This window comes from Nonomuraea sp. NPDC048901, assembly GCF_040649695.1.
Lineage (GTDB): Bacteria > Actinomycetota > Actinomycetes > Streptosporangiales > Streptosporangiaceae > Nonomuraea.
In genome coordinates, this window is the sequence record NZ_JBEZFW010000014.1 from 57,672 (window position 1) to 115,342 (window position 57,671).

General features: G+C 69.5%; 48 protein-coding genes (2 of these 48 cut by a window edge). 19 read left to right on the forward strand and 29 right to left on the reverse strand.

The features are described 5' to 3' along the window. The 4 genes in view from AB0C30_RS39075 to AB0C30_RS39090 are tightly spaced (at most 60 nt apart) and all read left to right on the forward strand, a layout consistent with a single transcriptional unit that may run on beyond the window. Positions 1 to 1,572, forward strand: partial view of a TIM-barrel domain-containing protein gene (locus AB0C30_RS39075; protein WP_357953517.1) — the 3' end only. 1,701 nt of this gene lie to the left of the window's left edge; 1,572 of the gene's 3,273 nt are visible here — the last part of the coding sequence; the start codon falls outside the window, past its left edge; it ends in the stop codon at positions 1,570 to 1,572. After that, the gene (locus tag AB0C30_RS39080) at positions 1,569 to 4,397 is read left to right on the forward strand and encodes a TIM-barrel domain-containing protein (protein ID WP_357953519.1); all 2,829 of its coding nucleotides are present in this window, start codon (positions 1,569 to 1,571) and stop codon (positions 4,395 to 4,397) included. Before AB0C30_RS39075 ends, AB0C30_RS39080 begins: the two co-directional genes overlap by 4 nt. Positions 4,398 to 4,446: 49 nt before the next feature. Continuing rightward, a complete protein-coding gene (locus tag AB0C30_RS39085; RefSeq protein WP_357953522.1) occupies positions 4,447 to 5,778 on the forward strand; it encodes a serine/threonine-protein kinase in 1,332 nt (443 codons plus the stop codon). 60 nt (positions 5,779 to 5,838) lie between these two features. Next, positions 5,839 to 6,786, forward strand: coding sequence for a hypothetical protein (locus AB0C30_RS39090; RefSeq protein ID WP_357953524.1), 948 nt, complete (start codon positions 5,839 to 5,841; stop codon positions 6,784 to 6,786). Between the two features lie 143 nt (positions 6,787 to 6,929). Here AB0C30_RS39090 and AB0C30_RS39095 read toward each other — a convergent pair whose 3' ends face one another. From AB0C30_RS39095 to AB0C30_RS39105, 3 genes are all read right to left on the reverse strand, one after another. After that, complete coding sequence (locus AB0C30_RS39095; protein WP_357953526.1) at positions 6,930 to 7,292, reverse strand: DUF5130 family protein; 363 nt, start codon at positions 7,290 to 7,292, stop codon at positions 6,930 to 6,932. 5 nt (positions 7,293 to 7,297) lie between these two features. After that, positions 7,298 to 7,588, reverse strand: coding sequence for a hypothetical protein (locus AB0C30_RS39100; protein ID WP_357953528.1), 291 nt, complete (start codon positions 7,586 to 7,588; stop codon positions 7,298 to 7,300). Between the two features lie 366 nt (positions 7,589 to 7,954). Next, a complete protein-coding gene (locus tag AB0C30_RS39105) occupies positions 7,955 to 9,361 on the reverse strand; it encodes an amidase (protein ID WP_357953529.1) in 1,407 nt (468 codons plus the stop codon). Between the two features lie 140 nt (positions 9,362 to 9,501). Between AB0C30_RS39105 and AB0C30_RS39110 the strand changes: the two genes are divergently transcribed. From AB0C30_RS39110 to AB0C30_RS39120, 3 genes are all read left to right on the forward strand, one after another. Beyond that, entirely contained in the window at positions 9,502 to 10,326 is an 825-nt protein-coding gene (locus AB0C30_RS39110; RefSeq protein WP_357953531.1) for a nuclease-related domain-containing protein, read from the forward strand. Between the two features lie 191 nt (positions 10,327 to 10,517). Then, positions 10,518 to 12,356, forward strand: coding sequence for a dihydroxy-acid dehydratase (gene ilvD, locus AB0C30_RS39115; RefSeq protein WP_357953532.1), 1,839 nt, complete (start codon positions 10,518 to 10,520; stop codon positions 12,354 to 12,356). Positions 12,357 to 12,675: 319 nt separating this feature from the next. Continuing rightward, positions 12,676 to 13,170, forward strand: coding sequence for a WYL domain-containing protein (locus AB0C30_RS39120; protein ID WP_357953534.1), 495 nt, complete (start codon positions 12,676 to 12,678; stop codon positions 13,168 to 13,170). Positions 13,171 to 13,270: 100 nt separating this feature from the next. On the opposite strand, the gene AB0C30_RS39125 is transcribed toward AB0C30_RS39120, so the two are convergent. The 3 genes from AB0C30_RS39125 to AB0C30_RS39135 form a co-directional block, all read right to left on the reverse strand. Beyond that, on the reverse strand, positions 13,271 to 13,468 hold the full coding sequence (locus tag AB0C30_RS39125) for a zinc ribbon domain-containing protein (protein WP_357953535.1): 198 nt from the start codon (positions 13,466 to 13,468) through the stop codon (positions 13,271 to 13,273). A 25-nt stretch (positions 13,469 to 13,493) separates the two neighbouring features. Then, positions 13,494 to 14,312 carry a GNAT family N-acetyltransferase gene (locus tag AB0C30_RS39130; protein ID WP_357953537.1) on the reverse strand — a complete coding sequence of 273 codons (819 nt, stop codon included), beginning with the start codon at positions 14,310 to 14,312 and terminating at the stop codon, positions 13,494 to 13,496. A gap of 78 nt (positions 14,313 to 14,390) precedes the next feature. Next, positions 14,391 to 14,900 carry an HNH endonuclease gene (locus AB0C30_RS39135; protein ID WP_357953539.1) on the reverse strand — a complete coding sequence of 170 codons (510 nt, stop codon included), beginning with the start codon at positions 14,898 to 14,900 and terminating at the stop codon, positions 14,391 to 14,393. Between the two features lie 278 nt (positions 14,901 to 15,178). On the opposite strand from AB0C30_RS39135, the gene AB0C30_RS39140 reads away from it, so the two are divergent. Continuing rightward, positions 15,179 to 17,242: a prolyl oligopeptidase family serine peptidase gene (locus AB0C30_RS39140; RefSeq protein ID WP_357953541.1), complete on the forward strand. Its 2,064-nt coding sequence runs from the start codon at positions 15,179 to 15,181 to the stop codon at positions 17,240 to 17,242. Positions 17,243 to 17,291: 49 nt separating this feature from the next. Here AB0C30_RS39140 and purU read toward each other — a convergent pair whose 3' ends face one another. Further along, positions 17,292 to 18,143, reverse strand: coding sequence for a formyltetrahydrofolate deformylase (gene purU / locus AB0C30_RS39145; RefSeq protein WP_357953939.1), 852 nt, complete (start codon positions 18,141 to 18,143; stop codon positions 17,292 to 17,294). A gap of 159 nt (positions 18,144 to 18,302) precedes the next feature. On the opposite strand from purU, the gene AB0C30_RS39150 reads away from it, so the two are divergent. The 3 genes from AB0C30_RS39150 to AB0C30_RS39160 are packed head-to-tail and all read left to right on the forward strand — an operon-like array spanning position 18,303 to position 20,352. After that, positions 18,303 to 19,241, forward strand: a complete 939-nt coding sequence (locus tag AB0C30_RS39150) for an inorganic phosphate transporter (RefSeq protein WP_357953542.1) — start codon at positions 18,303 to 18,305, stop codon at positions 19,239 to 19,241. Further along, positions 19,238 to 19,870, forward strand: a complete 633-nt coding sequence (locus tag AB0C30_RS39155; RefSeq protein WP_357953544.1) for a DUF47 family protein — start codon at positions 19,238 to 19,240, stop codon at positions 19,868 to 19,870. Before AB0C30_RS39150 ends, AB0C30_RS39155 begins: the two co-directional genes overlap by 4 nt. Positions 19,871 to 19,896: 26 nt before the next feature. Beyond that, the gene (locus AB0C30_RS39160) at positions 19,897 to 20,352 is read left to right on the forward strand and encodes an NUDIX domain-containing protein (protein WP_357953546.1); all 456 of its coding nucleotides are present in this window, start codon (positions 19,897 to 19,899) and stop codon (positions 20,350 to 20,352) included. A gap of 7 nt (positions 20,353 to 20,359) precedes the next feature. Here the strand turns inward: AB0C30_RS39160 and AB0C30_RS39165 are convergent, their stop codons facing one another. From AB0C30_RS39165 to AB0C30_RS39195, 7 genes are all read right to left on the reverse strand, one after another. Beyond that, positions 20,360 to 20,674: an MBL fold metallo-hydrolase gene (locus AB0C30_RS39165; protein ID WP_357953548.1), complete on the reverse strand. Its 315-nt coding sequence runs from the start codon at positions 20,672 to 20,674 to the stop codon at positions 20,360 to 20,362. 9 nt (positions 20,675 to 20,683) lie between these two features. Further along, entirely contained in the window at positions 20,684 to 21,466 is a 783-nt protein-coding gene (locus tag AB0C30_RS39170; RefSeq protein ID WP_357953549.1) for a hypothetical protein, read from the reverse strand. A gap of 71 nt (positions 21,467 to 21,537) precedes the next feature. Then, positions 21,538 to 21,993: a hypothetical protein gene (locus AB0C30_RS39175; RefSeq protein WP_357953551.1), complete on the reverse strand. Its 456-nt coding sequence runs from the start codon at positions 21,991 to 21,993 to the stop codon at positions 21,538 to 21,540. Positions 21,994 to 22,030: 37 nt separating this feature from the next. Next, positions 22,031 to 23,755 (reverse strand): tetratricopeptide repeat protein, encoded by a 1,725-nt coding sequence (locus AB0C30_RS39180; protein ID WP_357953553.1) that lies wholly within the window; start codon positions 23,753 to 23,755, stop codon positions 22,031 to 22,033. 195 nt (positions 23,756 to 23,950) lie between these two features. Then, the gene (locus tag AB0C30_RS39185; protein ID WP_357953555.1) at positions 23,951 to 25,198 is read right to left on the reverse strand and encodes a DMT family transporter; all 1,248 of its coding nucleotides are present in this window, start codon (positions 25,196 to 25,198) and stop codon (positions 23,951 to 23,953) included. A 227-nt stretch (positions 25,199 to 25,425) separates the two neighbouring features. Beyond that, on the reverse strand, positions 25,426 to 25,947 hold the full coding sequence (locus tag AB0C30_RS39190; RefSeq protein ID WP_357953557.1) for a GNAT family N-acetyltransferase: 522 nt from the start codon (positions 25,945 to 25,947) through the stop codon (positions 25,426 to 25,428). After that, entirely contained in the window at positions 25,944 to 27,500 is a 1,557-nt protein-coding gene (locus AB0C30_RS39195) for an XRE family transcriptional regulator (RefSeq protein ID WP_357953559.1), read from the reverse strand. The genes AB0C30_RS39190 and AB0C30_RS39195 overlap by 4 nt, the downstream gene beginning before the upstream one ends. A gap of 272 nt (positions 27,501 to 27,772) precedes the next feature. Between AB0C30_RS39195 and AB0C30_RS39200 the strand changes: the two genes are divergently transcribed. The 4 genes from AB0C30_RS39200 to AB0C30_RS39215 all read left to right on the forward strand — a co-directional run bounded on the left by AB0C30_RS39200 (position 27,773) and on the right by AB0C30_RS39215 (position 31,396). Beyond that, positions 27,773 to 28,057 carry a hypothetical protein gene (locus AB0C30_RS39200; RefSeq protein ID WP_357644622.1) on the forward strand — a complete coding sequence of 95 codons (285 nt, stop codon included), beginning with the start codon at positions 27,773 to 27,775 and terminating at the stop codon, positions 28,055 to 28,057. A 494-nt stretch (positions 28,058 to 28,551) separates the two neighbouring features. Further along, complete coding sequence (locus AB0C30_RS39205) at positions 28,552 to 29,481, forward strand: mechanosensitive ion channel family protein (protein WP_357953561.1); 930 nt, start codon at positions 28,552 to 28,554, stop codon at positions 29,479 to 29,481. A gap of 9 nt (positions 29,482 to 29,490) precedes the next feature. Further along, positions 29,491 to 29,871: a globin gene (locus AB0C30_RS39210; protein ID WP_357953563.1), complete on the forward strand. Its 381-nt coding sequence runs from the start codon at positions 29,491 to 29,493 to the stop codon at positions 29,869 to 29,871. Positions 29,872 to 29,887: 16 nt separating this feature from the next. Then, complete coding sequence (locus AB0C30_RS39215; protein WP_357953565.1) at positions 29,888 to 31,396, forward strand: glycoside hydrolase family 13 protein; 1,509 nt, start codon at positions 29,888 to 29,890, stop codon at positions 31,394 to 31,396. Here the strand turns inward: AB0C30_RS39215 and AB0C30_RS39220 are convergent. The 3 genes from AB0C30_RS39220 to AB0C30_RS39230 form a co-directional block, all read right to left on the reverse strand. Beyond that, positions 31,388 to 32,578: an MFS transporter gene (locus AB0C30_RS39220; protein WP_357953566.1), complete on the reverse strand. Its 1,191-nt coding sequence runs from the start codon at positions 32,576 to 32,578 to the stop codon at positions 31,388 to 31,390. The two genes, AB0C30_RS39215 and AB0C30_RS39220, sit on opposite strands and share 9 nt — an antisense overlap. Next, the gene (locus tag AB0C30_RS39225) at positions 32,575 to 32,955 is read right to left on the reverse strand and encodes a thioesterase family protein (protein ID WP_357953568.1); all 381 of its coding nucleotides are present in this window, start codon (positions 32,953 to 32,955) and stop codon (positions 32,575 to 32,577) included. Before AB0C30_RS39225 ends, AB0C30_RS39220 begins: the two co-directional genes overlap by 4 nt. Positions 32,956 to 33,020: 65 nt before the next feature. Then, a complete protein-coding gene (locus AB0C30_RS39230) occupies positions 33,021 to 34,460 on the reverse strand; it encodes an MFS transporter (RefSeq protein ID WP_357953569.1) in 1,440 nt (479 codons plus the stop codon). Positions 34,461 to 34,530: 70 nt separating this feature from the next. Between AB0C30_RS39230 and AB0C30_RS39235 the strand changes: the two genes are divergently transcribed. Then, positions 34,531 to 35,436 carry an SDR family oxidoreductase gene (locus AB0C30_RS39235; protein ID WP_357953571.1) on the forward strand — a complete coding sequence of 302 codons (906 nt, stop codon included), beginning with the start codon at positions 34,531 to 34,533 and terminating at the stop codon, positions 35,434 to 35,436. A 53-nt stretch (positions 35,437 to 35,489) separates the two neighbouring features. Here AB0C30_RS39235 and AB0C30_RS39240 read toward each other — a convergent pair whose 3' ends face one another. Then, on the reverse strand, positions 35,490 to 36,101 hold the full coding sequence (locus AB0C30_RS39240; protein ID WP_357953572.1) for a helix-turn-helix domain-containing protein: 612 nt from the start codon (positions 36,099 to 36,101) through the stop codon (positions 35,490 to 35,492). Between the two features lie 101 nt (positions 36,102 to 36,202). Here AB0C30_RS39240 and AB0C30_RS39245 point away from each other — a divergent pair, with 101 nt between their 5' ends. Together AB0C30_RS39245 and AB0C30_RS39250 are read left to right on the forward strand one after the other, a co-directional pair. Further along, positions 36,203 to 37,357, forward strand: coding sequence for an acyl-CoA dehydrogenase family protein (locus AB0C30_RS39245; RefSeq protein WP_357953574.1), 1,155 nt, complete (start codon positions 36,203 to 36,205; stop codon positions 37,355 to 37,357). Position 37,358: 1 nt separating this feature from the next. Then, positions 37,359 to 39,458: an acetate--CoA ligase family protein gene (locus tag AB0C30_RS39250; RefSeq protein ID WP_357953576.1), complete on the forward strand. Its 2,100-nt coding sequence runs from the start codon at positions 37,359 to 37,361 to the stop codon at positions 39,456 to 39,458. Between the two features lie 114 nt (positions 39,459 to 39,572). Here AB0C30_RS39250 and AB0C30_RS39255 read toward each other — a convergent pair whose 3' ends face one another. From AB0C30_RS39255 to AB0C30_RS39265, 3 genes are read right to left on the reverse strand one after another with little or no spacing between them, the layout of a single operon-like run. Further along, the gene (locus AB0C30_RS39255; RefSeq protein ID WP_357953577.1) at positions 39,573 to 40,700 is read right to left on the reverse strand and encodes a thiolase; all 1,128 of its coding nucleotides are present in this window, start codon (positions 40,698 to 40,700) and stop codon (positions 39,573 to 39,575) included. Positions 40,701 to 40,719: 19 nt separating this feature from the next. Next, the gene (locus AB0C30_RS39260) at positions 40,720 to 41,247 is read right to left on the reverse strand and encodes a Zn-ribbon domain-containing OB-fold protein (protein WP_357953578.1); all 528 of its coding nucleotides are present in this window, start codon (positions 41,245 to 41,247) and stop codon (positions 40,720 to 40,722) included. 55 nt (positions 41,248 to 41,302) lie between these two features. After that, the gene (locus tag AB0C30_RS39265; protein ID WP_357953580.1) at positions 41,303 to 41,812 is read right to left on the reverse strand and encodes a VOC family protein; all 510 of its coding nucleotides are present in this window, start codon (positions 41,810 to 41,812) and stop codon (positions 41,303 to 41,305) included. 153 nt (positions 41,813 to 41,965) lie between these two features. Between AB0C30_RS39265 and AB0C30_RS39270 the strand changes: the two genes are divergently transcribed. Further along, entirely contained in the window at positions 41,966 to 43,282 is a 1,317-nt protein-coding gene (locus tag AB0C30_RS39270) for an MFS transporter (protein ID WP_357953582.1), read from the forward strand. A gap of 787 nt (positions 43,283 to 44,069) precedes the next feature. Here the strand turns inward: AB0C30_RS39270 and ettA are convergent. The 8 genes from ettA to cobA form a co-directional block, all read right to left on the reverse strand. Further along, a complete protein-coding gene (ettA, locus tag AB0C30_RS39275; RefSeq protein ID WP_225292519.1) occupies positions 44,070 to 45,734 on the reverse strand; it encodes an energy-dependent translational throttle protein EttA in 1,665 nt (554 codons plus the stop codon). A gap of 839 nt (positions 45,735 to 46,573) precedes the next feature. After that, the gene (locus AB0C30_RS39280; RefSeq protein ID WP_357953585.1) at positions 46,574 to 47,773 is read right to left on the reverse strand and encodes a cytochrome P450; all 1,200 of its coding nucleotides are present in this window, start codon (positions 47,771 to 47,773) and stop codon (positions 46,574 to 46,576) included. An 880-nt stretch (positions 47,774 to 48,653) separates the two neighbouring features. After that, positions 48,654 to 49,136, reverse strand: coding sequence for a MarR family transcriptional regulator (locus AB0C30_RS39285; RefSeq protein WP_357953587.1), 483 nt, complete (start codon positions 49,134 to 49,136; stop codon positions 48,654 to 48,656). Between the two features lie 520 nt (positions 49,137 to 49,656). Next, the gene (locus AB0C30_RS39290) at positions 49,657 to 50,949 is read right to left on the reverse strand and encodes a GGDEF domain-containing protein (RefSeq protein ID WP_357953589.1); all 1,293 of its coding nucleotides are present in this window, start codon (positions 50,947 to 50,949) and stop codon (positions 49,657 to 49,659) included. A gap of 519 nt (positions 50,950 to 51,468) precedes the next feature. Continuing rightward, positions 51,469 to 52,668: a single-stranded DNA-binding protein gene (locus tag AB0C30_RS39295; protein ID WP_357953591.1), complete on the reverse strand. Its 1,200-nt coding sequence runs from the start codon at positions 52,666 to 52,668 to the stop codon at positions 51,469 to 51,471. A 416-nt stretch (positions 52,669 to 53,084) separates the two neighbouring features. Continuing rightward, positions 53,085 to 54,707, reverse strand: a complete 1,623-nt coding sequence (locus tag AB0C30_RS39300; RefSeq protein ID WP_357953593.1) for an ABC transporter — start codon at positions 54,705 to 54,707, stop codon at positions 53,085 to 53,087. Then, entirely contained in the window at positions 54,704 to 57,154 is a 2,451-nt protein-coding gene (locus tag AB0C30_RS39305) for a dynamin family protein (protein WP_357953595.1), read from the reverse strand. The genes AB0C30_RS39300 and AB0C30_RS39305 overlap by 4 nt, the downstream gene beginning before the upstream one ends. Further along, positions 57,151 to 57,671, reverse strand: the 3' portion of a protein-coding gene (gene cobA, locus AB0C30_RS39310) for a uroporphyrinogen-III C-methyltransferase (RefSeq protein ID WP_357953596.1). The gene runs 712 nt beyond the window's last position; 521 of the gene's 1,233 nt are visible here — the last part of the coding sequence; the start codon falls outside the window, past its right edge; its stop codon occupies positions 57,151 to 57,153. Before cobA ends, AB0C30_RS39305 begins: the two co-directional genes overlap by 4 nt.

Consider the following 57,671-nt stretch of genomic DNA (forward strand, 5'->3'; position numbering starts at 1 on the left):
ACCGACGGCAGCGAGGCGATCTTCGGCCGGGGCGTCACGTTCGCCGACGGCCGCAAGGGCGACGAGATGCACAACGCCTACCCCAACAGCTACACCAAGGCCTACAGCGACTACGTCAAGGCCGAGAGCGCGGACAACGTCATCTTCAGCCGGGCGGCCACCGCCGGCGGCCAGAAGAACTCGATCTTCTGGGCCGGTGACCAGAATTCCAGCTTCTCCGCCTTCCAGGAGGCGGTCAGGGCCCAGCTCAGCGCCGGGCAGTCCGGCGTGCCGTACACGGCCTGGGACCTGGCGGGCTTCACCGGTGACTTCCCCAGCGCCGAGCTCTACCTGCGGGCGGCGGCGCAGGCGACGTTCTCGCCGGTCATGCAGTATCACTCGGAGAAGTCGAACCCGGGCACGTCCGAGGCCCGCACGCCGTGGAACGTCCAGGCGCGCAGCGGCGACACGACGGTCGTGCCGACCTTCCGGAAGTTCGCCAACGTCCGGATGAACCTGATCCCCTACCTGTACACCGAGGCCAAGGCCAGTTCGACCACCGGGGCGCCGATGATGCGGGCGATGAGCTTCGCCTTCCCCGGCGACGCGACGGCCGCGGCGCAGGACCAGCAGTATCTGTTCGGCTCCCAGTTGCTCGTCGCGCCGGTGACCACGCAGGGCGCGACGACGAGGAACGTCTACCTGCCCGCGGGCGAGTGGTACGACCTGTGGAACGGCGGCCGCTTCACCGGCCCCGGCACCAAGTCCTACGCCACGGCCCTCGACACGATCCCGGTCTACGCCAGGCCGGGCGCGATCATCCCGCTCAACCTCAACGCCGACTACGAGCTCGGCGGCGAGATCGGCAACAGCGTCACGAGCTATCCGAACCTGGTCTTCCGGATCTACCCGTCGGGCAGCTCCTCCTACTCCTACTTCGAGGACTCGGCGGGCACGAACCGGACGATCAGCTCGGCCGAGAACTGGGCCGGACACTCGGTGACGCTCACCGTGCCCACGCTCACCACGACCAGCACGCTGCAGGTGGCGAGCACGAAGCCGACGACGGTGACCGGCGCGACCGCGCGGGCCACGCTGGCGGCGCTCCAGGCGGCGGCCGAGGGCTGGTGGTGGGACCCGGTGCGGCAGCTCACCTACGTCAAGCTGGCCGCCAGTGCGTCCAGCAGGACCGTCACGCTCAACGGCGTGGACAAGGCCGCGTACGAGGCGGAGTTCGGGACGGGCACCGGCACGACGACCAACACCGACCACGCGGGCTACACCGGCACCGGGTTCGTCGACAACTTCGCGAGCTCGGGTGACGCGGTGACCTTCCAGGTCAAGGCGGACGCGGCGGGCAGCCATCAGCTCAAGTTCCGCTACTCGACCACGGTGGCCGGCACCAGGACCGTCTACGTCGACGGCGTCTCGGCGGGCACGCTCACGCTGCCCGCGCAGGCGAACTGGGACACCTGGGGCACCGCCATGCTCACCACGGCCCTCACCGCGGGCGCGCACACCGTCAAGATCGCCTATGACGCGGCCAACACCGGCGGGATCAACCTCGACAACCTGGTGGTGGGCCGGCCATGAAACGCGCTCTCATCCTTCTGACGGTGCTCCTGGGCACCTTCCTCGTCGCGGGGGAGGCTCGGGCGGCGGTCCAGCGGGTGCAGTTCACCAGCGGATCGACCTATCTGATCGTCGAGTTCCTCGACGACGACCTCGTCCACTTCGAGCTGGCCTCAGGGACCAGCCCCGGCACCGGATCCGCGCTGTTCACCACGCCGCAGGTGGCGAAGAAGGACTACACCGGTCCGTCCTCGTTCAGCCAGAGCGGCAACACGCTGACCACGGCCTCGATGAAGGTCGAGGTCACGGCCGGCACGTTGTGCGTGCGGGTCTCGGACCCGGTCAGGCAGCTGTACGAGGCGTGCCCGCGCAACCTGACCCAGGCGTGGAAGGGCCTGACGATCACCAAAGGCTCGATCCAGAACGCGTACGGGCTGGGCGAGCAGTTCTTCATGGGCGGCAGCTCCGATGGCGACTGGGTGGGGCGCTCCCGCACCCCGGGAGGCCCCTACGGCAACGCCATGGCCTACGACACCGACAACGGCCCGGTGGGCAACGCGCAGATCCCCGTGCTGTTCGGGGTCGGCGCGTCGAACCTGAACTACGGGTTGCTGCTCGACCAGGTCTACAAGCAGGAGTGGAACCTGACCGGCGACCCGTGGACGGTCGACACCTGGGGCGACCAGCTCAGGTGGTACACGATGACCGGGCCGGACCTGCCCGATCTGCGCAAGGACTACATGGAGCTGACCGGCCGGCCGCCGGTGCCGCCGAAGAAGGCGTTCGGCATGTGGGTGTCGGAGTTCGGCTACGACAACTGGGCCGAGATCGACAGCCGGCTGAACGGGCTGCGGGCGGCGAAGTTCCCCGTGGATGGGTTCGTCCTGGATCTGCCCTGGTTCGGCGGGGTGACGGCCGGGTCCGACAACACCCGCATGGGCACGCTTTCCTGGGACACGGCCAACTTCCCCAACCCAGCGACCACTATTTCCAATTATCAGGCGAACAAGGGCATCGGCCTGATGACCATCGAGGAGTCGTACGTCGGCAAGAACCTCGCCGAGCACGCCGACCTCGCCAACCGCGGCTACCTCGTCAGGTCCGGCTGCGCGACCTGCTCCCCCGTCTACCTCACCGCCAACGACTGGTGGGGCCGCGGCGGCATGATCGACTGGACGCAGGACGCCGCGGCCGACTACTGGCAGACGACCAAGCGCCAGCCGCTCATCGACCAGGGCATCATGGGCCACTGGCTGGACCTGGGCGAACCGGAGATGTACGACGCGGCCGACTGGACGTCCGGCGTGCTGCCCGGCAAGCACGCCCACGCCGACTACCACAACGTCTACAACCTCAAGTGGGCCGAGAGCATCGCCAGGGGCTACGCGTCGAGCACCAAGCGGCCGTTCGTGCTGGCCCGCTCCGGCGCCGCCGGGATGCAGCGCTACGGCGTGGCCATGTGGTCGGCCGACATCGGCTCCAAGCTGACCGCGCTCGCCCAGCAGCAGAACGCGCAGCTGCACATGTCGATGTCCGGCATCGACTACTACGGCTCCGACATCGGCGGTTTCCGCCGCGAGATGCTCGACTCCGACCTGAACGAGCTCTACACCCAGTGGTTCGCCGACGGCGCCTGGTTCGAGGTGCCGATCCGGCCGCACACCGAGAACCTGTGCAACTGCGCCCAGACCTCGCCGGACGCGATCGGGCACACGGCCAGCAACCTCGCCAACCTCCGGCAACGGTATGAGCTTGCCCCGTACTACTACTCCCTGGCCCACCGGGCCTACCTATACGGCGAGCCCGTGGTGCCGCCGCTGGTGTACCAGTACCAGAACGACGCGAACGTCCGCGAGATGGGGCACGAGAAGCTCATCGGCCGCGACCTGCTCGTCGGCGTCGTAGCCGGCGCGAACGAGCGCAAACGGGACGTCTACCTGCCGGCGGGCTCCTGGTTCGACTACGCCTCGGGCGAGAAGCTCACCAGCACCGGCCAGTGGTTCACCGACCGGCCGCTCTGGGTCGGCGGCGCGTTCCGGCTGCCGGCGTTCGCCAGGGCGGGGGCGATCATCCCGAAGATGTACGTGGACGACAAGACCATGAACGTCGTGGGCAAGCGGACCGACGCCACCACCAGGAACGAGCTGGTGGCCCGGGTCTACACCGACCCGGCCGCCTCGAACTTCACCCTGTACGAGGACGACGGGGCGACGACCGGCTACCAGAGCGGCGCTGTACGCACGACGCTGTTGAGCCAGCAGCTCAGCGGTAGCACGGCGACCGTCACGGTGGCCGCCTCCAGCGGCACCTACACCGGCGCGCCCGCGAGCAGGACGAACGTGGTCGAGCTGGTCTCGGACACCCAGGCATCCGCCGTCACGCTCAACGGCACCGCGCTCACCCAGCACGCCACCAAGGCGGCCTTCGACGCCGCGACCAGCGGCTGGTACAACGCGGGCGGCAACCTGATCGTCGCCAAGTCGGCGAGCACGAGCGTCACAACCGCCAAGACGTTCGCGTTCACGCTCGGGCAGGCTCCGGCGTCGATGACGTTCAGGTGCGACAACGGCACGACCACCACGGGCCAGTCCGTCTACGCCGTGGGCAGTGTCCCGCAGCTCGGCGGCTGGTCGGTGGCCAGCGCGGTCAAACTGTCGCCGACCGCCTACCCGACCTGGACCGGAACCATCGGCAAGCTGCCGCCGAACAGCGCCATCGAGTGGAAGTGCGTCAAGCGCCAGGAGACGAACTTCCCCGACACCGCCGACCAGTGGCAACCCGGTGGCAACAGCACCTTCACCAGCCCCGCCTCGGGAACGGGAGGCACTACCACAGGGGCGTTCTGAGCGCCGGATCCGGCGCGTCCATCGAGGTCGCGGTGTTAGCCTCGAAGACGTGCTCGGATCCGGGACCAGCCTCAACGATCGCTACACGCTGATCAGCCGCGTGGGCGGCGGCGGCATGGGCGAGGTCTGGCGGGCCACCGACACGGTGCTCGGCCGGACCGTGGCGGTCAAGGTGCTCATCCCCGCCCTGACCGAGGACCCGAAGTTCGCCCAGCGGTTCCAGAACGAGGCCAGGGCGATGGCCACGCTGCGGCATCCCGGCGTGGTCGACGTCTACGACTACGGCACCTCCGAGGTCGACGGGCGCCAGGTGAGCTTCCTGGTGATGGAGTTCGTCGAGGGCGAGTCGCTCGACCGCGTCCTGCGCCGCGAGGCGCTCGGCCCGGCGGCCACCATGCGACTGGTCGCCGAGGTCGGCGACGCGCTGGCCGCCGCCCACGCGCAGGGCATCGTGCACCGCGACGTCAAACCGGCCAACCTGATGGTCCGGCCCGACGGCAGCGTGGCGCTCACCGACTTCGGCATCGCCCACTCGGTCTCCGCGGTCCAGCTGACGGCCACCGGCGCCATGCTCTGCTCGGCCGGCTACTGCGCCCCCGAGATGGCCACGGCCAGCGACGTCACCCCGGCCGTCGACATCTACGCGCTCGGCGTGGTCGCCTACCAGTGCCTGACCGGGCGGTTGCCGTTCGATGGCGACACTCCTGTCCAGATCATCTACAAGCATCTGCACGCCCCCGTCCCGGACCTACCCGCCGACGTGCCGCCGGGGCCGCGCCAGGTCGTGACGCGAGCGCTGGAAAAGACGCCGGACCGGCGCTGGCCGACGGCCACGCTGATGGCCGAGGCGGCGAGGAAGGCCCATGACGCGCCTGACTCGCTGGGCTCATCGGCCCTGCCGCCTACGCCGGACTTGCCGGACCTGCCACCCACGCCGGATTTGCCGCCGACGCCACGCGGCCGCCGCGCGCTGGCCGCCGCGCTGGCGGTGACCGTCGCGGTCCTGGTGACCGTGGCGGTCGCCGGGTCGGTGTGGATCCGCGACGACCAGGCGGCCGAGCAGAGCGGCAGCGTCCTGCCCCCCGTCACGACCGCCTCGAGCACACGCTCGACCCCCGCCACGCCGAGCAAGAAGCCGCTGGCGCCTCCGTCGAAGCGCTCCCCCACCGCGCGGCCGATCGTCTCCCGCACACCGACCGCCACCGCGACGGCCACCGCCCGCCCGACCGTGACCGCCCCAACGGCCACCCCGACCTCCGACGACCCCGAGCCGACAGACAAGCCCACCACACCCGAGCCGACGGCGCCCACGATCGAGCCCCCGGTCAGCGAGCCACCGACCGACACCATCCAGTGCATCAAGGCGCCCTGCCACACCTAGCCGCCCTCCTGACGGTCTCGGCCGGACAGGCGACTATCCGGTCGTGAGTAGGGTGATCGGGTGGATACCACTCGCGATCTGCTCGTAGCGCTGGCCCGCCGCTACGCCTTCTCCGACCTCGGAGCACTGGCCTCGTCCGAGGAGATCGCCGGCGTGTGCGAGTTCGGCAGCCGGCTGCTCTCGCTGGACGCGGAAGACTTCGCGGTCGAAGCGAAGGCCGTGCCCGCGGACCTGCGGCGGCGGGCACGGGCCTGCCACATGCCGCAGACCCCGCGCGAGCAGCCACGCGGCGCGCTGGAGTCGCTGCGGCCCGCCTACGGGCTGCTGCTGGAGGTCATCGCCGTCCGCTGGCAGCGCCGCGAGCTGAGCTCGATGATCGCCGCCGTCCACATCGCCAGCGAATACCTGCCGCTGCTGGCCTACGAGCCGCACCTGGGGCATGCCGGCGACCCCGCGCGCTGGCCCGCGGGGCTGAGCGCGCCGGGCAGCAGGTTCGGCGTGATCGGCGACCGCGAGTGCGACCACACCAAGTCCGAGCAGTCGGCCACCAACCGGACCCTGCGGGTGGCGAGCGAGCCGCCCGAGGGCTGGCGCGCGTACTTCGACCGGCAGCACAGCCAGGTGGCCGGCGCGATGGCCGTCTGCGTCGCCGACTGCCGCAACCCGTGCACGGCGATGCACTGGATCGACGCGGAAGAACGCGCCGACCTGCACGTACGGGCCCGCACCGCGCTGGCGTTCGCGGAAACGCCGCTCGTACGCCTGCGGCACGCGGCGCCCGTCGGCCACGGCTTCGGCGTGCCCTCGCCGGAAGAGGTGCTCGATGCCTGGCAGCGCAGCCGGTCGGCGCTGGACAAGAACGAGATCGGCTCGGCCGCGCTCCAGGATGACGGATTCCCGCTGCCCGGCCTGCCCGCGCTGTTCTCGGCCATCGGCCGCACCCCGATCGTGCCCGCCACGTTGCTGGCGGGCGTCAGCGAGCACGTCGCCGGCCTGCTCCAACGCTGACCTCTGGGCCTGGGGTTGCCGTTGCCCCCTGGGCCTGGGGTGGCGGGGGCACCCTGGAAGCCTCCAGACTGACCGCGTCGCCCGCCTCGCTTAGAAAGGCGGGGTGGGCGTCGCCTACCGCGGGGGCGCAGGCGACGCCCGATCTACCGCCTGGCGGTGGCCTGCTCACCCAGCATGCCGATGCCGTACAGCAGCCCGCCCACCAGGTCACCCGCGCTGAACGCCGTGGCCATCGACATGGCGGTCAGCCGGCACGCGGTGTCGGGCAGCCGCCGCCGGGCGTTCTCGCCGGTCACGATCTCCAGCGCCCGGCCGGCGACGTCCACGAAGATCAACACGGCCTCGTCGGCCTCTTCGCCGAGCGCGGCGTGCAGCCGCTCGGCGAAGTGCCGCCGGCCGCCCACCGGCGCGCCGAGGAAGGCGCCGAAGCGCAGGCCGCTGCGCCGCTCGGCGACGTGGAGCGCCTGCCTGATGTCGTCGGCCTGAGCCGAGGTCAGTCCGCGCATCGCCATCACCATCCCGCCGAAGCGCCGCCGACGCGCCTGCCGGGCTCGGCCGTCTCCGCCATCGCGACCCAGTCGGACTCGGGCGCCGGCGCCCAATGAGCGACCCGGTCGGCCAGCACCAGGCCCGAGGTGCTCACGCCGTGCTCGCTCCCGGACGGACCGCCCAGCCACACCGGGCCCGTCTCCATCCTCCGCGCCGAACCCCGCCCCGGCACCATGACCGCCAGGCTGATCAGCACGAACAGAGCGAGCGAAACCCCCAAGAGAAAAGCCAGAATCTCCAGCGCGCTGTCCACACCCAAGAACGTAATCCCGGTTCGGCTGTCCGGCCAGACCCGGTCGTGAGAGAGTCTGACTCAAGATCCCCCAGACAAGGTCAACTCAACTGTGGGATGCGATCCGAGAGAGCCGTCGAGCCGGGCCCCGATCAGGGCGGCCGTGCTGCCACAGGTGCAGATGCGGACGCGGACGCGGACGCAAGTGCAGATGCGGGCGCGGACGCATCTGCAGGTGGAGGTGCAGGCGTAGATCCCTGGTGGTAGGGCGGAAGCGGGTGACGGCGCGGGCACAGGAGGGCCTGACCGGGTGGCGGCGCAAGCCCGCCATGGGCCGCTTCTTCTGCGGACTCGGCCCCCGACCATCACGCCAGCGGCACGACACGGCTACCAGATCGCCGGTCGCCGGTCGCCCCAGAAGCCGCCCCTGGCCGACTCGACCTGGGCCGACAGTGAGATCAGTGTGCCTTCGGCGCCCAGGCGGCCCGCCAGCATGACGCCGATCGGCAGCCCGTCGGCGGTCCAGTGCAGGGGCAGGTTCACGGCGGGCTGGCCGGTCACATTGTAGATCGCGGGGAAGGCGGCGAACCTCTTCATCCGCTCGAACGTCTCCTCGACGTCGTCCACGTCCTCGAACCAGCCCACCGGCCGCGGCGGCTGTGTGACCGTCGGCGTGAGCACCGCGTCATAGGCGTTGGTCACCGTGAGCGCCGCCCTGGTGGCCAGCTGCAGAGCGGCCTGAGCCTGCAGGAACGTCGGGGCAGGAGTGGCGAAGCCGTGCTCGCGCAGCCGCCTGGTGAGCGGCCGGAGAAGATCGACCTGGTCCTCGGCCACGGGGTGCATGCAGGCGAAGGCGTACCACATGACGGTGAACTGCGGCACGGTCTCCGGTCCGAACGGCGGCTCGATCTCGACGACCTCGTGGCCGAGTGCGGCCAGCGTCGCGGCGGCGGCCTCGTACGCGACGAGCACGTCCGGATGGACGTCGGCGCCGGGCACGACCGGCCGGGCGTAGCGGGCGATGCGCAGCCGGCCCGGCTCGCGTCCGGCGCACTCCAGGAACGTGCCTTCGTGCGGCGGCGCGAGGTAGAGGTCGCCGGGGTTGTTGTGCGCCATCACGTCGAGCAGCGCCGCGGCGTCGGCGACGGTACGGGCGAGGGGGCCGTTCGTCGACAGGCCCGCGAGGTCGGGGATGATCGGCGCGAAGCTGATCCGGCCACGGGTGGGTTTGATGCCGAACAGCCCGCACACCGAAGCCGGGATGCGGATCGAACCGGCCCCGTCGCTGCCCTGCGCGGCCGGCGCCAGCCCGGCGGCCACGGCCGCGGCGGCGCCGCCGCTCGACCCGCCCGCGGAGGTACGCGGATCCCATGGCGAGCGAGAGGGCGGCGAGAGGGCGGTCTCGGTGTAGCAGGGCAGGCCGAACTCCGGTGTCGCGGTCTTCCCCAGCATCACCGTGCCAGCGTCACGCAGGCGCTCGACCACCGTGTCGTCCATCGGGGCGACGAAACCCCGGTATGTCGACGACCCGAACATGATGGGCACGTCCTTCACCAGGTTAAGATCCTTTATGGGGATCGGCACTCCGGCGAGGGGTCCGTCTGGCAGCTCCTTGGCCAGACGGTGCGCCTGTTCGAGCGCTCTCTCGGCGGTCACCGTCACAAACGCACCCACCTGTGGATCGATTCGCTCGATCCGATCGAGGTAGTGCCGCGTGAGCTCGACCGGCGAAATCTCCTGGTCACGGATGGCTTGCGCCTGCTCGAGCGCCGAAAGCTCGTGAAGTTCTCGCACGCTACCGCACACTAGGCATCTCTAGAGAAGAACGTAATAGATACCCGGAAAACGGGCGTAGAACACAGTGAGCTGGGCCATAAAACTATGGACAAGGCAGCACTAGGAATCGACAAGAACCACGGGCTACGGTGAGTTACGTGGACTCCGACCATCAGCGAGAAGACGGTCACAACTCCTCACCCATCTGGGTGAGTGACCGACCCGAAGGCGAGCCGGCCCCCGCGAAGCAATCGGCGCCCACGTCAACCTACGCGCCCATCGAGCGCGCGTCGTTGCGCAGCCTGCTCCAACAGCCACGCTTCCGCCGCATGCGCAACCGCGCCCTGCTGGCGATCCCCGTCGGCGTGGTCGTGGGCATCCTCGTGGGCGACTGGCGGGTAGGCGTGACCGCGGGCGTGATCGCGGCCATCCTCGACACTGTCTACCGAGCGCGGTCCAACTCGACCGTGCCGGCCTGGCGCCGTGCCTCCATCGCGGAGCGCCGCACCGAGGCCCAACTGCGCAAACTCGAACGCAACGGCTATCGCACGCTCCACGCGCGGGCGATACCGGACAGCGAGGCCCAGATCGACCACCTCGTGGTGGGCCCGACGGGCGTCTACGCGGTCGACTCCGAGAAGTGGGACAAACGGCTGCCCGTACGCGTCCAGATGGGCAAGAAGCTCTTCCATGGGCCGTTCGACATGAAGCCACGTCTCACCGAGGCCAAATGGGAGGCTTCGCGGGCCAGCGAGCTGATCAGCGAGGCCTACGGCAAGGAGATCTCCGTCGTGCCCTCGCTGGCCATCTACGGGCCGCCCGTGCCGTGGAAGATCATGACGATCCGCGGCGTGGACGTCTATGAAGGCGGCCGTGCCCGCAAGTGGATCACGAAGCGGGAGCGGGCGCTCACCAAGGCCGAGATCGACCGCCTGCACGACATCGCGGCCCAGGTCCTGCCCGCGAGATACGGCGAGGGCTGACCGATCCAGCTCTGAAGGCACGCCCGTCGACAGTTCCGACGGGCGTGCCTTCGGCAGTTCCGGAGGCACGCCCCGCGTGGGCGGGATCCACCCAGCTCGCCGCCGTACGCGTTCCGAGCCGTGGACAGTTGTCTCAGCAACCGGGCAAATGGTCGTACGATGTGAGGACTCGCAACGATGGGAGAAGTTCAATGCCCGCCCTCAGGTCTCGTACGGTCACCCATGGCAGGAACATGGTCGGCGCCCGCGCCCTCCTCCGGGCGACCGGCGTAGCCGGGAGCGATTTCGGCAAGCCCATCATCGCCGTGGCCAACAGCTTCACGCAGTTCGTGCCGGGCCACGTTCATCTGCGCGACGTCGGCGACGTGGTGTCCGCCGCGATTCGCGAGGCGGGGGCGATCCCGCGTGAGTTCAACACGATCGCGGTCGACGACGGCATCGCGATGGGCCACGGCGGCATGCTCTATTCGCTGCCGTCGCGCGAGCTGATCGCCGACGCCGTCGAGTACATGGTCAACGCCCACTGCGCCGACGCGATGATCTGCGTCTCCAACTGCGACAAGATCACGCCGGGCATGCTGCTGGCCGCCTTCCGGCTCAACATCCCGACGATCTTCGTCTCGGGTGGGCCGATGGAGGCGGGCAAGACGCCCGGCCGCAAGCTCGACCTGATCGACCCGATGGTCGCCGCCGCCGACAGCAGCGTCTCCGACGAGGATCTGCTGGAGATGGAGGAGAACGCCTGCCCGACCTGCGGGTCGTGCTCGGGCATGTTCACCGCCAACTCCATGAACTGCCTGGCCGAGGCGATCGGCCTCGCGCTGCCGGGCAACGGCACGATCCTGGCCACGCACAAGGCGCGCAAGAACCTGTTCGAGGACGCCGGGCGCCAGCTCGTGGAGATCACCCGCCGCTACTACGAGGACGGCGACGAGTCGGTGCTGCCGCGCTCGATCGCCACCAGCGAGGCCTTCGAGAACGCGATGGCGCTGGACGTGGCGATGGGCGGCTCGACCAACACGATCCTGCACATCCTGGCCGCGGCCCGCGAGGCCGAGGTCGACTTCGGGCTCAAGGAGATCAACGAGATCTCCCTGCGTGTGCCGTGCCTGTGCAAGGTGGCTCCGGCGACGAACAAATACCACGTCGAGGACGTGCACCGCGCGGGCGGCATCCCGGCCATCCTGGGTGAGCTCGACCGCGCCGGGCTGCTCCACCGCGACGTGCCGACGGTCAACGGCGCCACGCTCGGCGAGACGATCGCCGCCTGGGACCCCCAGTCGCCCACGGTGCGGCCCGAGGCCCTGGAGCTGTGGCACGCGGCGCCGGGCAACGTCCGCACGGTCAAGCCATACTCGCAGGACAACCGCTGGGACTCCCTCGACCTCGACCGGGCCGAGGGCTGCGTGCGCGACCTGGCGCACGCCTACAGCGCGGACGGCGGGCTCGCGGTGCTCTACGGCAACATCTCGCGTGACGGCGCCGTGGTGAAGACGGCCGGGGTCGACGAGTCGATCTGGAAGTTCAGCGGGCCGGCGGTGGTGTTCGAGTCGCAGGAGCAGGCGGTCGAGGGCATCCTCGGCGACCGGGTCAAGGAGGGCGACGTGGTCGTCATCCGCTACGAGGGGCCGAAGGGCGGGCCGGGCATGCAGGAGATGCTCTACCCGACGTCGTTCCTCAAGGGCCGGGGCCTGGGCAAGGCGTGCGCGCTGGTCACCGACGGCCGCTTCTCCGGCGGCACGTCCGGGCTGTCGATCGGGCACGCCTCTCCGGAGGCGGCCGAGGGCGGCATGATCGCGCTGGTCGAGGACGGCGACACGATCGAGATCGACATCCCCAACCGGTCGATGGAGCTCCGGGTCCCCGAGGCCGAGCTGGCGGAGCGCCGTACGCGCCTGCTCGCCGACCTGGGCGGCTACCGGCCCCGCGACCGCAACCGCCCGGTCAGCGCCGCCCTGCAGGCGTACGCGGCCATGACGACCTCGGCCTCCACGGGCGCCTCTCGCGACCTCTCCCAGCTGTCGCGATAAGTTTCTTTTACGGCAGGCACGGTGGGCCCCACCCGCCGTGCCTGCTGGGGTCTGTCCAGGGGCACGCTCCTCCGGTTCACCGGCTGAGCGCCGTGACGTGCGTCTTGCCGGCCATGGCTTCCGTCAATGGTCGGCCGTGGCTTCCGCCCGCGATGGCGTGCGGCTTCCGCCGGTGGGGACGTTGCGGTTCCGTCAGTGTGGCCTGCGGGTTCCGTCAGTGGTGGCGTGGCGGCTGAAGGGCCTTATCCGTTCGATACAGGGTGCTTACCAGCCGTACAGGCTTTCGAAAACTGTCGGTGGTCGTCTCTATTGTGGGGGTATGGCTACAGGCGTGAACTCCCACACTCGCCCGCTGACCACCGCCGAGATCGCTGCCCTCGCTCTGTCCCTCGCTCATCTGGGGTCCGGTCCGCAGGCCGTCACCGCCAGGCGCGGTCTGCAGCACGCGCTCGAGCACCTGGAGCTCGACGATGATGTCATCGCCACCACCCTCACGACGCTCACCGAGCCGCTGCCCGTGGACATCGCGTCGCGGGCCAGGCTCATCGCGGACGCCATCACCAGCAGGCTGATGATTCGTCTGCACTATCGGGATGCTTCAGGACATGTCACGGCTCGGGATGTCGAACCGGTGACGTGCCTGGTGCATCGCGAATACTGGTATCTCGTCGGGATCTGCCGGATGCGGCGGGCCATCCGGGCGTTCCGGTTCGACCGGATTCTCGCGGTCGAACCGACGCTGACCCCGTCCCGGCCGCACCTAGCGGACCGGTTCCTGCCGTTCCAGCGACGCAAGCGGGCTCGCGCCGCCTAAGAAGTGCCCTGCCGGAACCCGTCGCGCCCCAGCTGTTGGCGCGGCGGGTCGGCCTGATGGCCTGCGGCATCGCGGGGCGGCTTGGGCGGCCGGTGAGGCGTCAGCCGCAGCAGCCCCCGCCGCAACAGCCACCCGAGCTCGGCGCGGCGGCGCCGCCGGTCATCGCGACCGTGGAGAGCAACCTGACGGTGTCGTCGTGCCCCTCGGGGCACGCGGCCGCCTCGTCGGAGGCGGCCATCGGACGGGTCACCTCGAAGGTCGACCCGCAGGCACGGCAGCGAAAGTCATAGCGCGGCATGCCCCCAAGACTACGGCAAACACGGCTACGGCAAAGATGCGAAGGTCACCTGGGCGTAGTCGTAGACGGGCTCGTAGCCGATCGACCGGTAAACGGCGTTGCTCGTCGGATTGGCCAGGTCGGCGAAGAGCACCACCTGCTCACAGCGCATCTCCAGCGCCACCCGGCTGGCGAACGCGGTGACCGCGGCGCCGTACCCCCGTCTGCGGCAGGACGGCGGCGTGTACACCGGCCCGACGCGGCAGACCCCGCCCGCCGCGGGCGACAGGGCGGCCATCGACACCGGGACCCCGTCCACCTCCCACATGAACAGCTGCCGCCCGGCCAGCCGGTGCTCGACCTGCTGAACGGGATCCCCGCCCACGCCCAGACCCACCTCCTCGCCGAACGCCTGGAACCAGGCGACCAGCAGGGGAAAGTCGGCGACACCTGCCAGGCGGCCGTGGCCGGCCGCGTCGGGGACGATCAGGGTGCCGAGGCGGTAGAGGCGCTCCGACAGCACGGATCGGGGCGCGCCGAGCACCTCGGCGAGCGCGCCGGTCAGCTCCAGCGGGCCCAGGACCTCCGTGATCTCGCCCTGCGAACCCCGCCATGCCGTGACCAGCGACGCGATGGACTCGACCGGCATGCGGGCCAGACCGATCGGATGCGGCGGCGTACGGAAGACCGCCCCCCGGACCTCGCCGTCGGTGGTCCACCAGCCGAAGGAGGCGTCACCGGCGGGCATCCCGGCGCGAATGTTGGCCAGCACCGTCAGCGGCACTGTGTTGCCCACGGGGTCGGCCAGCAGGAACGCCTCGGCGGCGCTCGCGTACTCCTCGACGTCGGTGGTAAAGGTCCACATGCCCTGGAATCCTGCCAGGAGCCGTGAAGCACGACAAAGACATTGCAGGCCCGGATCCCAGGGATCCGGGCCCGAAGGTCAAGCAGCCGCTTCCAGGTAGGGCGCCCATTGGGGATCGCCGACGAGCGAGGCGCCGATGAGCCGCCAGTGAGCGCCCCGTGGCACCGCCGGGGCGACGCGCAGCGTCCACCCCAGCTCCTCCAGGAACTTGTCGGCCTTCCTGTGGTTGCACGGCGTGCACGAGGCGACGCAGTTCTCCCACGTGTGGGGGCCGCCCCTCGACCGGGGGACGACATGATCGATGGTCTCGGCCCGCAGGCCGCAGTAGGCACAGCGGTAATCGTCGCGCCGCATGAGCGCGGCCCTGGTCAGGGGGATGCGAGACCGGTAGGGAATACGGACGTATCTGCGCAGCCGGACCACCGAGGGCACCTCCAGCGTGCACGTCGCGGAGCGCAGGACCGCGCCCCCGCCGTCACGGTGGACGATATCGGCCTTCTCCCGCAGCACGAGCACGATGGCTCGGTGCAGCGACAGAGTGGTGAGTGGCTCGTAAGTAGCGTTGAGCAGCAGGACTTGGCGCGTCATCGGGCCTCTCCCTGCTGCATGGGTATCAAGGGGGACATGCCGTGGCATGTCCCGGCTGTCGGCCCCTCCTGGGGCACTGGTGCTTCCGTCACGTGGACCTCCGCCGGACGGTCCAGCGGATGGTCACCACGGCACCGTCCTGTCACCAAGTCTGACGTTTACCGCGTGGTCCCCGCCACCCCATAACCCCCAGCCGGAATGACCAGAGGGACGCACGGTACGTTTTATGCCCACTTCACCAGGGCTTTACGCGCCCTGCTTGGCAGTAAGGTTCGGGCATGACGCGAGAGCCCTACCCCACAGCACGCCGCGAGGAAAGCGCCGAGATTTTGCACGACACTCCCGTCGCGGACCCCTATCGCTGGCTTGAGGATCCCGACAGCCCGGAGACGCAGGGATGGCTGCTCGCGCAGGCCGACCTGTTCAAGCGGCAGAGCAAGCCGCAGCGGTTCGGGGACCGCATCGCCGAGCTGCTCAGGTCGGGCTCCGTGGGGGTGCCCGCGTGGCGCGGCGACCGCCACTTCTTCAGCCGCCGTACGCCGGACCAGGAGCACGCGGTCTACTACGTCGCGGAAAACGACGAGTCCGGCGGCACCGAGCGGGTCCTGATCGACCCCATGGCCATCGACCCGTCGGGCCTGACCACGCTCGACGCCGTCCAGCCCGACAAGGAGGGCCGCCTGCTCGCCTACCAGATCTCGGTGGGCGGCAACGAGGAGTCGGTCCTCTACGTCATGGACGTGGCCACCGGTGCCCGCGTCGAGGGCCCGATCGACCGGTGCCGCTACTCCCCCATCGCGTGGCTGCCCGGCGGCGAGGCGTTCTACTACGTACGCCGGCTGCCGAGCACGGAGCTGCCGGAGAGCGAGTCGCAGTTCCACCGCCGCGTCTACCTGCACCGCGTCGGCACGTCCACCGAGGACGACGTGATGATCTTCGGCGAGGGCCTGAAGATGACCAACTACTACGGCGTCTCGGTCTCGCGTGACGGCCGCTGGCTCCAGATCTCCGCCAGTGAGGGCACGGCGCCGCGCAACGACCTGTGGGTGGCCGACCTGACCGCCTCCTCACCCGACAGCCCCGACCTCCAGGTCGTGCAGGAGGGCGTGGACGCCCAGACGGGGTTCTCGTTCGGCCGCGACGGCAGGCTGTACATCCACACCGACCGCGACGCGCCGCGCGTCCGGATCTGCGTCACCGACCCGGAGACGCCCGGCTTCGACAACTGGCGCGACCTGATCCCGGAGGACTCCGAAGCGGTGCTGGCCGACTTCGCGATCCTCGACGACCTCGAACGCCCGGTCATGCTGGTGAGCTGGACCCGCCACGCGATCAGCGAGATCACGGTGCACGACCTGGCCACCGGCGAGCGGATCGGCGAGGTGCCGACCCCCGGCCTCGGCTCGATCGGCGGCATCGCCGAGCGTCCCGAAGGCGGCCACGAGGCGTGGTTCGGCTACACCGACAACACCACCCCGCCGACCATCCAGCGCTACGACGCCAGGACCGGCGAGACCACGCTCTGGGCCGCCTCACCGGGCGTGGTGGACGTGCCGCCGGTGCGTACCTCCCAGGTCGTCTATCAGTCCAAGGACGGCACCGACGTCCGCATGCTGGTCATCTCGCCGGTCGACGGCGACGGGCCGCGCCCGACCATCCTGTACGGCTACGGCGGCTTCGGGCTGTCCATGACCCCCGGCTACTCCGCCTCGGTGCTCGCCTGGGTGGAGGCGGGCGGCGTCTACGTGATCGCCAACCTGCGCGGCGGCGGCGAGGAGGGCGAGGACTGGCACCGCGCCGGCATGCTCGGCAACAAGCAGAACGTCTTCGACGACTTCCACGCCGCGGCCGAGCATCTCATCGCGACCGGCGTGACGACCTCCGAGCAGCTGGCCATCTCCGGCGGCTCCAACGGCGGGCTGCTGGTCGGCGCGGCGCTGACGCAACGTCCCGAGCTGTACGCGGCCGTCGCCTGCTCCGCGCCGCTGCTGGACATGATCCGTTACGAGCAGTTCGGGCTGGGCGCGACCTGGAACGTCGAGTACGGCTCGGCCGCCGACCCCGAGGGGTTCGGCTGGTTGTCGGCCTACTCGCCGTATCACCAGGTCCGCGAGGGGGTGGCGTACCCCGCGACGCTGTTCACGGTCTTCCAGTCGGACACTCGCGTGCACCCGCTGCACGCGTGGAAGATGTGCGCGGCGCTGCAGCATGCCTCCACGGGTGAGGGGCCGATCGTGCTGCGCAACGAGACCGAGGTGGGCCATGGCGCCCGTTCGATCAGCAGGTCGGTCGATCTGTCGGCTGACACGCTGACGTTCCTGGCCCGGCACACCGGCCTGTAGTCGCGACAGGCCTATAGCCGAGACAGGCCAATAGCCGAAAACAGGAGCGTCAGCGGGGGAAGATGACCGTCCGGTGGCCGTCGAGCAGCACCCGCTGCTCGGCGTGCCACTTGACGGCCCTGGCCAGTGCCACGCACTCCACGTCCCGCCCGATCGCCACCAGGTCCGCCGGGGAGTGGCTGTGGTTCACCCGGGCCACCTCCTGCTCGATGATCGGCCCCTCGTCCAGGTTGGACGTGACATAGTGCGCCGTCGCGCCGATCAGCTTGACGCCCCGATCATGCGCCTGGTGGTAGGGCCTGGCGCCCTTGAATGACGGCAGGAACGAGTGGTGGATGTTGATCGCCCGGCCCGCCAGCTTCTCGCAGAGGTCCTCCGACAGCACCTGCATGTAGCGCGCCAGCACCACCAGCTCCACCTGGTAGTGCTCGACCAGCGCCAGCACCTCCGCCTCCTGCCGGGCCTTGGTCTCGGGGGTGACGGGCAGGTGGTGGTAGTCGATGCCGTACGACTGCGTCAGGGGCCGCAGGTCGGGGTGGTTGGACGCGACGGCGACGATCTCGATGTCCAGGGCCTTGGCGCGCACCCGGTAGAGCAGATCGTTGAGGCAGTGGTCGAACTTGCTGACCATGATCAGCACCCGCGGCTTCCTGGCCACGTCGCGCAGCTTGATCTCCATACCGAACTCCGGCGCCAGAGCGGCGAAGGCCGCACGTAGCTCGTCCTCCGGCAGCGGCGCCGCGAACTGGACCCGCATGAAGAACCGCTGCGCCTCCCGGTCCCCGAACTGCTGGCTCTCGATGATGTTGCACCCGTGCCCGGCCAGCAGCCCCGATACCGCGGCCACGACACCGGGCCGGTCGGGACAGGACAAGGTCAGGATGTATTCGGCAGAGCTCATCATTTCACTCTCACGGACAGAAGATCACGGGGTGGCTTCCGGTTGACCTGGGCAGACTACCTCTCAGCGGCGGACTCCACATCGCCGTCCGGCCGAGGGGCAGCGCATGCGGAGCGCCTCACCCGCTAGACCGCCCCAAACGGGATGGAGTGCCCGCCTTTGGAAGCTTCCGTACTGATCGCGATCGCCTGTGTGTTCGCGTTCGTGTCCGGGATGAACGACGGCGGCGCCCTGCTCGCGACCGGGCTCAAACTGCCCGCGATCCGGCCGGCGGTCGGCACCCTCACCCTGGTGGTGCTGATGGCGTTGGTGCCGCTGGTGACCCATCAGGTCGCGCGGACGTTCGTGACCCGGCTGGCCACGTTCCAGGGGCCGGGCGCGAAGATCGCGATGTCGATCGCGGTGGTCGCCGCGCTGAGCGTGGTCATGGCGCTGAGCGCGAAGGGCCTGCCGACCAGCCTCACCCTGGCCGTCGTCGGCGGCCTCACCGGGGCCGGTCTGGGCTGGGGGCTGCCGGTCTCGGCCGGGTCGGTCGCCCAGGTGCTGGCCTTCGCCCTGGCCGCGCCCGTCGTGGGCGGGCTGCTGGGCTGGCTGGTGATCCGGCTGCTGCTCCTGGTGACGACCATCAAGGGGCTCCCCCGCTGGCACTGGGCGGGCTTCCTGCTGCAGACCGTCGCCTACTCGGCCAACGACGGCCAGAAGGTGCTGGCCGTCCTGATGGTCGCGGGAAGCTTCTCGAACGCGCCGCTCCCCTACACCTCGCTGGTGGCGGTGCTGTTCGGGTTCGGCACCGTGTACGGCCTGCCCAAGGCCGGACGCACGCTGGGCCGGGAGCTCATCGTCTTCCGCCCCCTGCACGGCGTGACGGCCGAACTGGCCTCGGGCCTCGCGGTGATCGGCAGCTCGGCCCTGGGTATGCCGGTGAGCATGACCCAGGCCATCGCCGGCGGGCTGATCGGCGCCGGGGTGGCACAGGGTGCCGGCCGGGTCCGCTGGCACGCCGCCGTCAAGATCGTCGTCGCCTGGGTGCTGACGCTTCCGATGAGCGCGCTGGTGGCCGCGCTCGCGTCGTACGCGGTGAGGGGGGTGACGGCATGAAGCGGTTGCGAAGAGCCCAGGCGCTGCTGTCGGGCCGCATGGACAGCGCGCTCACCGAGGCCCTGCTCGGTCAGCTGGCGGCGACCAAGGAGGGCGCCTGGCTGGCGATGGCCATGATCGGCGGGGAGGTGGGCAGGACGGGCGCGCACGAGAAGATGCGGGTGATCGAGCACCTCGGCGACCAGGAGCGGCGCACCCTGGTGGAGGAGCTCAAGTCGGCCCTGGTCACCCCGATCGACCGGGAGGACCTCTACCGACTCTCCCGCTCGATCGACGACGTCCTGGACTCGCTGCGCGACTTCGTGCGCGAGTCGCACCTGTATCGGGTGCCGGACCAGCTCCGCTTCGCGCCGCTGCTCGACCAGGTCATCGAGGGCATCGACGCCCTGGAGAACGCCGTCCGCGACCTCGCCGCCCGCCCCGCGGCCGTGCTCCATGACGCGCTGGAGGCGAAGAAGACGGGCCGGTCCATCAGGCGCATGTACCAGTACGAGATCGCCCGCATCTTCTCGGGCGAGCTGACGTCCGATGCGATGAAGCAACGTGAGCTGGTGCGCCGCCTGGAGATCGTCGGCATGGCCATCGGCGAGGCCGCCGACGCCATCGCCGACGGTTCCATGAAACGCTGACCGCGGTACGTGCGTGAGGAGGCCGCGTGGAGTCCCACCAGATCGGCAGTGACCGTCCGGCCGCGCGGGTGGTCTGCGTGGACGCCGAGGGCCGGGTGCTGCTCGTGCGATGGCATGACCACGTCAGTGGCGAGGCGATCTGGGAGCCGCCGGGTGGCGGGATCGACCCCGGCGAGACGCCCCTGGAGGCGGCCGCCCGGGAGCTGACCGAGGAGACCGGCCTCCCGGGGTCGGCGGTGCGTGATCAGTGGGTGCCCGTCCATCGGGACTTCACCTGGCTCGGTGTGCGGTACGTGAAGACCGAGCCGTTCTACCTGGCCCGCTTCCCCGGGAAAACCCCCGAGGTGGACCCGGGTGAGCTCACGGACGAGGAGGCTCGGGCCTACCTCGGCTACCGGTGGTTCGCCGCCGACGAGCTGCCGCACGGCGTCGAGCCGCCCGAACTGGCCGAGGTGATCGCCAAGCTGACGGGACCGGCCTGACGGACGGTCACAGGTCCAGTGTGAGGCCACCCGTGGCCACGGCCAGCTCGCCGTCATATGTCCGGGCAGCCGCCGCCAGCGCGGGCTCGGGCGGGCTGTCCGGCCACAGGTGGGTGAGCACCAGCCGGGCCACACCGGCACGAGCCGCCGTACGACCCGCGTCGAGGGCACTCGACAGGTAGGGCGCGTCCTCGTCGGGCACCTGTTCGGGATACGTCGCCTCGGCCAGCAGCACATCGGCGTCCCGGGCCAGCTCGGCCAGCTCGGGGGCGGGCCCGGTGTCTCCCGTGTACGCGACCACCCGGCCGCCGCCGGTCAGCATATAGCGGGCTCAGGACGGATAACGGTGGCCCAGCTCCGTCAGCGTGGCCAGCATCAGCCCGCGCAGCAGCTCGCCCGCCACCTTCTCGTGCTCGCCCTCCACCGGCTGCCCTTCGTTCACCCGAGTCTGGTAGACCTCCCGCTCCCCCGGGTCGGTGTAGGGCTGCGCCGTCATCCCCACCACGACCGTCGCCCGGGTGCCGCCCCTGGGGAGCACGGCCACGGCATGTGTGCGCAGGCAGCTCTCGTCCGGCGCGCCGTACCAGCCGCACTTGATCCCGGCCTCCGGCGAGCTGAGCGCCTCGCGGGTGCCGAACGCCTGCTGGCCCGAGACCTGGCGCATCCAGTCGAGGACCGTGCTTGCCACCGGGTCGCCGGCGGCGGCGGTCTGGGCGAGCGCCGCGTAGGCGGTGGCGACCTCGTCGGCCGCCACCTCTACCGAGCCGAAGCGCGACGGATCTCCGTTGGGCGGCGCCCAGACGACGCCCGTGCGCTGATAGATGTCGTCCAGGATGACCCGTGGCCCGACCGCGAGCCAGAGGTTGAGCGTGTCGGCGTTGGACGAGACGACCACCGCCGGCTCGGCGTGCCGGCGCCAGCGCTCGGCGTCGGGGATGTGCGCGGCCGCCACCCACGCGTACAGCGGCTTGAGCAGCGAGGCGCAGCGCAGCCGGGCCAGGCCGGAGCGGACGCTCACCGCGCGGGCGGGCGGGCCACCGTAGCCACGCCTGATGCCCGCCGCCTGAGCGCTGGCTCCTTCCTGGAGGTCGCGCAACTGCTCGTCGAAGGCCACGGGTCCACCGTAGCCGTAGGAGGGCTCTGCCAGCGCCCTTCGTGCCACTCCGCGTCCGGCGGGTCGCCGGATCAAGGGCCGCGCCACCACCAGGCCACCACGATCGCGACGAGCACCAGAGCCGGGACGCCGAGCGACACGAGCAGCCGCCTCCCCTTGGCGACCTCCGTGTCCGTCGCGAAGGCCGCCACGGCACCCGCCATCGCGAACGCCACCCCCGACATCACCACGTGGGCGAACCTGGACGACGAGGACGGAAGCACCTCACCCGCCACCCTCAAAACCATCAGCATGGCGGCCGTCACCCAGGCCACGCGAAACCCCGGGCGTACCTCCACCCGGTTGAGCACCACGGCCGACAGGGCGAACGTGCCCACGGTGATCACCAGGAGAGTGCCGAGCGCCGGAGGCAAGCAGTTCCACGCCTCACAGCCGACGGCCGTCCATCCGATGCGGGCGGTGGCCCACCAGAGAACGCCCAGGGCCGCGTAGACCGCCGCCGCCCTGGCCGCCCGTTGCTTCGACATGTCCTCCATACTGGCCGATGCATACTGGCCGATGCCTCTACAGGCTGGCCGACCGGAGACGGGCCGCCCGCTCGTCGTCGGCCGCCGCCTCGGCCGGGTGGCCGAGGGCGCGATGGACCACGGCGCGGTTGTCGTAGAGGGTCGGCTGCTGGGGTTCGAGCGTGATGGCCTGCGTCAGGTCGGCCAGCGCGCCCGCCCAGTCCCCCGACTCGTACCGCAGCACGCCGCGGTTGCCCCAGGCCGACGCCAGCTCGGGCGCCGCGCCGACCGCCAGGTCCAGCGCCCGGCGGGCCTCGCCCAGCCGACCGGCCGCGGTATCCAGCTGGCCCAGCACGACCAGCAGGTACGGGTTGCCCGGCGACTGGCCGAGCCCGATCGTCACGTCGGTCCTGGCCTCCTCGTCCCGCTCCAGCATGGCCAGCAGGCCCGCCCGGTTGATGTAGGCGTCGAGGTAGTCCGGGTCCAGCTCGATCACCCGGCCGAGGTCCGCGAGGGCGCCGTCGAGATCGTCGCGTACGACGCGCAGTTCGGCCCGGTTGTAGTACGCCTCGGGCAGCGGCGGCCCGGCCCGCATCGCCCACTCGTAGTCGGCCAGCGCCTCCCCGTGCCGCCCGAGCCGGAAGAGCAGGTTGCCGCGGTCGAGGTAGTAGTCGGGGAACATCGGGTCGATCGCGATGGCCGCCCCGTACTCCTCCAGCGCCTCCTTGACCCGCCCGAGCGAGGCCAGCAGCTGGGCGCGGTTGGCCAGCAGCACCATCCGGTGCACCGGGTGCCGCTCACCCAGCTCACGGGCCAGGTCGAGGGCCGAGTCCACCAGGGCGAGCGCGGCCTCGGGACGGCCCTGGCGCAGCTCGATCAGCGCGAGCCCGTTGCGGTCGAAGCCGAGTTTGAAGGCGCGTTCCATGGGGTCGGGCAGCAGGCTGGAGATGGCTATCGCCTGGTTGATCCAGCCCGTGGCCCGGCCCAGGTCGCGCTGGGCGGCGTCGTGGTGGCGGGCGTCGAGCATGGCGGTGCCGTACGCGCTGGCGGAGTGGACGGCCGGATCCTGGCTGGAGCGGCGGGCGGCCTCCCACAGCACGCGGGCCTCGAGCGTCTGGCCGAGCGCGCCGAGCGCGGTCGCGGTGCGCTGCGCGAAGAGCCACCATTGGTGGCTGCCGGGCTCGGTGCGCGCGAGACCGAGCTGGCCGAGCTCGACCAGCGCGTGCAGGAAGCCTTCCCTCGTGCAGCGGTCGACGAGCTCCCACAGCTCCTCGGCATCGCGCGAATCCTCGGGAGGCTCCGGCCCGCCGGAGTAGACCATGATCGTCAGGATGTCCGGCGGGATCCTGCGCATCAGCACGTCGAGCAGTTCGGCGTCGGTGGGATCGGCCGCGTCGGCGTTGCACACGGCCAGCGTGCGGCCGGGCGGCACCACCGCGCGGACGAACTCCGCGATCCCGTTGGCCAGCCGCAGTGAGCGGCGCGGCGCGGGCACCAGAATGCGCTCGTCCTCGGACAGCCCCGCGTCCAGGGCCATCCTGCGGAGGGGCACCCGGTCACACAGACCGGGTGCCACTGCTCGGATCTCGATGTCATGGGCCGCCACGAGCTCCTTGGAGCTGTCCAAGGCGGCGGGGACCAGGTGGTGCAGCAGCGCGGATCCGACGGTGTAGGGGCCCAGGGGCCGTCTGTGCCCGTCGATCACCGGCATCAGCAGGTGTACGGCCTCCCATCGGTCGGGCGGGGCCCCCTGAGCCCTGAGATGGGATCTCCCCTCGATCACCCCTTATGTATGACGCTGGAGGTCCCGGCGAGCCTCGCGGTGCCAGGCTTGCGGACGGCGATGCGCTTCATGATGAACCTCTCACTTTGGGTTTACTCACCATTATCGGACACCTCAGCGAATATCAAGATTTCTGGCGAATAAGTGAGCGGTCAATCAATAAGAACCCCTGGTTTTTTGACTGCGATTAGTGGCCTATTGGGACCGAAACCAGCGGGAGATTGACACCGACCTCTTCTGTCCAGATTCCTCGACCAACGCGCACAAACAACGGCCGACGAGACCATCCGACGGACAACCGTCGTGAGAAAGGTTCTTCGCTCGGACGATGTTGGTGGCCTGCTCCATCAACCGATCGAGACTGGGCTCCCTCGCCCCCTTGTGCGAGCCGTCGTTCCACGGGCACGCCTCGGGGCGCGCGCAGGCGGTCTTGGCGGGGTACGCCACGGCGCGCCGCTCCAGCTTCAGCGGATCGTCCCGCTTGATCTTCAGGTCGGCCAGCACCCTCCTGGCCCTCCTGGTCACGATGACCAGGGCCCGGTCGCCCACCTCTCGCGGCGAGCCCCTGCCGGGCACGGCCAGCAGCATCGCGGCCGCCATCAGCCCGCCGCCCACGACCATGCTCAGGCCCACCTGCTCGTGGAACCAGATCACCGCGATCGCCGTCACCCACAGTGGCTGGGACGACATCAGCACGGCACTGGGGATGGCCGGCACGTGCGCCTGGCCGTACGAGCGGGCCAGGAAGCCCAGAGCGCACGAGACGACGGAGAGGTGGGCGAGTATCCCCCAGTCGGGCAGGGTGGCCGGCAGCGCGAACCCGTCGCGCACGGCCAGCACGCCGGCCATGGCGCCGATCGTGGCGAGCTGGATGACGGTGAGCGCGTAGGCGTCGAAGACCTTCTCGCCGCCAGAGAGCCGCGAGAGGAACAGCGTGTGGCCGGAGTAGAGAGCGGCGGCACCGAGCGTCACCCCGAGCGCGAGCAAGGAGATCTCCCGGTCCTCCGTGCCGCGCATCAACGTGAATACGGTCATGCCGGCCAAGGCGAGTCCCACGCCCACCCAGACCCGGCGGAGCACTTTGGCCCGGAACACCACCAGGGCCAGGATCGGGGTGATGACCACGTTGCACCCGACGGCGAACCCCGAGACAGCCGACGGGAGACTGTCGAGCGCGATGGCCTGGGCGCACTGCCCGACACCGAACATGACCCCCAGGATGACCCCGTTGACCCAGGTCCCCCGCGGCAGGCGCCGGAGGCAGCGCGGCCGGAGCAGGAGGAGGGTGAGCGCCGCGAGGAGATATCGCTCGGCGAGCAGATCCTCGACGGGTAACCGGAGGATGAGATCTTTCATCAGCGGGAACGCCGACCCCCAGGCGGCGCTGACGAACAACAGGAGCACGGCTCCCAGGAGGGGCCGGGGAGCGGGCACAACGGCCATGCAAAAAAGCATCTCACTACAATCAGCAGCCATCGGTGTACAGGCAGCAGCCGGAGATGTTCCTCTACCACCGAGAGGAACGAGCCTCACCCGCGGGTACGTACATCCCTATCCGCAGGAGTCCCCAGAGCACCATTTCCGTCACATCCGCTCGCCCGGACCGACCTCGCGACTACGGAGTGTGCCTGCCCGCGCACTTCGGCCCGGGCAGGCACAGGGTTATGGCACTACGATTCGAGCGCGTCGGCCGACTCGACGACCCGCCGGCGGTCACCCTCCTCCGGCACCAGGCTCTTCTCGCCATAGACGACGACGAGGTCGCCGACCTGCCGCCGGGCGATCTCCCGCCAGCCGTGGCGCTCATACAGCGCCAGGGCGGCCCCCTGGTTGAGGGTCGTGTCTCCGCGGACGTGGTGGAATCCCAGCTCCACCGCCCGTTCCTCCAAGGCTCGCAGCATGGTGGCGCCGAACCCGCGCCGCTGGAAGCCCGGATGGACCCGCAACCGGCACACCTCGGCCGTCTGCGAGTCGATGGGTCTCAGGCCGCCCATGGCCACGACCCGCGAGCCGAGCTCGCCGACGAGGAAGTCACCGCCGCACGCCAGATAGAGCTCCTGGATGCGAGGGAAGTCGTCGTCGTAGTAAACACCGTCGCCCGGCGCCAGTCCCACCTCGGCGAGGCAGATCCGGTGCAGGGCGAGGATGGTGTCGAGGTCAGACCAACGATAACGTCGGATCTTCAGCTTCATGCACTCCCTTCCCCGGTGGCCAGCTCAGAAGGACGCAGTTCCTCCAGGAACACGGCCAGGTCGGGATGATTCGCGTCGCGCGCCTTGATCGCCTGTGCGAGCGCAACAGCCGGGCGCATGATGAAATCGGTGCGGTATTCGGGGCCGAGCAGGCGCATCGCCTCCTTGCCCATGGCGATGGCCTCATCGATGTCCCCCTCGATCAGGCGGCACTGTGCGCGGTCCAGCCTGATCAGCGTCTGGTCGATGATGTGATCTTGGTATTTGTCGAGTGCCTGGTCGAGCACCACCTCGGCTTCGAGGGTCTGTCCGAGCTTCGTGAGCACGTCGCCCTGGTAGAAGTAGAGCTGCCGTTCGGTGTAACCGAAGGCCATGTCCTCACGCTCGTGCGATTTCATGTGCGAGAAAGCGTTCCTGGCCCGCGCCAGAGCGCGTTTGGCCTGGTCGACGACCTCCTTCTTACTGTCGACGCCCGAGATCATCGCCAGCGCGCGGGCCTCGACGACCGGCGCCATCGCCTGCGCGGCGCACGGTGTCTGGCCGGCCAGGTCGCGGCTCTTCTTGGCCAGGTTGAGCGCCTCGCGGGCGTCGCCGTAGTAGAGCGGGACGAGCGCCTCACGAGCCGTCACCCAGGCGCGCAGCGCGCGGTCGCCGGTCTCGTCGGCGGCCGTGCGGCCGGTGCGGAAGAAGGAGCGGGCCAGCCGGTGGTCGCCGAGGTTGATCATGATCATGCCGCTCAGCCCGGACAGCTGCGCGGCCATGCGGCACAGGCGCTCCTGCAGGTCGATGGGCTGGCGGCAGGACATGGCGCTGTGGACGGAGCTGAGTTCGAGCAGCACGTCGCACAGCAGCCGTAGCGGCGCGGTGGTGGTGTATTGGCGCCCGAAGGCCAGCGTGGCCTCCTCCCACTGATCGAGCATGGCGGGAGAGACGGTGGCCGACACCAGCATGGCGTCCATCCGCCGTCTGATGCCCTCGCAGGCGCCCAGCACCGGGCCCTCGAACCTGCCTGCCTGGGGGCCGTTGGACAGCATGTTCAGCAGCGTGCGGCGCAGGATGTTCTCGTCCTCCTCATCGGAGGGGGCCGGCGTCGTCTTCTCCGGCGGCATCAACAGCTCGCGCTGCGGGCTCGCGGCAGGGAGTCGCTCCTTGAGGTCGGCGGCGACCACCCCGGGCATCCGGTGGCCGTGGCCACAGATGCACGGCCCTTCGTAACCGAGCGCGCCCGGCTCGACCCGGTAGACCGTGCAGAGGTAGTGGAGATATTCGGGGCCCGGCCGCTTGAGCCCGCTCTCGTAGGCGGACAGCAGGGTTTCGCCGATGCCGGGCTGAGTCTTGCCGTCGCGCTCGAACAGGGCTCTGACCTGCTCGATGACGTCGGCCAAGGCGATGCCGTACGAGAGGCGATGTCCCTTGATCCTGGTCGTGCCGAACTGGGGCCCACAGTGCTCGTGGATCTCCTCAGCGATCTGAGCGGAGGTGCGCCCGGTGGCGAGCCCTCTGGCCCGGATCCGCCGCGCCATCTCCGTCTCTCTGTGCTGCCTGCCGGACATCCCGGCCCCTCTCACGCAAGTCCCGTCGGTCCGAAACTGCTAACTGAGCGTAGCGTTAACGTCGCGCTGCGCCTACCAATGACTATGGCGCATTGATGAGGGGTTGGAAACGCCTTCTTGGAGGTTCCGGTTAAGGATCGTCCTCCGGCGGACTGTTTCTTATCACCTATGAGTGAGAACCGGCGCCCCGTGAGCAGAAACCTCGCGTTGCGCAGTCCGTTGACTTGAGTCATCTTTGGCCCACCAGCAACGATTCAAGGGAGGGACGAAAGGTGGGGGACGACAACTTCGGGCACCTGGAGCGTTTGGTGTCAGAACTCGACGCTCGCGGGTTGCTCGCACGAGTAGTTCGGACCCAGAACGGGCGGGTGTTCGTCCGGGTGATCAACCCGAACGCGACCAGCCTGACCGAGAGCGTCACCTGCCGGCCCACTGCGGTCGCCGAGCTTCCGGACTGGTGGTACTGCTGGTCCTGGGGTGAGCGCATGCATACGGCCGACGACCCGGCTGGTGCGGCGACCAAGGTCGCACGCGTACTCGCCGCCGTGGGGGAATGATGACGCGGTGGTCCGGGTGGAGCGCAGCCACCACGGCTCACCGCATCCATGGCGGCTTCTCGGAGCCGGCGGGGTGGTCGGTGCGGAGGGTCTCCTGCACACGGCAGGGGCTCTGGCCATCCCGCCGGTTCCGCTTCTCGCGGGACTCGTGCTTGTACGGCCAGCCAGCCGTACACAGGAGATGCCCTCCAGGTCCGCCTGGAGGGTGTTCGGGGGACCCCTCCCGGAAACGGCTTGGGACATGCTTCCGGGTGTGTGTCCCAGCCGAGCCGTACGTCACCGGAGCGTCAGGCCTCGCCCTCCGCGGCCCAAGAGGCCTGATGTCCCCGTCTTCCCCGGCGTGATGTGACTGCGGCCGGTTCGGTCGGCGGTATCTTTTTGAGCGTTCCGCTCGAAAAGTCCGTCGACCGAACCGCTTCCGGAAGGGGACCCAACCAGTGTTCCTGCTGGCAACGCCTACTACTCCTCCGCCGAGTCCCCTGGACCCGTCGAAGATGATCAGCGATGTGGGTGCGGCCTGTGAGAAGGACACGTTCCTGTGCGGGTTCCTGCAAGCCTCGCTGCCTGTAGGTTTCCTCGCCCCGCTCATCGCCACGCTCATCACGGTCATCCTGATCCTGGTGCTCGCCCTCGTCGTGCGGAACATCGCCAAGCGCCTGATCACCCGGGTGGTCAGCCGCGCCGCCACCGGCGGCTCGATCACCGGCCGGTTCCGCAGGTCCGGCGCCGCGACCGAGGGCATCGACGCCCTGCTCCACGAGCGCCGCAAGCAACGCGCCGAGACGATGGGCTCGGTGCTGCAGCACATCGCCTCGATCGTCATCATGGGCACCGCCGTGCTGACCGTGCTCGACCGGCTGACGATCCCCATCGCTCCCCTGCTCACCAGCGTCGGCATCCTCGGCGTGGCGATCGGCTTCGGCGCGCAGGAGCTGGTCAAGGACTTCATCGCGGGCATGTTCATGCTGCTGGAAGACCAGTACGGCGTGGGCGACGTGATCGACTCGGGCGCCGCGGTCGGCACCGTCGAGGCGGTCACCCTGCGCGTCACCAGGCTGCGTGACGCCGACGGCCGCGTCTGGTACATCCGCAACGGCACCATCACCCGCATCGGCAACGAGTCACAGGGCTGGTCGCGGGCCTACCTCGACGTCCCCGTCGCCTGGAACACCGACGTCACCACCGTTAGAGCCATACTGGAGCACGTGGCCGAGGAGATCTGGGCCGACACCGACTTCCGCGAGACGCTCATCGTGGAGGAGCCCTCCGTGTTCGGCGTGGAGCAGCTGTCCGACAGCTCGGTGGTGTTCCGGATCTCCGCGAAGACGCTGCCGTCCAAGCAGGCGCAGGTCGCGCGGGAGCTCAGGCTCCAGGTCAAGTCCGCGCTCGACGCCGCGGGCATCCCCATGGTCGCCACCGCATAGGCTTGTACGGTGACTGAAACCTCCTTTTACGAGGCCGTCGGCGGCGAGGAGACCTTCCGGCGACTCGTACACCGCTTCTATGAGGGGATCGCGCAGGATCCGCTGCTGCTCCCGCTCTACCCGGAGGAAGACCTCACCGGGGCCGAAGACCGGTTGCGGGGGTTCCTCATTCAATATTGGGGCGGCCCCACCACCTACAGCCAGGAGCGCGGGCACCCGCGGCTGCGGATGCGGCACAACCCGTTCGTCATCGGCGAGGCCGAGCGCGACGCCTGGCTGCGGCACATGCGCGACGCGGTCGAGTCGCTGGAGTTGCCGCAGGAGCAGGAGACCAAGCTCTGGGACTACCTGGTCTACGCGGCGCACAGCATGGTGAACTCTCCGACATAGCGGGCATGACCGCCCCATGGACATCCCCTGGTGGCGTGATGCCGTCGTCTACGAGATCTATGTTCGCAGCTTCGCCGACGCCTCAGGAGACGGCGTCGGCGATCTGGCCGGAGTGCGTGAGCGGCTGCCCTACCTGGCGGAGCTCGGGGTCGACGCGATCTGGCTGACCCCCTTCTATCCCTCGCCGATGGCCGACGGCGGCTACGACGTGGCCGACTACCGCGGCGTCGACCCGCTGTTCGGGACGCTGGACGACTTCGAGTCGCTGGTCGCCGACGCGCACCGGCTCGGGCTGAGGGTCCTCGTGGACGTGGTGCCCAACCACAGCTCCTCGGAGCACCCCTGGTTCCAGGCCGCGCTGCGCGGCGAGCACCGCGACCGCTACCTCTTCCGCGCCGAGCCGAACAACTGGCAGTCCACCTTCGGCGGCCCGGCCTGGACGAGGCTGCCGGACGGGCAGTATTACCTGCATCTGTTCGCCCCCGCCCAGCCGGACTTCAACTGGCGCAACCCCGAGATCCACCGGGAGTTCCTCGACATCCTGCGGTTCTGGCTGGACCGGGGCGTCGACGGGTTCCGCATCGACGTGGCGATGGGCCTGTACAAGGCGTGGGGGCTGCCCGACATCCAGGACCAGTCGTTCAAGTCGGTCTCCCCGATCTGGGGCCAGCCGGAGGTGCACGAGGTCTATCGGTCCTGGCGCAAGCTGCTCGACGGCTATCCCGGCGAGCGCATGGCGGTGGGCGAGGTGTGGACGGACAGCCCCGAGGATCTGGCGCTCTACGTGCGCCCCGACGAGTTGCAGCAGAGCTTCAACTTCGCCTGGCTGCAGGCGCCGTGGTCGGCGACCGCGTTCAAGAAGGTCATCGACGACACGCTGGCCGCGGTCCCGTTCGCCACGTGGGTGCTGTCCAACCACGATGTCGTACGGCACCGCACCCGCTACGACACCGCCGATCCGGGCACGGGTCTGATGCGGGCCAAGGCGGCGTTGCTCACGATGCTGGCCCTCCCCGGGTCGGCATATCTCTACCAGGGGGAGGAACTTGGCCTCCCTGAGGTGAAGGATCTTCCCCCGGAGGCGCGGCAGGACCCGGTCTTCATCCAGTCGAAGGGGGAAGTGGCCGGCCGCGACGGCTGCCGGGTGCCGCTGCCGTGGTCGGCCGACGGCGGGTCGTACGGGTTCTCGCCCGACGGGGTGGCGCCGTGGCTGCCGCAGCCGGCCGCGTTCGGGGCACTCAGCGCGGCGGCCCAGGCCGCCGATCCTGGATCGACGCTGTCCTTCTACCGCCGGGCCCTGGCCTGCCGCCGTGAGCTGGTGGGATCGCTGCCCTACACGCTGGAGTGGCTGGACTCCCCCGAAGGCGCGCTCTTCTTCACCCGCGGGTCCTTGATCTGCGCACTCAACTGCGGCACCGAGCCGGTGCGGCTGCCGTCACACGACGGCGTCCTGCTGCCCAGCGGGCCGCTCGACGGCGACCTGCTGCCGCCCGACACCGCCGTCTGGCTGCGTGCGTCAGCCTGACGGGCGGGCCTCCTCCGGTTCCGCGGTGGCGTGCCGCTCGCCGCGCGTGGGGATGACGGGCAGCGAGATCAGCGCGCACGCCAGCCCCGCCGCGAACCCGGCCCAGTAGCCCGTGGCCGTGATCAGCAGCCCGGCCAGCGGCGTGACGGCCAGGGAGACGACGTTCTGGATGGTGTTGTGGGTGCCCAGCACCCGCCCCGCCCATCCGGGGCCGGCGAGCTCGCCCGCCGAGAGGTAGGCGAGCCCGTTCCCCGCCACGGTGATCACCGCGGCCAGCGCCAGCATGGCCGGGCCGAGCCACGACTTGGTGACCGCGCCCAGCACCAGCAGGGCCAGCACGGCCAGCGAGCCGAACGTCAGCAGCCGCAGCGGCGCCATCCGCAGGCCGCTCCGGTCGGACCAGCGGCCGACCGCGATACGCACCGCCGCGCCGCCGATCGCCGCCACGCCGAAGAGCTGTCCCGCCCGTACGCCGTCCCAGCCGTAGACGCCGACCAGGCAGGCCACGCCGTACGTGCTGACGACGATCTGCGGCACCACGTGCAGCGCGCTGGTCGCGTGCACCCGCCAGAGCGCGAGCTGCCGGTACGGCGAGGCGGCCGGTGCCGTACGAGCGCCCGAGATCGCGTGCGGCGGCTCGGCCAGGAAGAGGGCGGCCAGGACGGCGGCGAGCAGGCTGACTCCGGCGCAGACGATGAACACGCCCGAGATCCCGTGGGCCCGCGCGATCGGCGGCAGGACGAACGCGGCCACGGCCATGCCGAGGGTGTAGGAGACCTGGCGCAGCCCCATCGCGACGCCGCGCTCCGGCGGCTCGAACCAGCGCAGCACGATCCGGCCGCCGCCGACCATGGCCGCCGACCCCATGGCCCCGGCCAGGGCGAGCAGCGGGACCACCGCCCAGATCTCGGTCACGAAGGCCAGGGCGGCGAACAGTACGGCGGCCAGCCCGACGCCGACGCCGAGCACCAGCCGCTCGCCCCGCCGGTCGGCCAGCATGCCCCAGGCGACCAGGGACAGCAGGATGCCGAAACCGGGAGCGTTGCCGATGACTCCGGCCACCGGCAGCGAGACACCGAAATATCGCTGGATATCCGGCATGACGAGCGGCAGCCCGAACAGCCCCAGCGTGACGCAGGCGTGCGCGTTGACCCCCAGACCAAGCATCAGCCAGCGCTTCATGCCGACATGAACCGCCGCAGGTAGCCGAGTTCGTCGGAGGTGAGCCTGCGGGGCGCGGCACGTTCGACGTCGTAGGCGACGATCACCGAGGTGGCCCGGACGAACAGCTCCTCGTCGTCGCGGATCTCGTACTCCAGCGTGAACCGGACCGGCCTGATCTCGGTCACCCAGGTCTCCACCCGGACCGGCTCGGGGCGGAAGCCGAGCGGGCGCAGGTAGTCGATCTCGTGCCGGGAGACGACGAGGCCTTTGAAGGGGGCGTCACCCGCCTTGTACGGATCGATGTGGAGCATCCCCAGCCGGGCGTCCTCCAGATAGTCGAAGAAGCGGACGTTGTTCACATGCCCAAGTGAGTCGATGTCCGCAAATCTCACCATTCGGGGGAAGATATGCCGCTGGGCGAGGGATTGTTCAACCACGCAGGCCACCGTACCCGCCCCGGTCAGGTGGCCTTGCGCCGGGCCGTACAGGCCAGAACGGTCAGGACCGAGATCGCGACCGTGCACCCGAGCGCCCATCGGTAGCCGGTGACCAGCTGCTCGACCGCGAGGCCGGAGACCCGCGAGAGCGTGCCGGCGAAGACCCGGTCGTGCAGCGCGGCGGGCAGCGGCGCGGTGATGATGGACAGCGTCAGCGCGGTGCCCACGACCACGCCGGTGTTCTGGAGCATGAGCCGCATCGCGTTGACGATGCCCAGCCGGTTCGAGGGCAGGCCGTCCAGGATCGCGGTGGTGTTGGAGGGCAGGAACACCCCGGAGCCGAGTCCGATGAGCACCAGCGCGAACGCGACGGTGGCGTACGGGACGCTCGACGAGATCGTGCAGAGCAGGAGCGACAGCCCGGCGGTGGTCGTGGCGGCCCCGGCGACCGCGAGCGTGCGCGGGCTCATTCGGCGCTGCAGCAGGCCCGAGCCCGCCGAGCCGATCATCCCCGCGGCGGCCAGCGGCAGCACCTTCAGCCCAGCGCGCACCGGGTCGTCGCCGCGCACGGCTTGGAAGTAGAGCGCGACGAGGAACACCAGCCCCACGCGGGCGACGGAGTTGAGGAACGACGCCAGCGTGCCGAAGGCGAAGCCGCGATCCCCGAACAGGCCGATGTCCACGACCGGATGGGCGGCCCTGAGCTCCCTGACCACGAACAGCGGCAACCCCAGTACGAAGGCGGCCAGCCCGGCGAGGATCAGCGGGTGGCCCCAGCCGAGCCTGGTCACCTCCGACAGCGCCAGCAGCAACCCGCCCAGGGTGACCAGGACGAGCACGTTGCCCGGCAGGTCGAGACCGCGATCACGCCCGGCGGGCTCGACCCGTCGCAGCACGATCGCGCCCCACACCAGGCAGGCCAGCCCGAGCGGCACGTTGTACCAGAACACCCAGCGCCAGCCGAGCTGCTCGGCCAGGAAGCCGCCGAGCGTGGGCCCGGCGAGCTGGGCGATCGAGAACGAGGCGACATAGACGCCCATCCCCTCGCCGAGCCGCGCGCGGGGGAAGGCGTCCGTGACCAGGGCGGCGCTGTTGGTCATCAGCATGGCGGCGCCGGCGGCCTGTAACACCCGCAGAGCGACGATCGTCCAGGCGTCCGGCGACAGCCCGGCCAGCAGCGCCGCGAGCGTGTAGGTGCCCAGCCCGCAGAGGTAGAGCATGCGCCGCCCGAACATGTCCGCCAACCGGCCGAAGACCACCATGAGCACGGTGTTGGTCAGCTGGAAGCCGAGCAGGATCCAGCTCGCGGCCGTGGCGTCGGCGTGGGTGCTCCTGGCGATCTCGGGCAGGGCGACGTTGATCGCGCTGCCGCCGAGCCCGGTGAGGACGCTGGCCAGGCTCACCACCGACAGGGTGCGCCAGGCGTACCGGACCTGCTCCCGTTCCTCGACTACCGTCACCACGGGGCCTGTCCTTTCTAGATTTCAATACTAGAATCTAGTTCGCATCGGCAGGTAGTCAAGGAGGTGCGACATGAGCGGGATCGTCGAGGGTCGCGTGGTGATCGTCACGGGCGCGGCCAGGGGCATCGGGCGCGGTCACGCGCTCGAGTTCGCCCGGCAGGGCGCGAAGGTCGTGGTCAACGACCTGGGCGCGGAGGTCGACGGCACGGGCTCGTCGGACGCCGCCGCCGCGGTGGTCGAGGAGATCGAGGCGCTGGGCGGGGAGGCGATCGTCAACGGCGAGGACGTCTCCGACTTCGACGGGGCGGCCCGGCTGATCCAGGCGGCCGTCGACCACTTCGGCGACCTGCACGTACTGGTCAACAACGCGGGCATCCTGCGTGACCGGATGCTGGTCAACATGACGGCCGAGGAGTGGGACGCGGTCATCAGGGTGCACCTGCGCGGGACGTTCGCGCCGCTGCGGCACGCGGCGGCCTACTGGCGGGCCAAGGCGAAGGCCGGGGAGCGGGTGGACGCGCGGATCATCAACACCACCTCGTCCTCCGGCATCTACGGCAATCCTGGGCAGGGCAACTACGGCGCCGCGAAGGCGGGCATCGCGGGCCTGACGGTCATCGCGGCCAAGGAGCTGGAGCGTTACGGCGTGACCGTGAACGCGATCGCCCCGGCGGCGCTCACCCGTATGACGGAGAACCTCGTCCCGACCGGCGCCGGCTCATCGGGCGCCGACCCCGACGACATCGCGCCGCTGGTGGTCTGGCTGTCCAGCGCCGAGGCCAGGGGCGTCACCGGGCGGGTGTTCAACGTACGGGCGGGGGTGATCAGCGTGGCCGAGGGCTGGCACGCCGGTCCGGCCGTCGACAAGGGTGGCCGGTGGGACCCGGCCGAGCTGGGCGCGGTCATCCCCGCCCTGGTCGACAAGGCCGCGCCCAACGCGCTGACCAACGGCCAGATCCCTGGACGGGAGAGCTGACCGATCTCTTGGCGGGAGAGCTGAACGTGGTGCGCCGCGTGTGGTCGGGGTGATCAGCCCTCTGCCAGGACCCTGAGTGGGTCGAGGCGGCGGATCAGCGTCATCGCCGCCTCGATCACCTCGCGGGCGGCGTCCTCGGTGTCGCTGGTGGCGACCTCGCGGGCCGCCTCGCCGATGATGCTGGTCAGCGCGGCGACGGTGAACCGGTCGAGCGGGTCGGCGCCCGCGCCGAGCAGCACGGCGTTCTGGCGTACCCACTCCCGGCCCCGGGTGCGGCGGACCAGCTCGAAGCCCGGCGGTCCGTCGCCGTCGATGAACAGCCGGACCAGGTCGCGCCGCTCCCACGCGCCCGCGAGGTAGGCCCGCGCCCCGGCGATGAGCAGCTCGACGGGGTCGTGGACGCCCGCCTGCTTGGCCCGCGACACGCTGGCGGCCGCGGCCTCCTCGTGCGCCGCCTGGTGGTCCTCGTAGAGCGCGAGGAACAGCTCGGTCTTGCCGCCGAAGTGGTGGTAGAGGCTGCCGACGCTGGAGCCGGCGCGGGCCACGACCTCGGAGACGTTCGCCTCGGCGAAACCGTGCTCGCTGAAGACCTCGCGAGCCGCGGTCAGCATGCTCTGGCGGGTCTGGGCCGTACGGCTCCACTCCCACGACGACTTCCGTGCCATGGGTCCTATCGTACCGGGGCGAATTCTAGAATTTGATTCTTGACAGGAACGCGTCCCGGCTGGCTTCCTAGAGGAACGTTCTAGAAATTGGGGAGGCGGTCATGGACTTCTCGCTCAGCGCCGAGGAGCGTCAGATCCGCGACACCGTGCGCTCCTTCGTCGAGAAGGAGATCATGCCGCTGGAGCCGGAGGTCCTGCGCAACGAGCGCGAGGGCCGCCCGGCGCTCGCCCCGGAGGTCCTGCGCGACCTGCGGGCCAGGGCGAGGAAGATGGGCTTCTGGGGGATCAACACCCCCGAGGAGTACGGCGGCGCCGCGCTGGGCCCGGTCATGTCCGCGATCATCGTCATGGAGCTGGGCCGGACCTTCGTCCCGTTCATGTTCGGCGGCAGCGCCGACAACATCCTCTACGCGGGCACCCCCGAGCAGCAGGCGCGGTACCTGCTCCCGACGATCGAGGGCGAGCGCCGCTCCTGCTTCGCGATCACCGAGCCGGGCGCGGGTTCCGACGCGCGCAACATCCGTACCCGCGCGGTCCGTGACGGCGCCGAGTGGATCATCAACGGCGAGAAGACGTTCATCACCGGCGGCAGCGAGGCCGACTTCGTCATGGTGTTCGCCGTGGCCGAGCCGTACGGCGTGACCTGTTTCCTGGTCGACCGCGACATGGGCTGGACGTCCGAGCCGATCCCGACCATGGGCGAATGGGGTCCGGCGTCGCTGGTGTTCCAGGACGTGCGGGTGCCCGAGGAGAACATCCTCGGCGAGCTGGGCAAGGGCTTTGAGCTGGCCATGCAGTGGATCGGCCAGGGCCGCTACATGATCCCGGCGCGGGCCATCGGCTCGGCCGAGCGCATGCTGGGCATGGCCATCGACTACGCCAAGATCCGCAAGTCGATGGGGCAGACGATCTCCGAGTACCAGGCGATCCAGTGGATGATCGCCGACTCGCAGGTGGAGATCGAGGCGGCCAAGTGGCTGACCCTGTACGCGGCCTGGCGGGTGCAGGAGGGCCTGGACGCCCGGCACGCAGCGTCGATCGCCAAGCTCAACGGCGCGGTCATGGCCAACCAGGTCGTGGACCGGGTGCTGCAGATCCACGGCGGCATGGGCTACACCAAGGAGCTGCCGATCGAACGCTGGTATCGCGAGCTGCGCCTGCTGCGCATCTTCGAGGGCACCGACGAGATCCAGCGCCGTACGATCGCCCGCAATCTGATCAAGGGACACGCCCGCTTGGGCACCATTGGGGAGTGATATGTCGGTCGAGGCGCTGTTCAACCCGGGATCCATCGCGCTGGTCGGCGCCACCGACAAGTCGGGGTGGTCGATCAGCACGCTGCTCAACCTGCGTACGTACGGTTTCGCCGGGCCCGTGTACCTGGTCAATCCGCGTGGCGGGACCGTGCACGGCGAGCCCGCCCACCGGAGTCTGGCCGAGGTTCCGGCGCCGGTCGACCTGGCCTACGTCATGGTGCCGACGGGCGCGGTGCTGGGGGTGCTGCGGGAGGGGGCCAAGCTGGGGATCCGGTGTTACGTGATCCTGACGGCGGGCTTCGGGGAGGCGGGGCCTGAGGGTGCGCGGCTAGAGTCGGAAATTTCGGCTTTTGCTGAGGAAAATGATCTGACGATCCTGGGGCCGAACGGGAACGGCTACATCAACGCCGCCGCCGGCATCACCCCGTACGGACTGCCCATCCCCCAGCCGCTGCTGCGCGGATCGGTGGGCGTGGTGCTGCAGAGCGGCGCGCTGGCCAGCTCCGTGCTCGGCTTCGCGCAGGCCCGCAACGTCGGCATCAGCCTGCTGACCTCGATGGGCAACGAGTCGGTCGTGAGCGTCACCGACGTGGTCGACCATCTCGTGGATGATCCCGCCACCAAGGTGATCGCGCTGTTCCTGGAGACGATCCGGGATCCGGCCGAGTTCTCCCGCGTCGCCAGGCGGGCGCTGCTGGCGGGCAAGCCGATCGTGGCGCTGAAGATCGGCCGCAGCAGGCTCGCCTCCCACACGGCGCAGGCCCACACCGGCGCGCTGGTGGGGGACGACGACGTCATCGACGCGGCGCTGCGGCAGCTCGGCGTGATCAGGGTCCGGTCTCTGGAGGACCTGGTCATCACGGCGGGGCTGCTCGCCTCCGTGGGACCGCTGCCCGGGCGGCGCGTCGGCGTCGTCACGCCGTCGGGCGGCGCGTCGGAGATCATCGCCGACCGGGCCGAGGACGAGGGTCTGGAGCTGCCGCCGTTCGCGCCGTCGACGGTGGCGCGGCTGGCGGAGATCGTCCCGTCCTTCGGCACCGTGCAGAACCCGCTCGACGTGACCGGTTATGTGCTGATCGACCGGACGCTGCTGGGCCGGGCGCTGGAAGCGGTGACCGCCGATCCGGGGATCGATCTGGTCATGCTGCTGTCGGAGCCGCCTCGGGTCGCACCGCCCGACCCCGCTCCGGCCTTCGCCCTGTACGCGGCCAGCGCCCGGCGGATCGCCGAGTCGCCGGTGCCGGTCGTCGTGGTGAGCAACGTGCTGACGGATGTGACGGAGTTCGGCCGGGCGGTGCAGGAGGAGACCGGGTTTCCGTACGTGGTGGGCGGGATCGAGCACGGGATGTCGGCGATCGGCGCGGCCGTCCGCTGGTTGGCGGCCCACACCCGCGCCCTCGCCGACCCGGCCTTGGGCGGAGCGGCTGCCCTCGCAAGTGAGGAGGCGGCCTTGGTCGGGGCTGCCGGGGTGTGGGGGGAGCATCGCGCCGCTGCGCTGCTGGCTTCGGCTGGGGTGCCTGTCGTGCCGTCGGAGCTGGTGGGCGATGAGGTGGCGGCGGTCGCGGCGGCGGAGCGGTTCGGGTTCCCGGTGGTGCTCAAGACCGCCGCCGAGGGCTTGGGCCACAAGAGCGACCTGGGCGGCGTACGGCTGGGGCTCTCCTCTCCCGACGAGGTACGGCAGGCGTACCGCGACGTGGTCGCCGCGCTGGCGGGGGAGACGGCCGCCCTGGTGCAGCCCCAGCGCGACGGCGGGGTGGAGCTGCTGGTGGGCGTCGTGCGGGATCCCGCCTGGGGCCTCACTCTGGCTGTGGGACTGGGCGGGATCTGGGTGGAGGTGCTGCGTGACACTGCCCTGCGGATCCTGCCGGTGGACGCCCGTTCGGTGCGGGAGGCGCTGACGGAACTGCGCGGGGCCGCGTTACTGCGAGGCGTGAGGGGTGGTGAGCCCGCCGACCTCGACGCGGTGGCCGAGGTGGTGGCGCGGGTGGCGGCGTTCGCGGAGTCACTGGGGGACCGCCTGGAGTCGCTGGAGATCAACCCGCTGCTGGTCAGGGGATCCCATGTGGAGGCTCTGGACGCGCTGGTGACATGGCGCACCTGACGGGACGGCAGGCGTCCGTCATGGCAGCCGGGCGGGACCGCGAACGTCCGTCATGGCAGCCGGACGGGACTACGGATGTCCGTCACGGAGGCCGGTTCGGCAGGGCCGGGTCGGTCATGGCAGCCGGTTCGACAGGACCAAGGTGGCGGCGGTGGCGAACATGCCGCCGTTGCCCAGCACCACGCTCACCTCCACCCCCGGCACCTGGGCGGCGGCCTCCCCGCGGAGCTGCCGGACCGCCTCCTGGATGGCGAACATCCCGTACATCCCGGTATGCGTGTACGAGAGCCCGCCCCCGTTGGTGTTGAGCGGCAGCCGACCGCCCGGCGACGTGTGCCCTTCGGCGATGAACGCCCCCGCCTCCCCCCGTCCGACGAAGCCCAGATCCTCCAGCCCGTAGATCGGCACGTGCGCGAACGCGTCGTACACCATCACATGGTCCACGTCCTCATGCGAGATCTTGGCCTCGGCGAAGGCCGACTCCCCCGACAGCCGGAACGCCTTGGACGAGGTGAAGTCCTCCATCTGCGAGATGATCGGCGAGTCGGCCGCCTCACCCGAGCCGAGTAGGTGGACCGGCTCACGCCTGGCCCGATCCTCGGAGGTGACGATCAGCGCGCCGCCCCCGTCCGTCACCAGACAGCATTCCAGCAGGTGGAACGGGTAGGCCACCAGCCGAGACGCCAGCACGTCCTCGACCGTGATCAGCTCCCGGTACATCGCGCGCGGATTGAGGTGTGCCCACCGCCGCTGCGCGACCGCCACCTCGGCGAGCTGCTCGTGCGTGAGCCCGGTCTCCTTCATGTACCGCAGCGCCGTCAGCGTGAACAGCGTCGGCGGCCCCGCCACCCCGTACGGCAGCTCGAACTGCCCCAGCAGCGAGTCGGCCCCCATCCCGAACCGCGCCGCGCCGACCCGGGACCGTCCCGACTCACCATGGGTGATCAACACGGTGTGGCAGAGCCCGGCGCGGATCGCCGCGGCCGCATGCCGTACATGGAAGAGGAACGACGACCCGCCCACGCCGGTCCCGTCGAGCCAGGCGGGGGTGACGCCGAGCGCGTGGGCGATCTGTACCGGCCCCGGCGTGCCCACGGTGGCGAGGCCGTCGATGTCGTCCTTGGTCATCCCCGCGTCGGCGAGCGCGTTGCGCGCGGCCTCCAGGTGCAGCCCCATGGTCGAGTGGTACGGCAGGCGGCCCACCTCGTCGGTCTCGGCCGCGCCGGCGATCACGATGTTCATGCGGTGGCTCCAGCCGGATTCATGCGGTGGCTCCAGAGTGGCTACGGCCGGTCGCTTCAGGGTCGCTCCGACCGGTCGCTTCAGAATCGCTCCGGCCGGTCCCTCCAAGGTCGCTCCGACCGGCCTCTTCACGATCGCTCCGGCCGGTCTCTTCAGCCGGCTCGAAGAGCGGCACGCACACGTCGCCGCGCCGCTCGAAGACCACGCGGAGGCTCAGGTCGAGCGGCAGGTTCTCGGGGACGATCTCGACGCCGACGATGTTCGTCATCATGCGTACCCCTTCCGCCAGCTCCACGACGGCGATCGCGTACGGACCGTCGTCCTCGAAGCCGGGCGCGGGACGGTGGTTGATCACGTACGAGTACAGGGTCGCGCGGCCACTGGCCCGCACCCAGTCCACGTCGGCGGAGCCGCAGTGCGGACAGTCGGGGCGTGGATAGAAGTAGTGCCGCGCGCACGCCCGGCAGCGCTGGATCCTGAGCTCTCCGGCCGCCGTGCCGTCCCAGAAGGGCTGCGTCTCCGGTGTGGGCCTCGGTGCGGGCTTCATCAGCCTCCCCAATCTAGTTCTAGAATGACACTCTAGATTTGGATTCGGGCGAACCTCAAGGGCTGGGGATTCCGTTGCCGTTGCGGCCACGGCCGTCAAGTACGTCGTCCAGCGACGGCCGGTGCTCCGTGCCACGGGGACCCGCCTGGGCCAGCTGGATCAGCACGCCGTGCGCCTCCTTGGGATGCAGGAACACCTCACGCCAGCGCTGGTCCCGGACGTTCAGGCCGTGGAGCCGGTAGCCGCGCTCGGTCAGCCTGGCCACGGCGGCGTCGAGGTCGTTGACGTGGAAGTTCAGGTGGTGGACACCGCCTCTGCCGCGGGTCGGCTCGAAGAAGCTGTCGAAGAAGTCCGAACCGGCCAGCGGCTCCATCAGCTCGACCTTGCCGCCGCCCTCATAGGTGAGCTGCAGAGTGCGGTAGCCGCTCGAACGGTTATCGCCACCGCCGCCCAGGTGACGGCCCCCGAGCAGGTCGCGATAGATCGGCAGCAGGTCCCGGATACGCGGCGCCGCCACGGCCGTGTGATCGAAGGTCACCTCTAGCCCGTCCAGTTCCAGGTCCACACTGACTCCCTTCCTAGAATTCGATTCTAGATCTTAGCGGAGCGTCCCGCACTCTTGACGTGGGGCGTTGTGAGGAGCAGCATTTCAGAAATGAATTCTAGAGCTACCTTCTAGAACTCATGACGGGGGCCTGTACGACGAGAGAGGCGAGTCATGAGACTGTCCTACGTCCGCGAACTCGACGAGTACCCCACCGGCGCCCGGCGCATGAAAATCCTCACGATGGCCGTGCTCGCCATCCTCATCGGGTCCTACGAGGCGCAGATCGCGCCGGTGGTCCCGCTGCTGCTCAAGGACCTGCACATGACGCTGGCCACCTACGGCGCCGTGTCGGGCGCCGCCGCCATCGCCGGTGCGATCGCCTCCATCCTGGGCGGACGGCTCACCGACCGGCTCGGCCGGGTGCGACTGCTGGTTCCCCTGATGATGCTCACCGCCGTGTGCTGCTTCGTCATGACGCTCGTGCACAGCCCGCGCGACCTGCTGCTCGCCCGCATCCTGCTGGCGTTCGTGGACGGCGTGGCCATGGCCAGCACCGCGCCCCTGGTACGCGACTTCTCACCGCGGCTCGGCCGGGCGCAGGCGTTCGGCTTCTGGACCTGGGGACCGGTCGGCGCCAACTTCCTGGCCGCGGCCATCGCGGGCTGGACGCTGCCGATCTTCCACGATTCGTGGCGCTCGCAGTTCGTCATCATGGGCTGCTTCTCGCTGGTGATCTCGTTCGTCATCGCCTTCAACATCGCCGACCTCTCCCCCGAGCTGCGGGCCAGGATCCAGCACACCGAACAGGCCGCCACCCAGGTGGTCGACCTGAGCCAGCCGGCCCGCCTCCGCTCGCTGTTCGCCAGGCGCAACATCTGGGCGCACGTGGTGGGGATCTCGCTCTGGCTGGTGCTCTACCTCACGCTGTCGTTGTTCGGGCAGACGATGCTCGTCGGGGCGCTCGGCATCAGCACCGCTCAGGCGTCCACCATCATGGCGGCGTTCTGGAGCCTGAACCTGATCACACTGATCATCACCGGACGCCTCTCGGACCGCACACAGCTGCGCAAGCCGTTCTCACTGGGCGGCACGATCGCCGCGGTGCTCGTCACCGCCTACCTCGCCGTCTCGCTCGGGCAGGAAAGCGTCTCGACGGGCACACTCATGCTGGTGGGCGCGCTGCTCGGCGGCTCGCTCGGCGTGGCGTACGCACCCTGGATGGCCAACTACTCCGAGGACGCGGAGGACGCCGACCCGCGGCTGCAGGGCACGGCTTGGGGGCTGTTCGGGTTCCTCACCAAGGGCATCGCCGTGATCGGGCTGGTCGTCATCCCTCGGGTGGTCGAGGCCACGAACTGGCAGATTTGGCTGTTCATCTCTCTCGGCTGCCTGATCCTGTTCATACCGGCGATCGTCCTGTTCAACGGCCCATGGCGCCGCTCCGCCCGCACCCCTGTCACCGTCGCCCTAGAGTCGGCCGAAGGCTGACAGCCCCCCTGAAGTCGGCTGAAGGCCGACCGCCCTCGGCGGGCCGAAGAACCGATCTAACTCGGGAACCACCGAAAGCCGGCCACCCTCGGCGGGCCAAGCGACGACCGCCCTGGGCCGCAGGGATGGCCGCATTCGGGATGCCCAAGATGGCCGTCCCTGGGGGCGAAGGGTGGCCGACCAGGGGAGGCCGAAGACGACCGAGCTGTCCGCCGAGCTCGCCAGGATGCTGCTGGCGCCTGCCGCCTCCTGGACGGCTAGCGTCGTATCCACGGGGTCGGGTCAGCACCCAGACGGCCGACTATACGCACGTCACGGCGCTCAGCCACCTCCACCGGAGGAGCGTGCCCCTGGACAGACCCCAGCCACGCACAGAGGGTGGGGCCCACCGGGCCTGCCGTAACAGGTAAGAGAACGCCCAGCCACGTCCAGCGGCACACGCCCCGCACGGGGCACGCGACACACCGGGCTAGGCCTAAACCAACGGAAACAGCCCGTCACCGCCAACAACCCACACCCCGGGCGGCCCGAGCCCGGCCCGCCCGCCGTCCTCGCGCGCCAGCCGAGCCTGACCGCGCGGAGCGACACACCTCAGAAACGCCCGACCACGTCCAACGACACACCCCGGTCCCGTACGGCGGACGAGCCGCCAAGATTCACCGGCCACTGATGACCGCAGACGTCCGGGCGCTGATGACGGCGGATGTCTGGGGCCAGGAGTGTCGAGGAACTCGTGCGCTCCCGGCCGGGGGCGCACGTTAGTCGCGGTCCCGGCCGAGGGCGGACATTAGTCGCGGTGGAGCTTGCGGTAGGTGATCCGGTGGGGGCGGGCGGCGTCCGCGCCCAAGCGCTCGATCTTGTTCTTCTCGTAGTCGGCGAAGTTGCCCTCGAACCAGAACCAGTTCGACCCTTCCTCCCACGCCAGGATGTGCGTGGCGATGCGGTCGAGGAACCACCGGTCGTGCGAGGTGATGACCGCGCAGCCCGGGAAGTCGAGGAGCGCGTTTTCCAGCGAGGAGAGCGTCTCGGTGTCGAGGTCGTTGGTGGGCTCGTCGAGCAGGAGGACGTTGCCGCCCTGCTTGAGGGTGAGCGCCAGGTTGAGGCGGTTGCGCTCACCGCCCGACAGAACTCCGGCCTTCTTCTGCTGGTCTGGCCCTCTGAAGCCGAACGCCGCGATGTAGGCGCGGGACGGCATCTCGACGTTGCCGACCTTGATGTGGTCGAGCCCGTCGGAGACGACCTCCCAGACGTTCTTGTTCGGGTCGATGCCGCCACGGCTCTGGTCAGCGTAGGAGATCTTGACGGTGTCGCCGACGACGATCGACCCGCTGTCGGGCGTCTCACTGCCGGTGACCATGCGGAACAACGTGGTCTTGCCGACGCCGTTGGGGCCGATGATGCCGACGATGCCGTTGCGCGGCAGGTCGAAAGTCAGCTTCTCCATGAGCACCCGGTCGTCGAACCCCTTGGTGAGGTCCTCGGACCTGATCACCGTGGTGCCGAGACGCGGGCCCGGCGGGATCTGGATCTCGTCGAAGTCGAGCTTGCGGTGCTTGTCGGCCTCGGCCGCCATCTCCTCGTAGCGCTGCAGACGCGCCTTGCTCTTGGTCTGGCGGGCCTTCGGGTTGGAGCGGACCCACTCAAGCTCGTCTTCGAGCCGCTTCTTACGCTTGACGTCCTTCTGCCCCTCGACCTTGAGGCGCTGCGTCTTGGCCTCCAGGTACGTGGAGTAGTTGCCCTCATAGGCGTAGGCGCGGCCGCGGTCGAGCTCCAGGATCCACCCGGCGACGTTGTCGAGGAAGTAGCGGTCGTGGGTGACGGCGAGGACGGTGCCCGCGTATTTCTCCAGGTGCTGCTCCAGCCACTGCACACTCTCGGCGTCGAGGTGGTTGGTGGGCTCGTCGAGCAGCAGGAGATCGGGGGCCTCCAGCAGCAGCTTGCACAGGGCGACACGGCGGCGCTCACCACCGGACAGCGTGGTCACATCGGCGTCGGGCGGCGGGCAGCGCAGGGCGTCCATGGCCTGCTCGAGCTGGCTGTCGACGTCCCACGCGTTGCGGTGCTCAAGCTGGTCCTGCAGCTTGCCCATCTCGGCGAGCAGCTCTTCGCTGTAGTCGGTGGCCATCTGCTCGGCGATCGCGTTGTAGCGCTCGAGCATCTCCAGCGTCTCGGCGACACCCTCCTGGACGTTGCCCAGGACGGTCTTCTCCTCGTTGAGCGGGGGCTCCTGCTGGAGCATGCCCACGGTGAAGCCCGGCATAAGTTTGGCGTCGCCATTGGACGGCTGCTCCAGGCCGGCCATCATCCGGAGCAGCGTCGACTTTCCGGTGCCGTTCGGACCCAGGACGCCGATCTTGGCTCCGGGCAGGAACGACAGCGTGACGTCGTCAAGGACAACCTTGTCGCCGTGCGCCTTGCGCACGCGCTGCAACGTATAGATGTACTCCGGCATGGCATCTAGCTTAGGGGCTCTCGACCCGGGCTTCCGCCGCTCCACCGGACGGTCATGAGACGGCAGGCGCCACATCGGATAGTGGGCGATCTCCGGCGACAGTTTCGGTCGTCGGGATCCATGCCCGGTGACGGCCTCGGTCGTCGGGACCCATCCCCGACACCAGCTTTATGCGCCGGAACCCATCCCCGCCAAGAGCTCAGGTGAACGACCAGAGTCCGTTTCGCCATCGTCCACCGCCGCGTTGCGCAGTCGGCCGTCTGGAACCTCTTCCTATCAGCCGTACGTGCCACCTGACGATCAGTGTGGCCGGGCTCCACAGGGTGTCGGCCAATCGGCTGCGGCGTGATCCCGAACTCGGGTCGTCGCCACGGAGGACCTCGTCCGCCGCACCACAACCCGAGATCGGCGCACCGCACCCCAACTCCTTGGGGTTGTCGGTACGGGTGATCGTCGACGGATCGGCCAGGCCACGGGTGAGGTCGGCCACCCCACCCGGCTTCACCGGCTGGATCGCATCGCCGGACACACCCCTGGCCGACCGCTGACGCGCGGAGCCGCCAGCACGGGCTGCGCGGGGTGGCCATCCGGCCGTTCAACGTGGCAGGGGCGCGGCATCCCGGCGAGCATCCCGTCCAGGGCGGGCCGACCGTCCTGCTCACCGGACGCGCCCCTGGCCGACCGTTGACGCACCGGACAACCCCCTAACTGACCGTTGACACACGCGACGCGCCGCCCTCCTCACCGGACATGCCCCTGGCCGACCGATGGCGCGCGCGGGATGCCGTTCTCGACGAGTTGCTTGTGCACTTCGACCAGGCGACTCGACGCGCAAATGGTCAGATCAATCGAAGGCGGCGCACTCCTGTCATGGTCGGCGCGGGCATGAAGTCCACGGGGTCGTTCGGATCGGTGCGCAGGGGGTTGAACCGGTCGAGCAGGATGTTCAGGGCGACCCGTCCCTCCAGCCGGGCCAAGGGGGCGCCCAGGCAGAAGTGGATGCCGCGGCCGAAGGCGAGATGCGGGTTGGGGTCGCGACCGGGGTCGAAGACGTCGGGGTTGGGGAACTGCCGAGGGTCTCTGTTGGCCGGTCCGGGCCAGACCATGATCAGTTGGTCGGCCGGTATCGTCACGCCGCCGAGTTCGGCTTCGCGGGTGGTGGAGCGGCCGAGGGCGGCGAACGGGGTGAAGAAGCGGAGAGATTCCTCGATGACGGCCGGGACCAATTCGCGGTCAGCCCGTACCTTGTCCTGCTGCTCGGGAAAGGCGTCCAGGCAGAGCACCGTGTTGCCGAGGAGCATTGTCGTGGTGATGTGTCCAGCGAGCAGGAGGATGATCGCGAAGTTGACCACCTGGACGTCGGGAAGGCGTTCGCCGTCCACCTCGGCCTCCACCAGCCTGGTGAGCAGGTCCGCACGCGGCTGCCGTTTGCGCTCTGCGGCATGGCCAGCGAGATAGGCGGACATTTCATGCCAGGGTCGTAGTGAGGCCTGAATGTCCGCGTTCTGTTCTTCTGTGGGCTTGGAGAGTGAGATCTTGGCGTCGCGCTGGAACAGCGCATCGGCCCACTGTTTGAACAGGGCGCGATCGCTGCTGGGCACACCGAGCAGTTCGGCGATGACGATGACCGGAAGCGGGTAGGCCAGATCAGTCACGAGTTCCAGCTGCCCGCGTTCTTGCGCCTCGTCGAGCAGTTCATGGGTGAGGGCGGCGATCCTCGGCTCGAGATCCGCGACGACCTTACGGGTGAAGGCGCTGCTGACCAGCTTGCGCAGCTTGCCGTGCTCCGGCGGGTCGATCTGGGTGATGAAACCCTCCATCGAGAATTCCTCGGCGGCAGGCATCAGGCTCTTGGGAATCACCCGCATGGTGTCGGAGGAGAACGTCGCCGGGTCCCCGAGGACCTCCTGTAGCTCCGGGTAGCCGTAGACGTTCCACATTCCGATGTCGGCGTCGTACTCGACCGGCTGACCCGATCGCGGCCCGTGCAGCCAGAAGTGCTGTTGGGGGATGTTGTACCTCTCGACGATGTCGGCCATCGCCTCTCCCTTGGTAGTGGATCCGTTTTCGGTTGGGGATCAGTTCTTGAAAGATCGAGATGTACTTCCCTGGCCACCCGGGGACGGCCCGAGGTCAGGTAGATGCGGCCATCTACATACGGCCGCCTGTCTCTCCCCGCTGCGGCGAGCACCTCAGCCGGGAAGACGCGTGCAGCTGCATCCGTGCTGGATCCCGGCGCGCGACGTCGCGGTGGACTCCGCGACGATCTCCGTGGACATGCGCGGCGAGAGCGATTTCGTGACATCGGCGCGCTTAGAGCAGGGATCGGTTTTCGCTGGCCACGTTCAGTAGCGCTGACACAGGACGCCTGGGGCCGATAACGGACGTGGTAGCGCCGTACCGGGATCTTGTGGAAGTGCGTGGGCCCTGTGGTGGTACGTGAGTCCTGTGGTGGTGCGTGGGCCCTGTGGTGGAACGTGAGTCCTGTGGTGGAACGTGAGTCCTGCGGTGGAACGTGGGCCCTGCGGTGGTGCGCAGATCCTGCCGTGGTGCCGGAAATATATGGAAATACGTTGATCTTGCAGCAGTGCCGTTAACGTGCCTAAGTGCGTTGATCATTCATTAGCGCCGCTATTGTGCGTTGGCGCGTTGATCGTACGTTGGCGAGCGGATCACGCTTTGGTGCGTGGGTCGCGTGGTGATGCCGCGAGCCTGAGGAAATACGTTGGTCCCGTGGCGGTGCGTGATGAAGGGCACATGCGCTACGCATCCGAGGTAGGGGTTCCATCGCTCACGTAGTGGTCGCTGAGGATCCTCCGTGGCGAACGACTCTCTCTCATCCCCACAGGTAGAGGATGTCGACAAGTGTTCAGGTCACCCCCTCATCGGTATGCCGCTGAAGTGGACCCTTTCCCGCGTTCATTTAGCGCTCCGATCCTCGTGACCCGACTTCTCGCGATAGTCCTGCCAGCGCAGAAGGAACTCGTTCGTGTCGTGCTCAATGAAGGCGAAGAACTCCCGAGACTCCTCCAGCCGCGCTCGCTGGTCGGGCCGGCTCTCGCCGACGATCGACAACCCGAAGTCCAACGTTTCCAGGCCGAATCCCACCCCGCCCAGCTGAACCCTCAGGACGTGTTCCCATCCCCCGCCGGCTATCTGGTAACGGTGCTCACGGCTTGACGTGGGAACACGCTCGATCATCCCGGCGCCCTCAAGCTGTCTGGCCACCGTGCTGATCGCGGTCTTGCTCACGTCGAGCTGCGCGGCCAGATCAGTGAGCGACTGGTGCGAGGGGTCGCAGATCATCAGCCACGCATACACGCGGCCCATCGTCCGCGTCCCGCCCAAACGCTCCATGACCAGACCCATTCGGTCGACGAACTCGGTCTCCTGCGGCTCCATCTATGCGAACTCCGACGTTATCGTAAAGTACGTACTTGACGAAGTGTATGCATTGCCTCGCCGTGTAGCAACAGTCCGAAGGACGCATACAAAGCCCCCGGCTTGGGCGCTGGGCGCAGATTGCGGGCTGGAGGATTGCGGGTTCGACGTCAGATGGCGACCTCTTCAGGAGCACGCCAGGTAGCGGGCCGCAGAGGTCGAGCGCGACATCACACGGCAACCTTTCCAGGAGGACATCAGGTAGCACCCCGCTAAAGTCCCAATACGACGTCAAGCAGCAGCCTTCAGGAAGGGCGTCACGCCAGGAGGGCATCACGCGACGAAGCCTTCGGGAGGACGTCACGCAGCGGGATCTTCGGGAAGACGCCAGGCAGCGTGCTGCAGAAGTCTGGTGTGACGCCACACGACGACCTCCCCAGAAGGACATTGGGCAGCAGCCCGCCGAAGCCCCGCCACGACGCCAGGTGGCAGGCGGCAGGCCCATGACTCGGGATCAGGTGACGAGGGCTTCGGGAAGATGTCAGGCGGCGGGGTCTTCAGGGAGGGCGGGTGGAGGTGGTTGGACGACGGGGACGCAGACTCGGTCGCGGCCGAGTTCTTTAGCGCGGTACAGCGCCAGGTCGGCGGCGGCGAGGAGTTCGATCAGGTCGTCGCCGTGGACGCTCATCAAGGCCACGCCTGCCGAGATGGTGACCGAGATCATCGCGTCGTCCGCCGGGACGGACATGCGGCCGATGCAGTAGCGGAGGCGTTCGGCCACTCGGCGGGCCTCGTGGATGTCGGCGCGCGGTAGGAGGACCACGAACTCCTCTCCACCGAAGCGGCCCACCACGTCGTAGTCGCGCAGTTGGCTGCGGATAGTGGCCGCGACGCCGACGAGAACCTGATCGCCGGCCAGATGGCCATGGGTGTCGTTGACTCGTTTGAAGTGGTCGATGTCGATGATCAGGAGGGCGAGCGTCTCGCCGGTGCGGCGGGCGCGGACGATCTCGGTGTCGGCCTCTCGCTGCCAGGCGGCGGCGTTCAGCAGGCCGGTCTTGGCGTCGGTGCGGGCCGCCGCCTGGAGCTGGGCGTGCAGGAGGCTGCGCTGGAGGAGGACGACCGGCGGCAAGGCGAGGAGCAAGAGGGCGAGGTTGAGCCCGCAGGCGATCGCGACCGTGACGCCGAGGCAGAGCTCCACGACGTCAAGGAGCACGTTCTCCCTGTCCCAGAGCACCTCGCGCCAGGAGATGTCGGGGTTGGCGGTGTGTGCCGCGATCGCGATGAGGATGGTGTTGAGCAGGGCGAAGAGCACGGCGGAGCCGATCGCGCAGAGGATCGGGAGTCCGTTGCCCCGCGAGAGCACCGCCGAGTCGGGTACGAGCCAGTGGAACGTCACGGACGCCGTGCAGGCCGCCAGCCCGATGACCGCCGCACTGCACACCCGGCGGTAGAGGACCGTCGCACGGACCCGCCATTGCAGCAGGACCTGCAGCACTATCGGCGCGAACAGCGAGTAGACCGGCGGCAGCAGCAACGCCACCGGCAACCACCACGCGGACAGCAGGTCGCGGGAGACACCGGCGGGCATGCCCAGACGCCTGGTGGCCTCGATGCAGACCGCGCCGCAGCCCATGAGAGCGGCGAACGTCAGTAGCTGCGGCCACCGGAGTTCGGTAGATGTCGTGAAAAAGACGGTTGCGGCGAGATTCAGGATGACGATCCCGCTCAGGTAGTAAAGAAGCGGACGACGTTGTCCGAGCAGTGGCCAACGGCCGGCCAGCGTTGAAACACCGTTGCGAGGCTTGACCGAGGCGTGACTGGTCGCCGCCATCTCGTCCCCTCCCTGACTAACGATGTGTAACACATTAATTGCGGAGTGTGCGTTGCGCGATGGGAACCAACTACGTTTGACGTTGTGACCACATACGTGCTGTAGTCGGCGAATGACCCGCTCACTCCGCGAGTGGACCGTGTTGAAAGGAGCAGCCATGGTGCAGGGCGTGACCTGGACCTGAGAGACGCTCTAGCAATCTGACACCCCGGCAACACCATCGGCCGAATTTTCGGTGCCACCCCGTGGGGCTTCATGGCATCACCGCGTACGGCCGGTGACCCCTCCCTTCCTTCCCGCTCTCACCTGCGGGCGCATGAGCGGGCACCGGCTTGATCGACCGATGCTCCGCTCATGCGTGAGCCGTTGTGCAGCAGAGCCCGCTACGCCGCCGCTCGGTCCTGGCTCGCTACGCCGCCGCTGCTCGATGCTGGCCCGCTACGCCGTCGCCACTCGGTCCTCGCCCGTTATGGCGCCGCCTGGTCCTCGCCCGCTACACCGCCGCTCGCTCCTGGTCCGTTATGCCGCTGCTCGCTCCTCCGTCGGCCAACCAGCGTCCTCCGCCTCGGTCTCGTTGTCGTCGGCACCCAGGATCCGTACGGTCGCGCCGCCGCTCCTGCCTGCCGGAGACGGAGCACCTCGGGACTGGGACCGCGTCGACGCCGCCCTTGCTGACGTGACATCTGTTGACGCCGCAACTGTTGACGCGGTGCTGGTTAGTCCGGCGCCTGGCGCAGAGCCAGTTGATGCGGCACCCGTTGATACCGCACCTATCGACGCCGCAGCCATTGGCTCGGCGTGGGCGGGCGCGAGATCGGTTGACGAACCGCTGGTGGGCGAGGTGGCGCTCGGCGAAGAGGCGGAATGCTTGGTGTTGGGCTGCTTGGTGGCTGCGGGGCCGCTCCGCTTGGTGGCGGCTCCCGTAGCGGGGCTTTCGAGGGCGCGGGTGCTACGGGAGCCGGTGCCGAGCACGCTGGCGGATATCTGGTCCTTGATGCTGCGAGTCGGCGCATGCCCCTCCTCGGACGTGCCGCTCTCCTCGGACGTGTGGGGCGGTGAAGCCGGGTGGTTCTGCTGTGATGCCGTGCGGTCCCCCGGTACCAGAACTTCGTCTGCCAGCACCGGCCCGGTCGGCCTGGCCGCGGCGACGGCTGGCGGCTCCGCTGGACGGTCAGGGCCGCTCTTCTGCTCCTCCGCGACGCGGGGGGCGGAGCCTTCATCCATCCGGGCATCTACTCGGGCGGTCACCCGGGTTGTCGTGAGGCGGTCGGGGGCGGGCTTGGCGCCCATGGCCCAGTCCTGGGTTTCCTCGTCCAGGCGGTCGCGCATCTCCTTGCTCACCGAGCCGGTGCCGCCGCCGCGCTCCGGCTTGGCGAAGACGCCTGTGCCCCAGCGCAGGTCGTGGCCCACCGAGCTGGCCTCGACCTCGGGCATGAAGCGCCGGTCGCCCTCGGGGCCGAACTCTCTGATACGGAGTTTGCCGGAGACGACCACGGGCTGTCCTACCTGCACGGATTTGGCGACGTTGTCACCGAGGGCACGCCAGCAACGGACCGCGAAGCACACTCGCTCCCCGTCGGCCCACTGTCCGGTCCTCTTGTCGAAGTAACGGTGGGTGGTGAGCACCCGGAGTGAGGTCACCCTGGCACCGTCGTCGAAGCTGTATTGGCGTGGCTCTGCTGCGACGTTGCCGGTGAGTGTGATGTAGATGTCGTTCATCCCGTTGCCTCCACTGTGGCGGGCGGGGTGCCCGCGGCCTGGGAGTACGGTGCCTCAGGTAGGCGTGGGCGGGCGGGGCCGAACGGGGTTCTGTGGATAGCGTCGCCTTGAGGACAGTTGCCTGTGGACGAAGCCACCTCTGAGGTGACTGCCCGTGGACAAGTCACCCCTGTGGGAACTGCCCGTGGAATGGGGCCATCCCTGGGACGGCTTCCCGTGGAGCGAGACGGTCTCTGGGACGGCTTCCCTTGGAGAGAGCCGCCCCTGTCGTAACTGCCCGTGCACGAGGCTGCCCCAAGACGGCTGCCCACGAAAGAGGCCAGGCGAGCGCCCCGAAAGCCGACCACGCACAGCACCGCGAGAAAACCGACCGCACTCAGCGCCGTAAGAGAAAAGCCATCCAGCCTACTGAGGACTCAGCCGGACAGCCCACGCATGGCGCTGTAGAAGGCGTGGTGGCGGCTCAGTTCGCGTTCCACCGGCTCCACCACCATGGTCTCCGACACCGCCGCCACCCGACGGCGCATCTCCCGTTCCAGGCGTTCGCGTTCCCTCGATGCCCCGAGTACGACGAAGTTGCGTGACGCGATGCCCGACAGTGCCCCCAACCCCAGTACGGAGGCCATCATCAGCCCTACCCAGGGCAGCGCGGCGCTGTCGCCGAGCAGTTGGAGGGACGGGGGGAGTTGGCCGGGGACGGTCAGCCCCACCGCCAGCCAGGCGAGTCCGCCGATGAAGGCGCCGACCAGGAAGTACTGCCAGATCTTCAGGATCCGCCACCAACCCGGCACCCGGTCGAGCTCCGGCGCGACCTCCGTGAGGTCCTCGGTCAGCACCTTGGGCAGCTGGCTGGAGCGGGAGCGGGCCGCGCGGTGCACCGCCGTACGCCACACCGGGTGCATCCCGACCGACAGCCCGTCGGCGAGTGCCTGGACGGCGTTGGACACCTCGGCGGCCTGCGCGCTCACCGAACCGGTCGTGATGCCGCGGATCTCGTCGCTGACATCCTCCAGGCGCAGCGACTTGAGCGGGTCCGGACGGAACTTGGCCAGCCAGCGCGGGTACGGCCAGCCCACCCAGCGGCTCGACCGCTCGGCGTAGACGTTCTCCATGGCCTCGCCCACGGCCGGAACGCCCACGGCGTCGCAGAGCGCGTCCGTCAGGCCGAGCCTGCGGGCCTCGTCGACCGACGCCGGCGCGGAGAGGGCCTCGCCGACCGGCATGGTCTCGGTGAGACGCCGCTCCAGCCGGCGCAGGTCGGCTTCGATCTTGTGGATGGCCGCCCGCCGCCGGGAGACCGCGCCCGAGATGACGCTCTTGAGGCTGTCGATGCCCCGGCCGCTGACCGCCGAGGTGGGTACCACGCTGGGATGTTCGACGCCTTCGCGGCGGAGCAGGTCGTTGAGGTCGATGACCAGCTCGGCGAGCTCCTCGGTGGACAGCTTGTCGGCCTGGTTGAGCGCGAACACGGTCATCGCGTCGTGCCCGGCCAGGTCGGTGACGTAGCGCCGGTGCGTGGAGGCGTCCGCGTACTTCTGCGGGTCGAGCACCCACACCACCAGGTCGGCCAGGCCGATGAGCCGGTCGGCCTCGGTGTCGGTGAGTGCCCGGATCGAGTCGTGGTCGGGCAGGTCGAGCAGGATCAGCCCGTGGAGCTGGCTCTCACCCTTGTCCAGCGCGCTGGCGCGGGCGAAGCGGTGGCGCCACTGGATCTGCAGCCAGTCGAGCAGCGGCGCGGCGCCTTCCAGCCCCCAAACGCAGGCGTGGGTACGGGCCGTGGTGGGCCTGCGTACGCCCGTCGGCGAGAGCTCCAGCCCGGAGATCGCGTTGAACAGCGACGACTTCCCGCTGCCGGTGCCACCGGCAAGGGCGACCACAGTGTGCTCCGACGACAGCTTGAGCCGGTCGCCGGCCCGCGTCAGCAGCGCGCTCGCCTCGGAGAGCACCTTCTGGTCGAGCCGACCCGGCCCGAGCTCAACGACCTTGGTCAGGGCGGTCAGCCGCGGAGCCAGGCCCGGCCTGGTGGTGACGGCGGTCATCGAGCGACCTCGAGGTTGTACGTCGCCTGGTAGAGGCGGGTCGCGGTGGACTCGTCGGGTATCCCGGCCGAGTCGAGCGCTTGCACGTAACGCATGGATTCCTCGTCGAACAGCATGCCGATCCTGGCTCGCAGGTCACTGAGCGCCTTGGCGCCGATGCCGCGCAGCGACTCGGCGCCGAGCAGGGCATTGACCAGCCGGTGCGGCAGGCCTTCGACGGTGCCGCCGCTGAACATCGCAACCATGAAGATCAACGATAGCGAGTCGGCATCGAACGACACGAACTTGGACACCGACCGCTTGGCCACACCCTCCGTGCGTACGAGCTCCGTCACGTGCTCCTGCCAGGCGGAGATGGCCCGGGTGGCATGCCGTACGAGCTCGTCGGAAGGCCGTTCGAGGCCCGCCCCGATCGTGCCGCCCACCTCCGAGCGGTGCCGCCAGCGGGCGACCACCTCCTCGGCGGCGCGGTGGGCGGCGGCGACGATCACCGACTCCAGACCGGCGCGCAGCGCCGCGCGGAACGCCGTGACGCGCTCGGGCGCCTGCCTGCTCGACCTGCCCCGCTTGCGGAACTGGATCGTGCGCATGAGGTCGCCGGACCCGGCGAAGTCCTGCCAGCGGGCCAGCACCTCACCGTGGACGAGCATGCCGTTCCTGGTCGCCTTGTCGATCTCGGCGAGCGCGCTCATGTAGGCCGCCTCCACGTCCGCGCGCAGCTCGGTGCGGAACGCGACCTGCCCCTCCAGATGCCTGGCCAGGGCGGGGACGCGGGTACGGAAGCTGTCGAGCACACCGTTGAGCGTCTCGTGTACGGCCTGCGCGCGGCGGTCCTCGTCGACGGAGAGCTCGGCCAGCCAGAGGCGCAGATCGGTCATCTCATGATCGGGCAGCCTGCCGTCGACGACCTTCGTCTCGCCGATGACGAACCGGTCGACCTCGCCCAAGCCGTATTCGGTGAGCATCCGGATGAAGTGCTTCAGTACGACCTCACGCGCCTTCGGCTGGACCCGTGAGAGCACGATGGCCAGCCGGGCACCGCGCTCCTTGGCCAGCCGCAGGAGGTTCCAGGCGGGGGCGTCGGCGTAGCGGGCGGCGGTGGTCACGAAGATCCACAGGTCCGCGGCGTCGAGCATGCGGTGGGCGATCTCGTGGTGCTCCTCGACGACCGAGTCGATGTCGGGGGTGTCGAGTAGCGCGACGCCCTGCGGCAGCTTCTCGGTCGCGACCACGACCAGGCTGCCGATGCCGTCCTCGGGCGACGGCTTGTCGATCCGCCGCATGCCGCCGAGCAGGTCGCCCTTGGTGAACCACTGCCGGTCGTCCGGGTGGCAGACCAGCACGGGGATGCCGGTGGTGGGCCGTCGTACGCCGGTGCGGGAGATGTTCTTCTCGGCGAGGGAGTTGACCAGCGTGGACTTGCCCGCGCCGGTCGAGCCCGCGACCACGATGAGGGCGGGCGCGGTGTTCGTCCGTACTCGCGGGAGCACGTAGTCCTTGAGCTGGGCGAGCAGGTCGGCGCGGGCCTGCCTGGCCTCGGCCGCGCCCGGCAGGTCCAGGCCGAACCGCAGGTCGGACACGCTCTCGCGGAGCGCGTCGAGCGCCGCCGTCAGCGCGGCGACCATCTCGGGGGGCAGCGGCTCGACCCGCCGGACGGGGGGCCGCTCGGCTGCGGCTTGCTCCGCGCCGACGGGCTCCGCAGGAGCCACGGGCTCAACCGGCTCAGCGTGTACGGCCTGCGCGTTCGAGACTTGTTCGGCCCGCGCGTCATCCGAATCCTGTCCGGCCTGCGAGTCGTCTGAGCCCTGTTCGGCCTGCGGGTCCGGGAAGTGGAAGTGCCACGCGGACGGCTCCGGGCGGACATCCGCCGACCCCTCAGGCTCGTCATCAGCGAGGCGAAGGTCGTCGTCCGCGGGCTCATCGCCCCCGGGATCGGCCAACGCGGCCGACTCCACCAACTCGGCCCACGCCTCAGCCTCCGACAACGCCTCGGCATCGCCCGAAGGCTCCTCGTCGAAAGACGCCTCGGCAACACCAAGAGCCTCTTCGTCAGACAGCGCTTCAGGCTCGTCCGACGGCTGCTCATCGGACGGCACTTCAGGCTCGACAGATGGCTGCTCGTCAGACGGCGCTTCAGGCTCGACAGACGGCTGCTCATCGGACGGCGCCTCAGGCTCATCAGTCGGTGGCTGGTCAGACGACACCTCAGCCTCGTCGGAGGGCTCGTCTGACGACGCATCAGCCTCGTCAGACGGCTCGTCGCCGGACGGCGACGCCCCGAGCTCCGCCGGCTCGCCGGGCGACTCCCCAGCCGAGCCCGAGCCCGAAGCCTCCTCGTCAGCAGCGGATGCCGCCGCCGGCGCCGCGGACTCGTCCGTGAAGGCGCGGAAGCTCAACGTCTGCTCCCCGGGCGACTCCTGCCGCCCGTCATCCATGGCCGTGTTCACGGCAGGCGCTCCGCTCTGACCATCTCGACCTCCTGGCCGACCCTTACGACGTCGCCGACGATGACGATCGCCGGCGGCCGTATACCAGCCGCGGACACGCGGTCGGCCACGCTGGAAAGTGGAGCCACAACCGCCCGCTGGGTCGGAAGAGTACCGTCCTGTACCACCATTACGGGAGTCTCCGGAGGGCGTCCATCTCTCAGGAGTGCCTCGGCCACTTTCGCCAGCCTCTCGACGGCCATCATGAGCACCAGCGTGCCCTGCGAACGGGCCAGCCCCGGCCAGTCGACGGTCGACCGGGCGTCGTCCGGCGCGACGTGCACGGAGATCACGTGAAACTCCTGGCTGACCCCGCGATGCGTCACCGGGACCCCGGCCGAGGCGGGCACCGCCACAGCGCTGGTGATGCCGGGAACCACGAGCACCGGGATGCCCGCCTGGGCGCAGGCGATCATCTCTTCGCCGCCGCGCCCGAACACGAACGGGTCGCCGCCCTTGAGCCGGACCACGAACTTGC

Coding starts and splice junctions, on each gene's coding strand:
- AB0C30_RS39175 (WP_357953551.1), bottom strand. CDS start 21,993: ATGTCGAAGCAACGGGCGGCCAGGGCGGCGGCGGTCTACGCGGCCCTG.
- AB0C30_RS39235 (WP_357953571.1), top strand. CDS start 34,531: ATGAGCGGGATCGTCGAGGGTCGCGTGGTGATCGTCACGGGCGCGGCC.
- AB0C30_RS39255 (WP_357953577.1), bottom strand. CDS start 40,700: ATGAACATCGTGATCGCCGGCGCGGCCGAGACCGACGAGGTGGGCCGC.
- AB0C30_RS39220 (WP_357953566.1), bottom strand. CDS start 32,578: ATGAAGCGCTGGCTGATGCTTGGTCTGGGGGTCAACGCGCACGCCTGC.
- ilvD (WP_357953532.1), top strand. CDS start 10,518: ATGCCCGCCCTCAGGTCTCGTACGGTCACCCATGGCAGGAACATGGTC.
- AB0C30_RS39190 (WP_357953557.1), bottom strand. CDS start 25,947: ATGAAGCTGAAGATCCGACGTTATCGTTGGTCTGACCTCGACACCATC.
- AB0C30_RS39140 (WP_357953541.1), top strand. CDS start 15,179: ATGACGCGAGAGCCCTACCCCACAGCACGCCGCGAGGAAAGCGCCGAG.
- purU (WP_357953939.1), bottom strand. CDS start 18,143: ATGAGCTCTGCCGAATACATCCTGACCTTGTCCTGTCCCGACCGGCCC.
- ettA (WP_225292519.1), bottom strand. CDS start 45,734: ATGCCGGAGTACATCTATACGTTGCAGCGCGTGCGCAAGGCGCACGGC.
- AB0C30_RS39185 (WP_357953555.1), bottom strand. CDS start 25,198: ATGGCCGTTGTGCCCGCTCCCCGGCCCCTCCTGGGAGCCGTGCTCCTG.
- AB0C30_RS39205 (WP_357953561.1), top strand. CDS start 28,552: ATGATCAGCGATGTGGGTGCGGCCTGTGAGAAGGACACGTTCCTGTGC.
- AB0C30_RS39285 (WP_357953587.1), bottom strand. CDS start 49,136: ATGGAGCCGCAGGAGACCGAGTTCGTCGACCGAATGGGTCTGGTCATG.
- AB0C30_RS39295 (WP_357953591.1), bottom strand. CDS start 52,668: ATGAACGACATCTACATCACACTCACCGGCAACGTCGCAGCAGAGCCA.
- AB0C30_RS39165 (WP_357953548.1), bottom strand. CDS start 20,674: ATGCTGACCGGCGGCGGCCGGGTGGTCGCGTACACGGGAGACACCGGG.
- AB0C30_RS39125 (WP_357953535.1), bottom strand. CDS start 13,468: ATGCCGCGCTATGACTTTCGCTGCCGTGCCTGCGGGTCGACCTTCGAG.
- AB0C30_RS39225 (WP_357953568.1), bottom strand. CDS start 32,955: ATGGTGAGATTTGCGGACATCGACTCACTTGGGCATGTGAACAACGTC.
- AB0C30_RS39280 (WP_357953585.1), bottom strand. CDS start 47,773: ATGGCCGACATCGTCGAGAGGTACAACATCCCCCAACAGCACTTCTGG.
- AB0C30_RS39135 (WP_357953539.1), bottom strand. CDS start 14,900: ATGACGCGCCAAGTCCTGCTGCTCAACGCTACTTACGAGCCACTCACC.
- AB0C30_RS39155 (WP_357953544.1), top strand. CDS start 19,238: ATGAAGCGGTTGCGAAGAGCCCAGGCGCTGCTGTCGGGCCGCATGGAC.
- AB0C30_RS39215 (WP_357953565.1), top strand. CDS start 29,888: ATGGACATCCCCTGGTGGCGTGATGCCGTCGTCTACGAGATCTATGTT.
- AB0C30_RS39095 (WP_357953526.1), bottom strand. CDS start 7,292: ATGCGCGGACTGACCTCGGCTCAGGCCGACGACATCAGGCAGGCGCTC.
- AB0C30_RS39080 (WP_357953519.1), top strand. CDS start 1,569: ATGAAACGCGCTCTCATCCTTCTGACGGTGCTCCTGGGCACCTTCCTC.
- AB0C30_RS39240 (WP_357953572.1), bottom strand. CDS start 36,101: ATGGCACGGAAGTCGTCGTGGGAGTGGAGCCGTACGGCCCAGACCCGC.
- AB0C30_RS39245 (WP_357953574.1), top strand. CDS start 36,203: ATGGACTTCTCGCTCAGCGCCGAGGAGCGTCAGATCCGCGACACCGTG.
- AB0C30_RS39290 (WP_357953589.1), bottom strand. CDS start 50,949: ATGGCGGCGACCAGTCACGCCTCGGTCAAGCCTCGCAACGGTGTTTCA.
- AB0C30_RS39120 (WP_357953534.1), top strand. CDS start 12,676: ATGGCTACAGGCGTGAACTCCCACACTCGCCCGCTGACCACCGCCGAG.
- AB0C30_RS39195 (WP_357953559.1), bottom strand. CDS start 27,500: ATGTCCGGCAGGCAGCACAGAGAGACGGAGATGGCGCGGCGGATCCGG.
- AB0C30_RS39300 (WP_357953593.1), bottom strand. CDS start 54,707: ATGACCGCCGTCACCACCAGGCCGGGCCTGGCTCCGCGGCTGACCGCC.
- AB0C30_RS39130 (WP_357953537.1), bottom strand. CDS start 14,312: ATGTGGACCTTTACCACCGACGTCGAGGAGTACGCGAGCGCCGCCGAG.
- AB0C30_RS39270 (WP_357953582.1), top strand. CDS start 41,966: ATGAGACTGTCCTACGTCCGCGAACTCGACGAGTACCCCACCGGCGCC.
- AB0C30_RS39260 (WP_357953578.1), bottom strand. CDS start 41,247: ATGAAGCCCGCACCGAGGCCCACACCGGAGACGCAGCCCTTCTGGGAC.
- AB0C30_RS39250 (WP_357953576.1), top strand. CDS start 37,359: ATGTCGGTCGAGGCGCTGTTCAACCCGGGATCCATCGCGCTGGTCGGC.